The organism is Ruegeria sp. BB7, assembly GCF_056539365.1.
In genome coordinates this window covers 1-53,343 of record NZ_JBQFUV010000005.1, presented here as the reverse complement: position 1 = coordinate 53,343, position 53,343 = coordinate 1, and the positions used below count along the sequence as shown (strand labels likewise).

Genomic DNA, 53,343 nt, shown 5'->3' with positions numbered 1-53,343 from the left:
GATTTTCACTCGACGAGCTGCGTTATGAATATCCCAGCGAGGGCAGCGAGCAGGAAACCCCAACCGAAAGCCTGCATCGTCTGGCGCATGAGGGGCTGAAATGGCGTTATCCGGCAGGGGCCTCGGAAAAGGCCAAGAAGATGCTGGCCCATGAACTCACCCTGATCGGCAAGCTGAAATACGAGCCCTATTTCCTCACCGTCCGCGACATCGTCAAATTCGCCCGATCCCGCGATATCCTGTGCCAGGGGCGCGGATCTGCGGCTAATTCGGTGGTCTGTTTCTGCCTCGGCATCACCGAGGTCAGCCCTGAACTTGGCACGATGGTTTTCGAACGCTTTGTCTCCGAGGCGCGCGATGAACCGCCTGACATAGACGTCGACTTCGAACACGAACGCCGCGAAGAGGTGATCCAGCACATCTATGACCGCTATGGTCGCCACCGCGCGGGTCTCTGCGCCACCGTGATCCACTATCGCGGTAAACGCGCCATCCGCGAGGTTGGCCGAGCCATGGGCCTGACTGAGGACACCATCTCGGCCCTGTCCTCACAGCTCTGGGGGTTCTTCTCGGCTGCCGGCCTCGAAGCCCAGCGCATGCGTGAAATCGGCCTCGACCCCGAGGATCGACGCCTGAAACAGACTCTAATGCTGGTCTATGAGATCGACGGCTTCCCCCGGCATCTGTCTCAGCATGTCGGCGGCTTCATCATCACCGAGGGGCGTTTGGACGAGCTTGTCCCCATTGAAAACGCCACGATGGAGGACCGTACGGTCATCTGCTGGGACAAGGACGATATCGACTCTCTGGGCATCCTCAAGGTCGATGTCCTCAGCCTTGGGATGTTGACCTGCATCCGCAAGGCGTTCGACCTGATCGGCCAGCACCACCAGACCAGCTATACGCTGGCCACCCTGCCGCCTGAGGACCCGGTGGTCTATGACATGCTGTGCAAGGCGGACAGTGTCGGTGTATTCCAGGTGGAATCACGGGCGCAGATGAACTTCCTGCCCCGCATGCGGCCCCGCAATTTCTATGATCTGGTGATCGAGGTCGCCATCATCCGCCCCGGCCCCATTCAGGGCGACATGGTCCACCCCTATATCCGCCGCCGGAACGGAGAGGAGGAGGTCAGCTTCCCCTCGGACGCGCTGGGTGAGGTATTGGGAAAAACGCTAGGCGTACCCCTGTTTCAGGAACAGGCCATGCAGATCGCCATCGTCGGCGCGGGATTTACTCCGGAACAAGCCGACCGGCTGCGGCGGTCGCTCGCGACCTTCAAGAAGCACGGCAATGTCAGCGAATTCCGCGCCCTGTTCCTGCGCGGCATGAAGCGCAACGGATATGAGGGTGACTTTGCCGAGCGCTGTTTTTCGCAGATCGAGGGGTTTGGCTCCTACGGTTTCCCCGAAAGCCACGCGGCCAGCTTTGCGCTGTTGGTCTATGCCTCGGCCTGGATCAAATGCCACCATCCCGGCATCTTTGCCTGCGCCCTGCTGAACTCGCAGCCGATGGGCTTCTACGCCCCCGCCCAGATCGTGCGCGATGCGCGCGAACATGGGGTTCAGGTGCGCCCGGTCTGCATCAATGCCAGCTTCTGGGACAATGTGATGGAACCTGATGGTCACGGTGGGCTGGCCCTGCGGCTGGGGTTCCGCCAGATCAAGGGCCTCAGCGAGGAAGATGCCAGCTGGCTCACCGCCGCACGCGGCAATGGCTACCATCAGGTCGACGATGTCTGGCGCCGGGCGGGGCTGGGACCGTCGGTGATCGAACGGCTGGCCGAGGCCGATGCTTTCGCCGCCTGCGACCTGACCCGGCGCGAGGCGCTGTGGCAGGCCAAGGCGATTGCGACCGCGAAACCGCTGCCGCTGTTCTCGCAGGATCTGGAGGGCGAGGCACTGGATGAACCCGAAGCTTATCTTCCGCAGATGACATTGGGTGAGCAGGTGGTTGAGGATTACGTGGCCACCCGCCTCAGCCTCAAGGCGCATCCGGTGGCCTTACTGCGGCATCTTCTGACGCCCGGGTCGCGCGACAAAACCACGCCTGTTACCTGACGCCACAACCGGATATTAGCCCAAAACAGAGTCGAAATCGGTGCCCTCATGACCAGACCCACCCTGCCGCCGCGCTTTCCAGCGACACCGGATCAGATCAACGCACAGGTCCGCGCCTTTTACGCGCGGGTGCGCGAGGACACGGTGCTGGGACCGGTCTTCAACAATCATGTCACCGACTGGCCTGCGCATGAGGAGAAGATCGCCGCCTTCTGGCGCAACGCCATCCTGTTTGAGCGCAGCTATGACGGCAATCCGCAGCGCGTGCATATCGAGCGGCCCGAAGTGAAAACCGAAATGTTCGCCCACTGGCTGGACCTGTTCGAAGAAGTCGCCACCCAGACACTGCCCCCAGAAACCGCCACGCCGTGGGTCGCACTGGCCCGGCGCATCGGTGTGGGGATGAAGGCCGGTGTTCAATCGGCGCGCCAGCCAAAGGATGCTCCGCCGATCCTGAGTTGACCCCACAACATAGCGGCTTTGCAATGTTAGCGGTAAAATAGGGGCTATGCGGGCTGGCCAAATCGGTTTACTCAGAGGCAAGACAGCCCCTTTGCGCTGCCCCCTCACACCGACACATCACCCGAGGCCAACCCATGAGCACTCAGAACACCACCCTTCGGGGCCTTGGCTATGCATTTCTGGGCTTTGCGGTCTTTGCCAGCCATGACGCGCTGATCAAGGTGTTGGGCGGCACCTATTCGGTGATGCAGATCATCTTTTTCGCCACGCTGTTTTCCTTTGTGCCGATGGCGGTGACGATCCTGACTGATCGAACCACCGGGAACTTCCTGCCGCATCACCCGTGGCTGGTATTGCTACGCTCGGCGCTAATGGTTTTGGCCATGGTCTGCGCCTTCTACGCTTTCTCGGTTCTCCCGCTGGCCGAAGTCTATTCACTACTGTTTTCCTTCCCGCTGATCGTCACGGTCCTGTCGATCCCGATTCTGGGTGAAGTCGTCCGCGCTCAGCGCTGGGCAGCCGTTGGCGTTGGCCTGATCGGCGTTCTGATCGTTCTGCGCCCCGGAGCAACAGATATCACGCTGGGCCACCTTGCCGCCCTGACGGCAGCGTTTTGCAGCGCCTTTGCGTCTGTTCTGGTCCGCAAGATCGGGAATGAAGAACGTTCGGCCGTACTGATCCTCTATCCGATGTTGCTGGCCATCCTGGTCATGAGCTTGCTGCAACCCGCCGTGTACCAGCCACCCTCACTGCTGCATCTGGCGATGATGGCTCTGGTCGGCGTGTTCTCGGTCATCGCCCAACACCTGATCATCCTGGCCTATCGCGCAGCCCCCGCCGGGGTGGTCGCCCCCAGCCAGTACAGCCAAATTATCTGGGCCACGCTGTTCGGAATGATCTTCTTTGGCGAAACGCCTGATATCTGGGTTGCGGTCGGGGCCAGCATCATCATCGCATCCGGTGTGTTCGTGGTCTGGCGCGAGAGCCGGGCCAATACTTCGTCGGTCAATACTCCGGTTCTGCGAGTCCGGTCTCCGCGATCGGACACCGGCGCTACACGGCCTGGGAAATAGTTCGAGGCCCAGATGAACTATCATCTGGATTTACAAACTTGAGTTTCTCAACGGGCTTTTATCCTAATTTTGTAACCCCCGTTTGCTCCCTTCTCTTCGAATTTTCCTGTTGCACGCACCAATTCACTCAGCTTTGCGAAACCGTAAGATCGGGGATCAAAGTCGGTGTATATCTTACTCAACTGGCTCCCCACTTGTCCTAATCCGACCCAACCTTCCGGCACATCAGTGCTTAGAACAATATTGCGAATGAGCTGAAAAGCGTGGTTTAGCTCTTGTTTCCCCGTTGGTATTTTGATCTCCTTGGATTGCGGCGCATCGCCTTCGAACTTTTCGATATTCTCAATATAAATAAACCTGTTGCAGGCAGCGACGAAGGCTTTGGGTGTCTTCCGCTCTCCAATTCCGTATACATCCAGACCCTGCTCTCGAATGCGGCTGGCGAGACGCGTAAAGTCACTGTCCGATGAAACCAGGACAAATCCCCCAAAACGGCCTGAATGCAGAATATCCATCGCATCAATGACCAGCGCAATGTCGCTGGAATTCTTCTTGGCTGTATTCGCAAATTGCTGATGGGGAACGATGGCGTATTCGGCCAAAGACTGGACGTTCCACCCCTGCGGCGAACCGTTGGAGAAATCTCCGTAAATTCTTCTTAGGCCTGCCTCGCCCAAAGTGGCGATTTCTTCGAAAATCTCTGAAGCGTGTTTCGCGGGTACATTGTCCGCATCAATCAGAACCGCAAGGCGGTCCGCTGTTTTCGTCGTCACGAAAATCCCTCAACTCAATATTATTCTCAGAAACGAATGTAAGAACGAAAAAGGGCGAGCAAAAGCCCGCCCTCTGAATTTAATTTTATTTATCAGTAGACTACAACCGACCGAATGCTTTCGCCCTTATGCATGAGGTCGAAGCCGTGGTTGATATCGTCCAGACCCATGGTGTGGGTGATCATCGGGTCGATCTCGATCTTCCCTTCCATGTACCAATCGACGATCTTGGGCACGTCAGTCCGCCCCCGAGCGCCACCGAACGCAGTACCACGCCAAGACCGGCCTGTGACCAGTTGGAACGGACGGGTCGAGATTTCAGCGCCGGCAGGTGCCACGCCGATGATAATCGACTCACCCCAGCCCTTATGCGCCGATTCCAGCGCGTCGCGCATCACGCCAACATTGCCGGTGGCATCAAAGGTATAGTCCGCACCGCCCTTGGTCAGATCGACCAGATAGGGAACCAAATCGCCTTCGACCTCTTTGGGGTTCACGAAATCAGTCATACCAAATTTCGTGGCCATCTCGACCTTGGCAGGGTTCAGGTCGACGCCGACGATCTGATCGGCCCCGGCCAGACGCAGGCCCTGAATCACGTTCAGGCCGATGCCGCCCAGACCGAATACAATGGCGCGGCTGCCGATTTCCACCTTGGCGGTGTTGATCACCGCACCGATGCCGGTTGTGACACCGCAGCCGATGTAACAGATCTTGTCGAACGGTGCGTCCTCACGCACTTTGGCCAGCGCGATTTCCGGCAGAACCGTGTGGTTCGAAAAGGTCGAACAGCCCATGTAATGCAGGATCGGATCTCCATCCAGCGTCGAAAAGCGAGAGGTCCCGTCAGGCATCAGACCCTGACCCTGCGTCGAGCGGATCGCCTGGCACAGGTTGGTCTTGGGGTGCAGACAGTACTCACACTCACGGCATTCCGGAGTGTAAAGCGGGATCACGTGATCGCCGGGCTTCAGGCTGGTTACGCCCGGGCCGACCTCAACTACGACGCCTGCACCTTCATGGCCCAGAATCGCGGGAAACAAGCCCTCGGGATCTGCACCCGACAGGGTGAATTCGTCGGTGTGGCAGATACCGGTGGCTTTGATTTCCACCAGAACCTCGCCCGCCTTGGGGCCTTCGAGGTTCACATCCATCACTTCCAAAGGTTTGCCCGCCTGAATGGCGACGGCGGCACGGGTACGCATATCTTTGTCTCCCTGTCTTCTTTGACCTGACCCTGCGTCAATCGCGGGGCGTTTTCAACTGCGCTTTAGTGACAGATTGGCTAATGTTTTGATATTGCAGAAACGACATTGCCCCAAAGAGGAACGCCAATGCGCGGTTTTATCCCGATCCTGATCCTGCTGAGCGCCTGCGCCGAGACATCTCCCGCGCCGGAAGACGCCCGCCTTGCGCCTGAGAACGCACCGGTCGATCTGGCCTTTTGTGAGGGGGAACCCTTTGCCGATTCCATTGGTCAGCCGGTCTCAACCATTCAAGCTGCGCTGCCCGAACGTTCGCGCGTGCTGGGGCCGGATGATTTGGCCACACAAGATTACCGGATCGACCGTTTAAACGTGTTCGTCAACGGAACCGGGATCATTCAGCGTCTGAGCTGCGGGTAAGCGTGGACTCAGGGCATGATTCTACGGTAAGAACAAAATGGGAACATTTTGATGTCTGCCGATGCCCAAACGCCGAATACTCTCACTGTGGTTCCCCCGTCTGGGGGCTGAACGGCTGGTCCGCGCCGCGCGGGGCCTGCAGGATGGGCCTTTGGCCGTGGTGGCGGAACAGTCGAACATGCAGGTGATCACCTCGCTTAATACTGAGGCCCACGCTGCCGGTCTGCACGTGGGCCAGCCAGTGCGTGACGCCCATGCCATGTGCGCCAGCCTTGTGACGCGCCCCCGCAACGCTCCGGCCGAGGCTGTATTTCTGACCGCGCTGCGCCGCTGGGCGGGCAAGTTCAGCCCGTGGGTGGCCGAAGAGGCTCCGGACGGGCTGATCGTCGACCTGTCAGGTTGCGCCCATCTGTTTGGCGGAGAGGAGGCGTTGCTGAACGTTCTTGAAACCGACTGCGCGGATATGGGCCTCAGCGTACAGATGGGCATCGCCGATACGTTGGGCGCGGCCTGGGCGCTGGCGCGCTATGCCGGGCAAGAGGCCACATCCGACCGCAACGGCGATGCCATCAGTCAGGAGGCTCGCGCCACCCGCGCCCGCGCGGGTAAACGGCGACACTGGACCAAAGGCGGGGCCGCGCCACAGGTGATGGCCTTGGGCGGCGGTGCCCGGGTCGCGGCACCGGGGCAATCCTATGGCGCGCTCAGCCCGCTGCCCATTGCGGCGCTGCGGCTAGAGGATCAGGTGGTCGCGCAGTTGAACCGACTGGGCCTGCGCCGGGTCGGCGATCTGCTGGGCCAGCCGCGCGCCAGTTTGGCACGGCGGTTCGGGCGGGGGCTGGTGCTGCGGCTGGATCAGGCGATGGGCAGCGCACCCGAGCCGGTCTCGCCCGCCCGCCCGCCGCATCACTTTGCGGTGCGGATGACCATGCCCAACCCGATCGGCCTAGTCGAAGACGTGATGGCCGCCATCGACCGGGTGCTACCGACGCTCTGCGCCAAGCTGGAAGAGAAAGGTCGCGGCGTTCGCACCCTGCGGCTCGAGGCGCATCGCGCCGATCAGGCCGCCGAGATCATCGAGGTCGGCCTAGCCCGCCCGACCTTTGACAAACACCGCATTCGTCCTTTGTTAGAAATGAAAATTGACAAGATCGACGCGGGTTATGGCATCGACATGCTGCGACTGGAGGCGATCCAGACCGAGCCCATTCACGCCCGCACCGTGGCCGGCCATGTCGAGGCCCGCCGCGTCGCCCGTGAGCGGCTGGAGGGCAATACAGGCGTGGATGATCTGATCGGCAAACTGGGTGCGCGGGTGGGGTTGGAGGCGATCACAAGGCGGCATCCTGCGGCCTCACATATTCCCGAGAAAACCGCGCAGACGCTGGCGGCGGCGTGGTCCGAGCCGGCGCACGACTGGCCTGCGCCTCCGCGCCCGCGCCCCTTGCAGATGTGGCAACCTGAACCGGTGATGGCGCCCGAAATCCCGGACGTGCCCAGCGCCTTTCGCTGGCGCGGACGTGACTGGCAACTGGCGCAGGCGACCGGCCCGGAACGCATCGCGCCGGAATGGTGGCTGGACGACCCCAACTGGCGTAGCGGCGTGCGCGATTACTGGGTGGTGGTGACCGAACAGGGGGAACGACTGTGGCTGTTTTACGGCCATGGCGGTACCATGTCGGCGGGTTGGTTTTGTCAGGGGCAGTTTGGTTAGAGTCTATTTCCCACGATACACCAAAAAATCTGGAAGATAGTCCAGCAACCGGATCACCCAGGAAAAAGGCGCAGGGAAATCAGTACGGAACCGGCGGCGCGACATCGCCTTGACCACCCGATCCGCCGCGTCCTCGGGCGTCATCAGCATGGGCATCTTGAAACTGTTCTTCTCGGTCAGACGGGTCTTGATGAACCCCGGATTGACGATACGCACCGTCACTCCGGTATCCTTCAGGTCGAACCGCATGGTTTCCGCCAGTGAAACCAACGCCGCCTTGCTGGACGCATACCCCACCGCTGCTGGCAGTCCACGATAACCGGACAGAGATCCGATCAGCGTGATATCCCCCCGGCCCTCACGGACAAAGCCCGGTACCGTTTTGCCCAGAACCCGCAGCGCGCCGGTATAGTTCACGTCGGCCATTGCCAAAACGGCCTCGGTATCCCAATCCCCCGTACGCATCGGCTCATAGGCCCCGGCGTTGTAAACAAGCCCATCGACATCTCCGGCCTCAACCGCAGCACGGCGCACCGAGTCCAGATCGGTCACATCACAAGGCACAGCCTGAGCGTTGGGCAGCGTGGCACATATATCGGCCAAGCGGTCGGCATTGCGGGCAGACAGGATCAGATACGCGCCCTGACGGCTTAGCGCCTCGGCCAACGCCCGGCCCAGCCCTTCGCTGGCACCGATGATCCAGTAGGTTTTTCCCTCAAATCTGCTCATGCCCCGGCCATTCCAGTTGTGATGCGGGTTTTACGACCGAAGCACATGGCTGGATCACATCTCCAGACGCCACAACATAGATCACTTGCGAAAAAATTCTAATTCGATTGATCCACCCCCGCATCTGCTGCGTATCCTATTGTAAAATGTCGTATAAAGAGGATGGCATGTTCGACGAAACCCGAGGCGTACGCAAGAAAATCGCAGTAGTAGGTGCAGGAATCTCAGGTCTGTCGGCTGCTTATTATCTTTCCGAAACAAACGATGTGACTGTGTTTGAGGCCGAACCCCGGTTGGGTGGGCACGCTCGAACCGTGATGGCCGGCAAGAACGGGGATCAGCCGGTCGACACAGGCTTTATCGTCTTCAACTATGTCACCTACCCCTATCTGACGCGGCTGTTCGACGAGTTGAACGTGCCAGTCACGAAATCCGAGATGAGTTTTGGTGCAACCATCGACGATGGCCGCATCGAATACGGGTTGAACAACCTGCGCACGCTGACGGCGCAGAAACGCAACCTCGCCCGGCCTGCCTATTACAAGATGATCGCCGATATCCTGCGGTTCAGCAAAGAAGCCCCCGAGGCTGCGCAGGACGACGACACAACAATAGGGGAACTGGTCGATCAGCTCCGCCTTGGCTACTGGTTTCGCCATAACTACCTAATGCCCATGTGCGGCGCGATCTGGTCCACGCCTGTCGAGTTCGTGGATCAATTCCCGGCCCGCTCTTTGGTGCAGTTCTTCCGCAACCACGCCTTGCTGGCCAGTGGTCGCGCCAATCAGCACCAGTGGTACACGGTCAAAGGCGGCAGTATCGAATATGTCCGCCGCATCGACGCCGCCTTGCGCGCCCGTGGTAGCGAAATTCGGCTGGGCTCACCCGTCGATCACATCCAACGCAATGAAGCAGGCATAACCCTCCACAGTCAGGGTCAGGCAGATCAGTTTGATGAGATCATTCTGGCCACCCATTCCGATCAATCGCTTGCAATACTCAGTGAATCAGCCACAGATGCCGAAAAGTCAGTATTAGGGTCTATTCGATACCACCCCAATACCGCCGTCCTGCATTGTGACCCAAGCCAGATGCCCCGGCGTCGGGCCTGCTGGTCCAGTTGGACATATCGCTCGCAGGCGGGAAATGTTGGGGTTACCTATTGGATGAACCGGCTTCAGAACATTCCGGACAACGACCCGTTGTTCGTGACACTGAACGCATCATCAGAAATTCCCGCGGACAAAATCTATGATCAGGTCGAGTTTGCCCACCCGGTCTTCGACAAGGCGGCCCTGAAAGCACAAGGGCAAATCCGCGAGATGCAGGGACAGAACCGCACTTGGTTTGCTGGTGCGTACAACCGGCATGGCTTTCACGAAGACGGGATTGCCAGCGCGATGCATGTCGTCGAGCGCCTGAACGGTACCCCGCACACGAACGGAGCTGACAATGGCTTTCTTGAAAAAGACCCGACCATCCCTGCCCCGGCCGATATTTAACCCTCTTCGCGCGGCATGTTTGTCGCTTGCCCTGCTGACCCCGTCCGGGTTGGTAGCGTCTTCCGGGCTGAACACGCTTGACGACGCGCAGCTGCGCGGCACTGCGACATTCCGATATCTGGGCTTCCCGCTATACGATGCGCGATTGTTCACCTCAGGTGGCACGGCTTTCAGCTGGTCACAGGATTTCGGGTTGGAACTGAAATATCGCCGCAACCTGACTCAAAAGGCGCTGGTTAACTCGACATTGGACGAGATGGCGCGCATTGGCCGCCTGGCCCCGGTGCGAGATCAGCTTCAAACCTGTTTCAAATCGGTCAAGAAAGGGGATCGCTATCTGGCGGTATCGGACGGGCCGAACGCCATCTCATTCTGGCTGAACGGACGCAAGACCTGCACGATTACATACCCAGGTATCAAACGTAGCTTCATGTCGGTTTTTCTTGGTGAAAACACCCGCTCCGCGACCTTCACTCAGAAACTGCGCGGGCAGTAATGCTGTACCCGAGGGTCAGCCTCTATGCTCTGATGCTCGCTGCGGCGGGAATTCCTCTTTACATCCACCTGCCGCGCTTTGCCGCCGTCAATCTGGGCATCGGGTTGGGGGTGATCGGTACCGTTTTGCTTGTCATTCGCATTGTTGATTTGGTGCAGGACCCGCTGATTGGCTGGGCCATCGATCGCTGGCCACAAGCGCAAATGCTGTTCGCTGCTGCGGCTGCGCTAGGGCTGGCAGTTGGGTTTCCCTTACTGTTTGGTCTGCCCGAAGACATCAGTATCCTCGTATTAGTGTCTATCTTGATACTTTTGTTTTCCGCCTACAGCCTTGGCACCATCTTGCTCTACGGCCGCAGTGCGACTTTGGCGACAAAACCCGAGGCGAAAGAATTGATGACTCTAGCCGCGTGGCGTGAAGGCGGGCAACTGACCGGGGTGGTCGTCGCCGCCAGCGCCCCTGCTCTGTTCGTGGCTTCTGGGGCGAGCGCGCAGGGCTATCCGGCATTCGGCCTGTTTCTGGGGTTGCTCGCCTTCCTGACCTTGATCCTGACCCTGCCCATGTGGCGGCGCGCGCCAATAACCGGTGAGGGCCTGTCTGTTGCCGGGTTGGGTCAGGCTGGTGCTCTCCGCCTACTTTTGTTGGCACTGGTCAACAGCTTACCTGTGTCGATCACCTCGACCCTGTTTCTGTTCTTTGTCGAAGATCGTCTGCAATTGCCTGGAAAAGCCGGGCCGCTGTTGATCCTGTTTTTCCTCAGTGCAGGGGCTACAGTGCCGCTTTGGGCCAAGCTCAGCAATCGAATTGGCCCGAAACAGACTCTGATCATTGCCATGCCATTGTCGATTGCGGGCTTTATTGGTGCTGCCATGTTGTCGGCTGGAAACCTGACCGGCTTCGCCCTGATCTGCCTAACCTCAGGCGCGGCGCTGGGCGCGGATATGGTGGTGCTGCCTGCCATGTTTTCTGTCGTGCTGACACGCGCGGGGCTCAATGCTTCGGCAGCATTCGGCATTTGGTCCTTTGCAGGCAAGCTGGGCCTCGCTCTTGCTGCTTTTTTCACACTGCCGCTGCTGGAACGCAGTGGGTTCTCACCGGGGCAACCCAATTCGACGGAAGCATTGAGGACTCTCACCCTCGCCTATGCCGTACTGCCCTGCATCCTGAAACTCGGCGCGTTCGGGCTGGTACTGACGCTGCCTACGGAGGCCTCAGCCAAATGACTGTCGTTGCTATCCTTCTTCTTGCCATCCTCGCCCTAGTCATCGCTCAGCGCCAATTTCTGAGTTTCCGGTCGCAAGCGCCATCGGACTACACCGGCACCGGGCCTGCGTTCAACATTAAGGAAAAACTGAACGGAGAGATTTTATCCGAAGGGCTGATTTATGGCCCTAATGGCAAGATGTCGAACAGCTTTGTTGCCCGCATGGTCGGCGAATGGGAGGGCAATACCGGCACGCTGGCCGAGTATTTCACCTATTCCAACGGCAAGCAGATGACCCGCAAATGGTATCTGACGCTGGGCACCGGCAACACCTTCACCGCCACGGCTGATGATATCGTCGGCGAAGGCAAAGGCACCATCTCAGGCTCGACCGTCAAGCTAACTTACCGCATCATCCTGCCCGAGGACGCGGGCGGGCACACATTGGATGTTACCGACTGGATGTATCTGGCTGAAAACGGCGTGATCATGAACCGGTCCGAGATGCGAAAATTCGGCATCAAGGTCGCGGAACTCGTCGCCACTATGCGCCCGGCGCCAGTAGTAAACGCCTCTCATGTCAGCGGTTCAAACGGCTATGACTCAGCGGCCGAGACGAGGACATTGCAATGAACGCCCGCCGTGTTCTGATCTGGGCGCTTGCCATCATGGGGCTGGCCATGTTGGCGGCCTGTTCCGCAAAACCGCGTGTGCCCAAGAGCTTTCTGTCTGACAGGCAACTGAACCTTGAAGAGTTCTTTGAGGGCAGGACTGTTGCCTACGGTCAATTTCAAGACGTGTTGGGGAATATTCCCCGTCGCTTTACCGTCGATATCGAGGGCACATGGGACGGTAAAACCCTGACCCTAGTCGAAGATTTCACCTATGACGACGGCGCTACGGAACAACGCATCTGGACTCTGGCCAAAACGGGCGAGGATACATGGAGCGGAACCGCGCCCGGCGTTCTGGGCTCTGCCAGCGGGGTCGAGCGTGGTGATACGTTCAACTGGAAATACAAGATCGACATGCCTGTGAAGGACGGCACGATGCGGGTTAATTTTGATGACTGGATGTGGTTGCTGAGCGATGACCGCCTACTGAACCGTGCCTATGTCTCACGCTATGGCGTCCGGTTGGGTGAAGTTATTCTGTTTTTTGAGAAGCGATGAGAGATACGGCAACGCAGGGCGATCTCAGTTGCTGGAATAGACAAAAGACAGCTTGCGGCTGACCCCTCCGGGCGGTTTCGGGAAGGGAGACGCCGCACGGACCTGAGCCTTGGCCGCGCGCTCGACATCAGGAGTTCCATTGCTATCCACCACATCGACCCAGGCCAGGGTACCATCCGGATTGATCTCAAAAAACACCTTCGCAAATCCTCGCGCGGCCGTGTAGACGATCGGCGCGCGGTTCAAGTGGACAAGAACGCGCCCGGCATAGTTGGTCCGGTCCGAGTTTCCGGGGTTTCGCCCGCCCGAACGCGTACCACTGTCACCCGAGGTGAAAGCATCGACGCCCCTGCGCCTATAAGTCGTCAACGGCGACTCGATCTCGCGGGTCGGAAATCGCAAAGCGCTGAAATCCCGCGCCCCGTTCAACGTGCCTTGCGGTTCAGGTTGTGGGCGTCGATCCGGCAACTTAGGCCGGATCGAAGATGTCACCGCCTGTTCCGAGCTCTCACTGCTATCTTCGTTATCCGCCACTTGTTCACTCTCGGCGGGAATATCGGCCTCAACCACCTCGCTTTCGGATGGAATAACCGGAACAACTGACGGAACAGGCTCTTCGGCTGGCACGGGCAGCGCGGCTAGTTCCTCAGTCTCGGCTGGTTCGGGCGCAGCAGGGGTTTCATCAACCGGCTCTGTCGCATCGGGGTTGCCTTCGGGCGCCTCAACAACCTCGGCCGTTTCGGTGGGCGGGGTCTCATCCGCGTCGTCACTGGCGTTTGCGTCACCATCGGTGGTGTCTTCGGTCTCGGGCGCTTCGGCCTCAACGGGTTCGGGCGCGACCGGTTGCAAGATTTCGGACGTACCTGTATCGGGCGCGAAAGTCCGCTTTGGGTCGTCCGAGGCCACATGCACCTCACTGGTCGGAATCTCCGCTGGTTCCGGTGCCGGTTCGGGCGATTCCTCAGCCGGTGGTTCCGGTGCCGCCTCGGGCTCGGGTTCAACCGGCTCTGCAACGGAGTCGACCAGATCTTCGAAACTGTTGCTCAGTTCGACCGCATCCGATGTGCCCGTCTGACTGGGTTGCTCGGCCAATCGCGGCGCGGTCAAGCTCAACCCCATCAGGTGCAAGAGCAAGGACAGCAGCACGGCAAGAACCGCGATGACGACCGAACCCCGGATCATTCCAGCGCCTTTTCGGTCACGACAAATACTGACTGCGCGCCCAGACGGCGCAGCTGTCCGGTTACTTCGATCAACCGCGCGCCCGACACTTCGCGATCGGGTACGATACGTACCGCCCCCGGCTCTCGCCCGTTCATATAGGTTTCCGGATCCATCGGCGCACCGCGAAAACTGAGTGTACCGTCCTGATGCAACACCAATGCGTCGGGCGGCTCGCGCCCATCCAGCTCGGACGTGTCGACCAAATTCAGATCGGGGTCCAATGGCGCGGCCACCGTGCCAGCAATCAGAAAGAAGATCAGCATCAGGAACACGACATTGATCAGTGCAATGGTCGAGTCGCGTTTGCGGCGAGGGCGGCTGACACGGATCATTCCAGCACCAATACGCTGAGACCCTCACGCCCCCGCAGCATCACCAGCAGATCTACCAATCGCTGCGCCGTTGTATCGGGATCAAGGGTGATCAACACCTGTCCGGTTTTCACCTGTTCTGCCAATTCCTCCAGCGTGATCGCCGCGCCATTCAAAACCAAACGATCCGCCCCCAACTGAACAAAGGAGCGATCTTGCGGCGCGTCCGAAGGTGCGCCTCCGGCTGTGGCGTTGCTCAGCTCGATCTCACCGTATTTCGAGAAGGTCGAGGTCAGCATGAAAAACAGCAACAGCAGAAAGATCACGTCGATGAGCGGTGTCATCGCCAGTGGTCGTCTGACAAAGGGTGCCCGATTACGCATGTCCGGGCGTGGCCGCCATGGTCTGTGCATCCTCGGCCAAGGGTATCGCCTGCCCCGGTACAAGAACGGTGCGCAGCGCCTTGTCAGCAAACACCCGTTCACGCGCCGTGCGGCTTTCGAACCAAGACAACACCATCGAGGTCGGCATCGCCACCGCCAGACCCACAGCCGTGGTCACAAGCGCCACCCAAATGCCGCCCGCCAGTAACGATGGATCAACCGACGACCCGGCCGATTGCAGGCTGCGGAAGGCTTCGATCATGCCCAGAACCGTTCCGAACAGACCCAGCAGAGGTGCCAACTGCGCCACGGTATCCAACAGTCGAAACCCTCGTTCGAGCCCGGCCAGCGCCAATCCGGCTTCGGCGTCCAATCTTTGATCCAGACCGGGCGCATCCGGTGCGTCCATTGCCACCCCCACCAGTGGCGCGAGATAGCTATGACTTTTCGCCAACCGTGCGCGGGCCTCTTGTTTGTTACCCGCATCCCAAGCCTCTAACGCCTGTGACAGCACCCGGTGCCGTCCTACACCTGAAACGGCGAACTGCCAGAGCTTGTACAGCGCCACAGCCAGTGTCACCACGGACATGGCGATCAGGATGGCCACGACCGGCCCGCCAAGGGCCAAGATCTCACGGAGTGCATCAAGAAAACTCATCCCAAAAGCTCCACTTCTGTCCGGCTGCGCAGGGTTGGTGTCTGATCGCATATATTGCTTTCGGACCCGTCGACAATACAGCTGCTCACACCATTGATCAGAACACGCCCCAAGTTGTCACAAGTGATGTTTCGGACATCGAACTGACGCACCCGAGGGCGTCCGGCGGGCAATTCCCGAAACCCGAAAAGGGTAAGGCGCTCAAAAACACCAGCAGCATCAAATATCACCACTTGATAGCTGGCGGCGTCAATCGAAGTTTGTGTTTCGTTTTCAACCAGAAAGGTCAGCCGACAGGCACCTTCGACGTCCTGAACTGCATTCAACTCGACCATCAATCCGGGCGCGGCTTCGTTATCAGACTGAGCCTGAGCCGAGATAGGCAACGCACAGAGGATGGCGACAATGGCCGAACGGTGAAACTTCATGATTGCGCTCCTATTTGCCATCTACAGACTTCCCAAGTGCCAATACTTGGAAGCAGAACTTAAATTTTCAGCGGTGCTCACTCTATAGTGAGGTAACAGCCCTCGGGAGATGTCCAAACCACTCTCTTCGCCACTTCGCCTAAATAGAAAACTATCAGATGCCTTTCGGAACCGACGTCTCTAATTTCAAAAAAATCGCATCTGGCTGGGCGGATGGTTGCCTTTTCGGTTTCTTTGGGAGGCCCAAGAATCTCTAGAACTTCAGCCCTCGTCATACCGGCAGAAACAGGCTTTTCAGGTATCGATGTGGGCTCGGTTAATGCGACAATACCTAAACTAGATTCTATTTGTGCCTGAGAACTCTCACCGTGGCATCCTGCCATTGCAATCAACGCAGGTAGAAGCAAAAGCACAATTATTGCTCTAGTATCAGCCAACTCTTTGCTCCCAGTTGTTCAAGGCAGACGGGGCTCTAACGACGTCATCCTGTCTTATCCAAGACTGTTAAGCCACGAAAGAGTTGCCGACATCATTGTGATAAAAGGCGATCTTCAGCCCGTTCAACCCTGCTACCTGCGCGACGGGACCATCAAACTGTAGTCGATCCGCGCCGACCAAGCACGTTAAACCCAAGAAAGGGATCTCTCTTTGCCGGCCCATGCACAGGCCGGTAGATCAGGCGCGTTTTTCGCCGATAGTTGTCACACCCAGGACCGATAGCACCTTGGCTTCGATTTGTTCGGCATTCATACCTGCAACCGCGTACATATCCGCAGGGCTCGCCTGATCGATAAAGATATCCGGCAGCACCATCGAACGGTATTTCAATCCGTGATCGAATACACCCTCATCCGCCAAAAGCTGCGCCACATGGCTGCCGAAACCGCCAACGGCTCCTTCTTCAATCGTGATCAAGGCTTCGTGGTTGGCAGCCAGATCAAGGATCAATTCGCGATCCAGAGGTTTGGCAAAGCGGGCATCGGCGATGGTGGGGGTAATCCCCCGTGCCGAAAGGGCCTCGGCTGCCTTTTGAACCTCGGCCAGACGGGTACCGAAGGAAAGCAACGCCACACGCGCCCCTTTCTGGATCATGCGGCCCTTGCCAATCTCCAACACTTCGCCGCGCTCGGGCAGTTCGACACCCACGCCCTCACCCCGCGGGTAACGGAAGGCGATCGGGCCGTCATCATGAGCGGCGGCAGTGGCGACCATGTGCATCAGCTCCGCCTCATCTGCAGCGGCCATGACGGTCATGCCGGGCAAGTTGGCAAGATAGGCAATATCAAACGATCCCGCATGGGTCGCGCCATCCGCGCCCACCAGCCCCGCGCGGTCGATGGCAAAACGCACAGGCAGGCGCTGAATGGCCACGTCATGTACCACTTGGTCATAGCCACGCTGCAAAAAGGTCGAATACATCGCGCAGAAGGGCTTCATTCCCCCCGCAGCCAGCGCCGCCGCAAAGGTCACGCCATGCTGTTCGGCAATTGCCACATCGAAACAACGAGACGGATAGCGCTCGGCAAACAGGTTCAGCCCGGTGCCATCCGGCATCGCCGCAGTAACGGCGACAATCTTGTCATCCCGCCCGGCCTCATCCACCAACGCCTTGCCAAAGACAGATGTATATGAGGGCGCGTTTGAGGGGGCTTTTTTCTGCTCACCCGTCACCACATCGAATTTGGCGGTGGCGTGGCCCTTGTCGCGGGCCTGCTCAGCGGGGGCATAGCCCTTGCCCTTTTTCGTTAGCACATGGATCAGGATTGGCCCGGTTGCCCGCGCCTTGACCGTGCGCAATACCGGCAGCAGCTGATCCATATCGTGTCCGTCGATCGGACCGATATAGGAAAAGCCCAACTCTTCGAACAGCGTTCCCCCAACGGCCATACCTTTCAACATTTCCTTGGCGCGCTTTGCGCCTTCACGGAACGGCTCCGGCAACAGTGAAACCGCACCCTTGGCAGCGGCTTTCAGGTCGTGGAATGGAGCCTCGGTATAAATTCGCGACAGATAGCTGGACAGAGCGCCGACGGGTGGGGCGATGCTCATCTCATTGTCGTTCAGGATCACGATCAGGCGTTTCCGCAGGTGACCTGCATTGTTCATCGCCTCAAAGGCCATACCCGCCGACATCGAGCCATCGCCAATTACCGCAATCGCGTCGCCTAACCCTTCGGGTGTGACGCCGCCTAAATCGCGGGCCACGGCAAATCCCAGCGCCGCGCTGATCGAGGTTGAGCTATGGGCCGCGCCAAACGGGTCATAGGGGCTTTCGCTGCGTTTGGTGAACCCGCTGAGGCCGTCCTTCATCCGCAGGGTACGGATGCGGTCGCGGCGTTCAGTCAGGATTTTATGCGGGTAGCACTGATGCCCCACGTCCCAAATGATCTTATCGCGAGGTGTATCGAACACGGCATGCAGCGCGGTGGTCAGCTCGACCACGCCCAGACCCGCGCCTAGATGCCCACCGGTTACCGACACGGCCGAGATCGTTTCGGCCCGCAATTCCTGCGCCACCTGATGCAACTGGGCATCCGAGAACTGCTTGAGATCCGCAGGGCGGTTCACAAGGTCCAGCAAGGGCGTTTTCGGACGATCAGACATTTGGCGTTCCTGGCTTATCTGTCCCGGGCAATAACGAAGCGGGCGGCGTCCTTCAAGGTTTCAGCCGAAGCACCATACCCGTCGAGCGCGGCACAGGCATGATCCACCAGTTCAGCGGCGCGCCTTTTGGCGGCATCCAGGCCCAGCAGTGAAACAAATGTGGCTTTGCCCGCATCCGCATCCTTTTGCAGACGTTTACCGGCCTTTTCCGCATCACCTTCTACGTCCAAGATGTCGTCAGCGATCTGAAAGGCAAGCCCCAAGGCTTGGGCATATTGGCGCAACGGCTCGGGGTCCGCCTGCGCTAGCCGCGCTCCTGAGCAGGCCGACCATTCGATCAGTGCGCCTGTCTTGCCCGCCTGCAGGTGTGTAATCTCATCTAGTGCCAGCGAAACCTCAGCCGTTTCCGCCGCAATGTCCAAGGCCTGACCCAGCACCATGCCCTGTGCTCCGCTGGCCTTAGCTAATGTTAGAGCCAATTCAGCGCGAATCTCTGCCGTCCCAACCTCAGACCGAACGCACATTTCAAACGCTAGTGTTTGAAGTGCATCCCCAGCCAAAACAGCGGTGCCTTGATCCCATTTCACATGCACGGTCGGACGCCCGCGGCGCAAGTCGTCATCGTCCATGCACGGCAAATCGTCATGCACTAAAGAATAAGCGTGCAGTGCCTCGATTCCCACTGCAGGCCAGATTGCCCGATCCTCGCCCACACCGTGCAGGCGCGCGCTTTCCAACACCAGAAACCCGCGCAACCGCTTGCCGCCTTCGGTGGCATAGGCCATCGCCCGGGTCACATCCAGATCGTCCAGCGCCCCCAGAACCAGATCGAACTGATCCTGAATCCGCGCCGCATCCTGCGCTAGCTTTTCGCGAAACATTTACTGACCTTCGACAGGCGTCGTCCCGGTCGGCTGGCCATTGGCGTCCAAGGTGATCGCGGCGACCTTTTCCTCGGCCCGCTTCAACTCATCCTCGCAACGTTTTTTCAACGCTGCCCCGCGTTCGTATAACGCGATGGACTGGTCCAGCGCCACGTCGCCGCGCTCCAGCTGGCCGACGACGGCCTCAAGCTCTTTCATCGCCTGTTCGAATGTCATCTGATCAACGGGGGTATCGGTCATCGGGCTGCCTTCATCAATTCTTCCACATGGGCGCGGGTGGCCTCGGCCAGTGCGTTCAGATCATACCCGCCTTCCAGAGTCGAGACGATACGTCCCCCGCACACCTCGTCGGCGATCTTGCACAGCTCGGCGGTGACCCAGGCGAAATCGCCAGTGGACCAGTTCAGATTGGCCAGCGGATCGTCCTGATGTGCATCAAAGCCGGCTGAGATGATGATCAGTTCCGGCTTGAACGCACGCAAACGCGGGAAAGCCTGCGCTTCATAAGCCGCGCGCATCTGGGCGCCACCAGTGCCGGGCGCCAGAGGGATGTTCAAAACAGTCTCGTACGCGCCGGTCTCATCCGGACGCCCCGATCCAGGCCACAGAGGCATCTGCTGACTGGTGATCACCAGCGCACGTTTCTCGTCCCACAACAGATCCTGCGTGCCATTGCCGTGATGGACGTCGAAATCAACGACGGCAACCCGGCTCAACCCATGGTGATCCAGCGCGTGTTTCGCCGCAAGCGCCGCATTCCCGAACAGGCAGAACCCCATTGCAGTGTCTGTTTCCGCATGATGCCCCGGCGGACGGATGGCACAAAACGCGTTCGGGACCTCTCCGCCCAGCACCATATCCACCGCCCGCACCACGGCTCCGGCGGCGCGATAGGCGGCGTCGACTGAACCCGGAGACATGAACGTATCCCCGTCGATCTGGGCGAACCCGTCTGCCGGGCGTGTTTTCCGAATATCCCGGATGTAGCTCTCTGGATGTACCCGCAACAGATCATCATCCGCTGCCAAGGGTGCCGTGACACGGTTCAGGTCCAATGGCTCCAACGCGTGTAGTATATGCTCCAGCCGCTCCACCCGTTCAGGGTGTCCGCCCGGTGTCACATGCCCAAGGCAATCCGCATGAGTCAGAAGGGCAGTTTTCATCGGAATCCCTTTTCATCTGGCCAAAAATATCCTCGCCGAAGGCATAAAAACGCCGCGCAGCGGCTGAAATCAGTCCGGCGCCAACATATACCCGGCACCGCGCACCGTCTGCAAATAGCGCGGCTGCTTCGGGTCCTGCTCGATCTTTCGACGCAATCGCGTGATCTGAACATCCACCGCGCGTTCCTGCGCCTGCCCCTTGTCGCGGCCCAAATCCTCGACCAGCTTGGCTCGGCTGATAGGCTCGCCCGGTTGGGCCGAGAATATTTTCATCAACTGGCTCTCGGTGGCTGTCAGGCGCACGGGTTCTTCGCCCTGCCACATCTCTCCACGCTCCACGTCATATCGGATCGGCCCGAGATTCAAAATCTTAGTTGCTGTATCCTGCGCTGGCGTTTCCGGCATGCGCCGCAGAATTGCGTTGATCCGCAGCAACAGCTCCTTCGGCTCAAACGGTTTGGCCAAATAGTCATCCGCACCCGCCTCAAGCCCGGCAATCCGGTGTTCGGTCTCGCCCCGCGCGGTCAACAGCAGGATCGGGGTTGAATGGGTTTCGCGCAGTGTTCTGGTCAGGCTCACGCCATCTTCGCCCGGCATCATCACGTCCAGAACGATCATGTCGAAGTCCAGTCCCGACAACACCCGGCGGGCATGGGCCGCATCACGGGCCGCCGTGACCAGAAATCCGTTCCGCATCAGAAACTTCTTGAGCAGGTCACGAATACGCTCATCGTCGTCAACGATCAGCAGATGGGCATCCATATCGCTCATGAGGTAGTATCCCGCAGTTTCGTATAGGCATGACGCATATCAGTATCCATCATCGCTTCAAGCACTTTACGAAATCCTGATACGGCCTCGGGGCCTGCATCCTTGTAAGCGGCGCGCATGCGTACGCGCTGGGCTTCGGACAATTTCGCCTCCAGCGCCTTGCCCTTGTCGGTCAAAAACAAGTGGCGTTCACGTTTGTCCACGGTGCCAACACGGCTTTCAACCAGACCATCGTCGATCAAAGTCCGCAGCACCCGGTTCAGCGACTGTTTCGTCACCCCCAAAATGGCCAGCAGGTTGTTTACCGTCGTTCCCGGCGCACGGTTAATGAAATGAACGGCCCGATGATGGGCTCGGCCATAAGCCAACTGTGCCAGAATTCGATCGGGATCGGCGGTAAAGCCCCGATAGGCAAAAAACATCGCCTCGATCCCCTGCCTCAGCTGTTCGTCAGTCAGAAACAAAAGGCTTTCGCCGCCAAAGACTTGAGCGGGACGCGTATCCGACATAGCATGCCTCATTCATTACTCAGTGTCGACTTTATGTCAGTGTTATTGACATTCCAAGAGTGGACAGGTATCGATCCGCAGTTTCTGTGCCATTTATGTCCGCATCGGACTTAGATGGCTCAACCATCGAAAAATTCAACCCAGTTCAGGAGGATTCGCATGGCGGGGTATGATGATCGTGACGGCGTGATCTGGATGGATGGAAAGTTGGTGCCCTGGCGCGACGCCAATGTGCACATCCTGACCCATGCGATGCACTATGCATCCTCGGTCTTTGAGGGCGAGCGCGCATATAACGGCAAGGTCTTCAAAAGCCGCGAACATTCCGAACGTCTGATCGCCTCGGCCAAGGCACTGGACATGCCCATGTCCTATTCGGTCGACGATATCGAGGCAGCCAAGGAAGAAACGCTGAAAGCCAGCGGCCTGCAGGACGCCTATATCCGAGTGCTGGTGTGGCGCGGATCCGGCGAAGACATGGGCGTGGCTTCCGCCCGGAACCCGGTACGGATGGCCGTAGCCGTCTGGCCGTGGGGCGCCTATTACGGCGACGCCAAGATGCAGGGCGCCAAGCTGGATATCGCGGAATGGAAACGCCCCAGCCCGGAAACCATCCCGGTCCACGCCAAAGCGGCGGGCCTTTACATGATCTGCACCATTTCCAAGCACAAGGCCGAGGCCAAGGGTTGCTCGGACGCGCTGTTCATGGATTGGCGCGGCTATGTAGCCGAGGCAACAGGGGCCAATGTGTTTTTCGTCAAGGATGGTGAGGTGCACACCCCGCTGGCGGATTGCTTCCTGAACGGCATCACCCGCCAGACGGTGATCCAGATGCTGAAAGACAAGGGCATCACCGTCCACGAACGCCGCATCAAGCCCGAAGAAATGGCTGATTTCGAACAATGCTGGCTAACCGGTACCGCAGCCGAAGTGACGCCGGTAGGTCAAATCGGTGATTACACGTTCGAGGTTGGTGACCTCACCCGTGAGATTGCTGCCGATTACGAGGCACTGGTTCGCGCCTGATCTTACAAAATCATAGACCCGAAAAACCCCGCCTTTCGGCGGGGTTTTTCTTTGCCTGAAGTTCAAGTTTCTGTGCAGATCGTTCAGTTGGCTGGACGAATGCGTAGTCGGGTGTAGGTTACCCTCATGTTGGACCTGCTCAGCGATATCCTCACCCGCCTGTCCCTAAGGGGGACATTCTATTTCCGCACTTCCTTTACCCCGCCCTTCGGCATTCAGGTTCCGGCCTTTCAAAACGTGGCCCGATTTCATTTCGTTCAACGCGGAGAACTAAAGGTTTACGTCTCTAACACAGGGGATACATTGCGTCTGAAGCAAGGTGACCTGATCCTGATCCCGCACGGGTCAGCCCATGCGCTGCTGTGCAACGAGGTCAAACCGCTCGATGCATTGCCATTGGAACAGGTTCTGGACGAGGCCGGGTATCAGGGCGATGGCGTGCTGGTCTATGGCGGCGAAGATAAAAGCCGCGACACGCAGTTGATCTGTGGTCATTTCTCGTTCACCGCTCCGCCGGGGCGACAGGGTACCGGGCATATGCTGATCGACCGGCTGCCACCCTACATCCTGATCGAAAGCTACGGCGAAGAGGCTGGGGCCTGGATCGAAGCCACCCTTCGCATGATCGGCTCCGAGATCAGCGGCGCTCGGATCGGTGGCGATCTGATCGCCCTGAAACTGTCCGAAGTGCTGTTCGCACAAGCCATTCGCGCACATCTGGAACATCAAAGCCCAACCGATACCGCCCTTTCGGGATTTGCTGATCCCCGCATCTCGCGTGCGTTGACCGCCTTTCATCAGGCCCCCGCGCAAGAGTGGAGCGTCGAGTCGCTGGCGCGTGAATCCGGAATGTCCCGCACGGCCTTTGCGCAGCTGTTCGCAGAGAAAATGGGGACCACGCCCATGCAATACCTGACCGACTGGCGCATGCAGATTGCTTGCCACGGCCTGACCGAGAACCGTTGGAACGTGGCGGATGCGGCGGCTGAGGTCGGTTATGCCTCTGAGGCTGCGTTTTCCCGCGTATTCAAGAAACAGATCGGCCTGTCACCGGCAGCTTACCGGTCGATGCACTGATCCGGGCTATTTCTGAACGATCTGCAATTTTTCAAGGACGAACCAGAATTAAACGTCCGGCACTCTTGCCTAGTTTGGGGTCAGACCAAACAAGGAAAGGATATTTCAATGTCTGTTCGTTTTGTTACCCGAACCGTACACGCCTATTTAGACTACCCGGTCGCCTTCGCACTGATGGGGCTGCCTTTCGTCTTGGGGCTGGGGCAATCCAACCCGATGGCCTTGTGGCTGTCAGTTGTAACCGGAGCGGCGGCCTTTGTTCTGACCGTGCTAACCGATCACCATCTGGGGATTTGGCGGGTGCTGCCTTACAGGTTTCATCTGGCTGTCGATCTGCTGGTCGGTGTCGTTTTTCTGGCCGCGCCCAGCCTGTTTGGGTTCTCGGGCATGGACGCAATATTCTACTGGCTGAACGGGGCGGCAGTGGTCGCGGTCATCTCGCTCAGCACGCCGGAAGAGGGCGTAACCACCTGAGTTGCTTATTCTCAGATGGTATTGTCCCATCATGGGGCTGCTAGAAAACTGAACCGCTTGTCCAACGGAAAAGCGGTTCATTGCGACCTCTCAAAGCATACCCAATTGAGTAAAATCCGTCTTTTTGTATTGTTTAGACTCTAGTATCAGAAATCCACCCCGCGCTGAGCCTTGATGCCAGCCTGGAACGGATGTTTCTCCTCGGTCATTTCTGTAACCAGGTCAGCATAGTCTCGCAGCGCCTGCGGCGCGTCGCGTCCGGTCAGGAAAACGCTGGTCTTGTCCGACCGTGCCTTCAGCCCATCAATCACCTGATCGACCGAGAGATATTCATAACGCAGGGCTATGTTGATCTCGTCCAGAACCACCAGATCATACTCACCACTGGCCATCAGCACGCAGGCTTTGTTAAAGGCGGCGTTGGCGGCGGCGATGTCACGCTCTTTGTCCTGAGTGTCCCAGGTGAATCCCTCACCCATCGTGTGCCAAGTGACCAGATCGCGTTCTTCGAAAAATCGCCGCTCACCAGTTTTCCACTTGCCCTTGATGAACTGCACCACGGCAACCTTCTGACCCCAGCCCAGCGCACGGATCACCACACCAAACGCGGCCGAGGACTTGCCCTTGCCCTTACCAGTGTTGATCAGCACCAGCCCGCGGCCGGGATCAACTGCTTCTGAGACTTTCTTGCGGTGCTGGGCTTGCACCTTCTGCATCTTTTCCTTGTGATCCTGTGCGTCGCTCATGGGGAACCCTCAATTTGTGTCGGGCACACCCTAGGGGAAGTTCGGCAAAGGTAAAGGTCAGGCTTTGGGATCGGTGGCGGCGCGGGCCTTGCCGCGTTCCAGACCCAACTGATGTTCGCGCCAGATCACCACGATATTGCCCGCAATCACCAGCGCTGCACCAGCCAGCATAACCAGCGTGGGCAATTCACTGAACCAGACATAGCCGATGACGATGGCAAACAGCATCGACGTATAATCGTAAGGTGCCAGCATCGACGCTTGTCCAAAGCGATAAGAAGATGTCACCAGAATCTGTGCCACACCACCGATCAGACCAGCTAGGATCAACAGGGCTGCTTGATCCCATGTAGGCACTACCCAGCCCCAGAAGACAGTCAGCCCGGACAGGAACGTCGCAGTCATCGAGAAATAAAACACGATGGCCGCCGGGTGATCGACCTGTACCAATTGGCGGATGTGAATTTGCACAAAGGCGCGGGCGATGGTCGCCCCCAGAATGCACAGAGCACCAATAGTGGCAGCAGTCTCTAAATCGTTACCGCCCAACCGGGGCCAGATCATGACCAGAACACCCAACAGGCCGATGGCCACGGCAGCGATTCGAATCTTGCGAATACGTTCACCCAGCATGAGCGCAGCCAGAATTAGCGTGAAAATCGGTGTGGCATAGCCAATCGCGGTAGCCTCGGGCAGAGGGATCAGGCCAAGGCCCGTGAACGTCAGCCCCATTGCCGTGGTGCCCAGAACGCCGCGCCAGAAATGGCCCATGGGTTTTCGCGCGACAAAACCCTGCGCCAGCTCTCCACGTGCGATTAGCCAGATGACGATAACCGGAATGGCAAACAGAGACCGAAAGAACACCATTTCGCCCGGTGGAAACGTGTCCGACAGGGCCTTGACCAAGGCTGACATGGCGGTGAACAGAAACACCGCGCTCAGTTTCAGAGCGACAGCCAAAAGCGGTCGATGCGATGTTAACGATTTAGCCATGCGCGCGACCCTGCGCTCTTAGTTCGGAAAGATCAACGTCAGCCAGGAATCCAGTCTGGTGGCAGTACGCTACCGATTTCTTCCGAGAATTCTTCAAGAAAGCGGATCATGCGCTGCACACGTACCTGTGCGACAGCCCTACCGCCTTCAGTCAGCATGTCAGAGGGCAGCGCCAACAGCTTCACTTTCCAATGGTCGAGAGAATAAGTCAGATCGTCCAACGGGCGCTTGGCTGCAAATGGGTCTGCCGGATCATAAAGCGACCGGCCCAAAGCGCCGGAGACGGAAAAATTCCTTGCGATCCCAATCGCGCCCAGCGCGTCCAGCCGATCTGCATCGCGCAGAATGCACGCTTCGGGTGATACCGGCGTGATATTGGCAGAGAAGCTGTGCGCCTCAATCGCGTGCTGAATTGCAAAGATTTGAGCCGGGTCATAGCCGAGTTTCCCAAGAATAGGCTCTGATTCTTCAGCGGACCGACGTGATGCCAGATGGCGGTCGGGGGCGTCTTTGGACAGATTCACCAGATCGTGCAGATAGCTGGCGGCTAGCAGGACAGGCATATCAGTTTGCTCGTCCGCGATGGCCTGCGCGTTCACCCAGACGCGGTCCAGATGAGCCAGATCATGCGCCGGATCGGTCTCCATCCGCTGCGCGACGACTGCGCGCAGGCGCGTGCGCAGATCAGCCGATCCGTCCACGGTTCTCTCCGATCTGTCCGCGATGCAGCAGCAGGTGGTCAAGGATCACGCAGGCCATCATCGCCTCACCCACGGGTACCGCGCGAATGCCGACGCAGGGGTCGTGGCGGCCCTTGGTGATGATTTCGGTTTCTTCACCGGACTTGGTGATGGTCTTGCGGGTGGTCAGAATCGACGAGGTTGGCTTGACGGCAAAGCGCACCACCAGGTCCTGCCCGGTCGAGATACCGCCCAAAATGCCGCCTGCGTGGTTCGAGCTGTATTGCGGGCCGTTCTGGCCCATGAAAATCTCATCGGCATTGGCCTCGCCGGTCAGTTCAGCGGCGGCCATGCCTTCGCCGATCTCAACGCCTTTGACAGCGTTGATCGACATCATCGCGGCGGCCAGATCAGTGTCTAACTTGGCGTAAACGGGCGCTCCGATCCCGGAGGGGACACCGCGCGCGACCACTTCGACCACCGCACCAACCGAGTTGCCGGACTTGCGCAGATCGTCCAGATAAGCGGCCCAATCCTCGGCGGCTTGGGTATCCGGCGTCCAGAAAGGGTTCTGTTCAATCTGTGACCAGTCGAAATTGGCGCGGTCGATCTTGTGCGGGCCAATCTGTGTCATGTAGCCGGTGATCTGCACATTCGGCGCGATCTGTTTGATGGCTTCGCGCGCCAGCCCTCCGGCAGCGACACGCGACGCAGTTTCGCGGGCCGAACTGCGCCCTCCGCCACGATAATCACGGATGCCGTATTTCTGCCAATAGGTGATATCGGCGTGGCCTGGACGGAACTTGTCCATGATATCGCCGTAGTCTTTCGAGCGCTGATCAGTGTTCTCGATCATCAGTTGAACAGGCGTGCCGGTAGTCTGACCCTCGAAGACGCCGGACAGAATCTTCACTTGATCGGGCTCGCGCCTTTGAGTGGTGAACTTGTTCTGCCCCGGCTTGCGCTTGTCCAGCCAGTGCTGGATCATGCTCTCGTCGATTGCAACGCCCGGTGGGCAGCCATCTACGGTCGCACCCAATGCGGGTCCGTGGCTTTCGCCCCAGGTGGTGACGCGGAAAAGGTGTCCAAAGCTGTTCATCGACATGGGGCATGCTCCTTTGCGCGTCGTGATTAGCGGGCAAGGGCCGCGGCCTCAAGCGGATTTGCTGTTGAGAGCGGGTTGCACTGCCCGATGGGCAGCGCGTTTGAGTATTTCTGAAAAGCTGAAGATTAGGCCGCTTTCGCGATTTCGGCACGGGTTTTCGTTATCTTGAGCGCGGCCTGCGCAGCCTCGCGGCCTTTTTCAACGAAATGAGCGCGGTAAATGGCATTGTGGTGGTCGGTTTCCTGATATTGGTGCGGGGTCAAGGAGATAGACAGGACAGGAACACCAGTATCCATGCCTGCGCGCATCAGACCGTCGACCACGGCTTGCGCCACGAAATCGTGCCGGTAGATGCCGCCATCCACCACAAAGGCGGCGCAGGCGACGGCGGCATACTGGCCGGTTTGGGCTAGGTCACGCGCCAGCAAGGGCATCTCGAACGCTCCTGGAACGTCAAAGACATCGACCTGCTCTGCGGGGATGAGGTCCAGAAACCCATCCAGTGCGCGGTCAACGATATCGGAATGCCAGTTGGCTTTGATAAAAGCATAGCGGGTGTGTGTCATCATGATCTCCTTTCGGTTTGGTGGCCTGCTGGCGGTCGCGAAAACCGGTTCCCACTTTTCGCTGCCAGCCCGGCATGACACGTCACCCAAGGCGATCACGAGCAGACGCACCGCATCACCGGCACGCTGCACGTTCTCTTTCATCCGGACTGTAACCGTCGGCTCTGGCCTCTCACCAGATCTGCTGACACCCTTTGGTGGTTCCACAATTTGTCCGAAAACCGGTTCCCACTTTTCGGATCGTGGACACCGCGAGGCCGCTCGCGGGCTTACGGGTCATTGCCCGCATACCGCCGGTGGGGAATTTCGCCCCGCCCTGAGAACGGGGCGGACCTTGCCAAGCCATACGCAGTTGCGCAAGGGGTATCGCCACCCAAGAATTGAAGGTTTCGATTCAGGCCCTGTAATGTAAGGTCGGCGCTAGCAGGGAGATCGCGAATGAAACTCTATCACAGTCCGACGTCACCTTATGTGCGCAAGGTCATGGTGTTGCTGCACGAAACCGAACAGTTGCAAGATGTTGAGCTTGAGACGGTCGCAAATACACCGGTTTCACCCGCTGCGCCCTTGCTGTGCAAAGCGCCGCTGACCAAGGTTCCGGCGTTAGAGCGCCCGGACGGCCCTACCTTGTTTGACAGCCGAGTGATTTGCGCCTTTCTGGACACGCGCGCAAAGGCCGGGCTCTATCCTGAAGGTGCCACACGCTGGGACGTTCTGACGCTTGAGGCATTGGCCGACGGTATCCTGGATGCCGCGTTGTTGATGACCTACGAAGTCCGCCTGCGCCCCGAGGACAAGAAATGGGACGACTGGAGCGAAGCACAATGGGTCAAGATCGAACGTGCCTGCGCGGCGCTAAACCAGCGCTGGATGGCACATTTGTCGGGCTCACTGGACATGGGGCAGATCGCCGTAGCTTGCGCGCTGGGCTATCTAGACCTTCGCCACGATGCGCGCGGCTGGCGCAAGGGAAACGACGCGCTTGCTGCTTGGTATGCCGAGTTCAGCAAGCGCCCCAGCATGGCTGCCACACGCCCGCCGAGTTAAAAATGACGCCCCGCGCCTTGAGCGAGGGGCAAGGCGCTTATGCTCATTGGGCATTGAAGGTGGCGAGATAGGCGGCGATATCCTCGGCGCCTTTTTTCAGCTTTACGCTCATGTTCGGGCGGGCCGTCTCATCGTCCAGATATTCCCGAATGAAACCGATCGGGTCTTGTGAATAGGCAGCGATGTTGTCTTCTGTCCAGATCAACCCTTCTTCACCTGCGCGGATCATGTCGTCGGTGAACATGCCTATCGGCAGACGTTCGCTTCCGTTGAGGTAATCGGTCTCGGTACCTGCCAAGCGGCCGACAACTCCGTAAAGATTCGGTCCGGTGATGCCTCCTTTGACCAAAAACTCCCCATCTTTGATGATCGCATGGCAAGAGGAGCAGCGATTAAAGAGTTTTTCGCCTTTTGCCGGATCACCGGCGGCCGCGGCGTGCGAGGAAAAAGCCAGAACAAGGGTCAGCATAGGGGTAAAGAGCTTCGACATGGGAAACGTCCTGCTAAGGGTGGTAATTTCCCGCGCCTTCATGGATTCACGTTAAAAGTGCAATCGAAATCGAGCACATTTAAGCCTTTATAAAATATCTATTTTTAACTCAGTTATTATCCAGCCACACATTTCGAAAAAGTGGGAAATTGCGTGGCAAAATCTGGTCAGAATCTTGCCCGCCATCTGCTCTTCGAAAGGATTTGGGACGCCCCAACCACAACCTTCCGTTAGGCGATTTTCTAGCCCGAATCACATAGACCCCGAGTTCAGGCGTAGGGCGGGTTTCTCCACTTAAACCCGCTTGCATCTTGAAAAAATGCCACCTCGTTGTGACATGAATGCCCAGATGCGGCGTAGTGCGCGCCTATGACCGCTGGACGAACCGATTTCTCCCCGCTAGATAGCCGCGATGAGACGCCGTATTTGATGCGGTGCTGATGCATGTTTGCCCGCATCCGCGGGCGCCGGAATCGGAGAAAACCTCGTGTCCCACGCAGAAGACAACGAAGGCACCCGCAGAGATTTCCTCTACTACGTCGCTGGCGGCGCAGGTGTCGTTGCGACGGGTGCAGCCGTATGGCCCCTGATCAACCAAATGAATCCCTCGGCAGACGTTCAGGCGCTGTCCTCGATCCGCGTGGATGTGAGCGGCGTTGAGCCGGGTACGCAGCTGACCGTGAAATGGCTGGGTAAACCCGTGTTTATCCGTCACCGCACTGGTGCCGAGATCCAGGAAGCGCAAGCGCAAGATGCTGAAGGCGTTGGCGCGCTGCCCGACCCGCTGGCGCGTAACTTCAACCAGCCAGCGGATGCACCTGCGACCGATGCCAATCGCGTGATGCCCTCGCCCGAAGGCGAAGCACCGGGTGCTTGGCTGGTTCAGATGGGTGTGTGTACCCACCTGGGTTGTGTGCCTCTGGGTGATGCTGGTGACTTTGGCGGCTGGTTCTGCCCCTGCCACGGCTCGCACTACGACCTTGCCGGTCGTATCCGCAAAGGCCCCGCGCCTGAAAACCTGCCTGTCCCGCCTGCGGAATGGGTGGACAACAGCACAATCAGACTCGGCTAAGGGAGACCTAACTTATGTCCGGAATTCCCCACGATCATTACGAGCCGAAGACAAACGGCGAGAAGTGGCTGAACAGCCGCCTGCCCATCGTCGGCCTGCTGTATGACACCCTGATGATTCCCACCCCGAAGAACCTGAACTGGTGGTGGATCTGGGGCATCGTCCTGGCGTTCTGCCTGGCGCTGCAAATCGTCACCGGTATCGTTCTGGTGATGCACTATACCCCGCATGTTGATCTGGCCTTTGCCAGCATCGAACACATCATGCGCAACGTGAATGGCGGCTATATGCTGCGCTATCTGCACATGAACGGCGCGTCGCTGTTCTTTGTTGCGGTCTATATCCACATCTTCCGTGGCCTGTTCTACGGCTCGTACAAAGCTCCGCGTGAAATCACGTGGATCATCGGAATGCTGATCTACCTGATGATGATGGGCACCGCCTTCATGGGCTACGTTCTGCCCTGGGGTCAGATGTCCTTCTGGGGTGCGACCGTGATCACCGGCCTGTTTGGCGCGATCCCGTTTGTGGGTGACGCGATCCAGACCTGGCTGCTGGGCGGACCCGCGGTGGATAACGCTACGCTGAACCGCTTCTTCTCGCTGCACTACCTGCTGCCGTTCGTAATCGCGGCATTGGTGATCGTGCACATCTGGGCCTTCCACACCACTGGCAACAACAACCCCACAGGTGTTGAAGTGCGCCGCGGTTCGAAAGCCGAAGCTGAGAAAGATACGCTGCCGTTCTGGCCGTATTTCGTGATCAAGGACCTGTTCGCGCTGGCTGTGATCCTGGTCGTGTTCTGGGCCATCGTCGGCTTCATGCCGAACTATCTGGGCCACCCGGACAACTACATCGAAGCCAACCCGCTGGTCACACCTGCGCACATCGTGCCCGAATGGTACTTCCTGCCGTTCTACGCGATCCTGCGCGCGTTCACCGGTGAGGTCTGGGTCGTTCAGTTCGCCAGCTTCATCACCGGCGGCATCATCGACGCCAAGTTCTTTGGTGTGATCGCGATGTTCGGCGCGATCCTGGCCATGGCTCTGGCGCCCTGGCTGGACACTTCGACCGTGCGTTCGGGCAAGTACCGTCCGATGTTCAAATGGTGGTTCTACCTGCTGATCATCGACTTCTTTGCCCTGATGTGGCTGGGTGCGATGCCCGCGGAAGAACCCTATGCGACCTTCTCGCTAATCGCGTCCGCCTACTGGTTCGCCTATTTCTTCGTGATCCTGCCGATCCTCGGCGTGATCGAGAAACCTCTGGCCCAGCCCGAGACCATCGAAGAAGACTTCAACGCGCATTATGGCAAGGCTGACGCCGACGCCACGCCGGCCGAGTAAGAAGAGGGACCGGAAACATGTTCAAGAAACTTGCAATCGGTGCCGCGTTTGCTCTGGCTCTTACCCCTGCTGCGTCCTTCGCGGCAGGTGGCGGCGAGCAGCATATCGAGGATTTCCACTTCTCGTTCGAAGGGCCTTTTGGCACCTGGGACCAAAACCAGCTGCAGCGCGGTCTTCAGATCTATACCGAGGTCTGCGCGGCCTGCCACGGCCTGCAATATGTGCCTCTGCGTGATCTCGAAGCGCTGGGGTATTCGGAAGAAGAAGTCATCGCCTACGCTGCGGGCAACTTCGAAGTGTTCGACCCCGAGCTGGACGATTTTCGCCCGGCGATCCCAACCGATCACTTCCCGGCCAATAACGGTGTTGGCGCACCGGACCTCAGCCTGATGGCTAAGGCCCGTGCCGGCTTCCACGGCCCTTACGGTCTGGGTATCAACCAGCTGTTTAAAGGCATGGGTGGCGCGGAATACATCGCCTCGCTGCTGGACGGCTATACCGGTGAGGAAAAGGAAGAGGCAGGCGCCGTTCTCTATGAGAACAAAGCCTTCCCCGGCGGCTGGATTTCGATGGCACCGCCGCTGTCCGACGATCAGGTGGAATTTGCCGATGGTCACCCGGCCACGGTTGAGGCCATGTCCGAAGACATCGCCGCCTTCCTGATGTGGACCGCTGAACCGAAGATGATGGAGCGCAAGTACTCCGGCTTCGTCGGCGTCATCTTCCTGTCGGTGCTGTCGGTGCTGCTGTACTTGGTCAACAAGCGCCTGTGGGCCGCTGTGAAGGGTAAAAAGACCGTCTGATCGGTCTTACCCAAGGATTTAGAAAGGCCCGGCGCACGACGCCGGGCCTTTTTTGTTTGCAACCATTCGGGTGCTATACTCGACCCGTCCCCTTTTGTTTCGGGGCAGTGCATTTTTACCGGATATCATTTGGGAGAACGGATTATGGACACGCAGCGCAACGTCGAAAAGATGCGCAAGGCTTTCAAGGAATGGAATGACTGCAAAGCCTCTGATGTCGGTATGTGGAAAAAGTACACAACCGAAGATTTGTGCATGCGCTCGCTGGGCAGGGGGCAATACGGGCTGGATTTCAGCTGCGAACGCGATGGTCGGGCCGAAATGCAGGAATATCTGGAAGACCTGACCAAGGCGTTCGAAATGCAGCATTGGACGCTGAAAGATACCATTGCCCAGGACGACAGGGTAGTAGGTATTGGCGTTTGTGCCTGGACGCATAAAGGCACCGGCAAAACAGTGGAGACGCCAATCGTTATCATATGCCGATTCCGCGATGGGCTTGTCTGCGAATATGAAGAATTCTACGACACTGCTGCGGTATCTGCCGTGACCAGCTAAGTGCGCGTGCCTCAGGCGACCAACTGAGTCACGGTACACCCAAGCACTTTCGCAGTCACAATCTGTCCCTCGGTTTGTGGGGTATCGAATGTGACTTCGGTGAATTGCTCGGTCCGGCCCATATGGGGGTTCTCCATCAGGATGTGATGGGTTTTGCCGATCTGGGCGCTCAGGTGTTTGGTGACCTGAGCCTCACCTGCAGCGCGCAAGCGGGCTGCACGGTCTTTGATGATATTCCCGTTGATCTGCTGCGGTATCCGGGCCGCTGGGGTGCCGTCGCGCTTGGAATAGGGGAAGACGTGCAGCCAAGTCAGATCGCAGTCTGTGACCAGCTTCAGTGAATTCTCGAAATGGGCATCAGACTCGGTCGGGAAGCCTGCAATGATGTCGGCGCCAAAGGTCATTTCAGGGCGCAGTTTGCGGGCTTCTTCGGTAAAGCGGATGGCATCGTCGCGCAGGTGGCGGCGCTTCATCCGTTTCAGGATCAGGTCATCCCCGTGTTGCAGCGACAGGTGCAGATGCGGCATCAGGCGCGGTTCCGTCGCGATAGCCTGCATCAGGTTTTCATCCACCTCGATCGAGTCGATCGAGCTGATCCGCAGGCGCGGCAGGTCGGGCACCAGTTTCAGGATGCGCATCACCAGATCGCCCAGTTTGGGCTGTGCGGGCAGGTCTGCGCCCCATGAAGTCAGGTCAACGCCGGTCAAAACAACCTCGTTATACCCCCGGTCCACCAGCCGTTTGATCTGATCCACCACGACACCAGCCGGGACGCTGCGAGAGTTGCCTCGACCATAAGGGATGATGCAAAAGGTGCAGCGGTGATCACAGCCATTCTGCACCTGCACATACGCGCGTGAGCGTGTTCCGAACCCATCGATCAGGTGCCCGGCGGTTTCGGTGACCGACATGATGTCATCGACCTGCACGGCCTCGGTCTGGCCAATGAAATCCGCGGCCATGCCCTTCCAAGTGTCGGGCTGCATCTTCTCGGTATTACCGATGACCGCATCGACCTCTTCCATCCGAGAGAACGTCTCGGGTTCGGTCTGAGCGGCACAGCCGGTTACGATCAGTCGCGCATTAGGATTTTCACGGCGCAGCTTGCGAATCTCCTGCCGTGCCTTGCGCACCGCCTCGGCCGTGACCGCGCAAGTGTTCACCACGACCGCATCGGTCAGCCCCGCCTGTTGCGACAGCTCTTTCATCGCCTCGGTCTCATAGGCGTTCAGACGGCAGCCCAGCGTGGTGAACTTGGGGGGATTCATTCCAAAGACCCCAGGAATTCAGGCGTCAGCGTACCCGAGAAAACATGGCACGTCGGCCCAGTCATCCAGACACCATCCTCGCGCCAGTCGATCCAGATGGTGCCGCCATCCAGATCGATTTGCACCTTGCGCCCGGTCAGACCGCGCCGTGCGGCTGCAACGGCCGTTGCACAGGAAGACGAACCCGACGCCAGCGTAATGCCCACGCCCCGCTCCCACACACGCATACGAATGTGATCCGGCCCTATGACCTGCGCCACTTGTACGTTGGTACGTTCGGGGTAGAGCGGATGATGCTCATAACGCGACCCAAATTCGGTCAGTGGGATCGCTTCGGCATCTTCAACAAAGAATGTGCAATGCGGGTTGCCCATGCCAGTGGCGCTTGGGCCGCCCTCAATCGGCAGCTCCAGCGTGTCGACTTCTTCGGCCAGCGGAATCTCGTGCCAGCTCAACTGCGGCTGCCCCATATTAACTGAGGTCAGGTCGCTCCCAGCGTCGCGCGCATACAGCGTGCCGCGTTCAGTGGTCAGCGTCAATTCGGATTTTCCGGTTTGTTCCATCAGAAACCGGGCAATACAGCGCGTCGCGTTCCCGCAAGCCGCCGAGGTCGATCCGTCCGCGTTGTAAAACACCAGGTGCGCATCCGCTTCGCCGTTTTCAATCACGGCCAACTGGTCAAAGCCCACACCGAATTGCCGGTGCCCGATTCCCCGTGCCAAAGCGGGTGTGACCTCAATGTTATCCGCGCGCGCATCCACAATGACAAAGTCATTGCCTAGCCCGTGCATCTTCATGAAGGGCAAACCCGTGTCGTGTGTTTGTTGCATGGCGGGCATATAACGATGGTCAGGAAAGGAATCCACCCTGCAGTGAAGATTCCTGAAAAAAGGGGTTGACCCCCCTGAGCCACCTGCCTAATTAGGCCGCCTATCGGGACGCTGGAAACAAGTTAAGTTAAGGCGGAACGACGCGCAAAATAAAGGCTTGAACCCGGATGGGAAAATGCCTTAGAGAGCGCCACGGATCGAAGAGATCCAGAAAAAGAGTGGGCCGTTAGCTCAGTTGGTAGAGCAACTGACTTTTAATCAGTGGGTCGCAGGTTCGAATCCTGCACGGCTCACCACTTTTCATAATTTATCCTTTCCCTGTATTGGGTTAGTTAAAGATTTGACGAACCTTTCTGATAGGTTCGCCAAGTTACGCTCTCCGTTGGGACGGGATATTAGCTTTTCCATAGCAGAATCCGCCATACCACCGCGACCGGCAGCCTCAGTGTAACGCTGCACGAGCGCAAGCGTTTTGTGTCCCGTTACAGCGCCGATTTCATGGGCGGTGGCGCCCGCCTCAGCCAAACGACGCGCGCAAGCCTTACGCAGGCCATGGGCGGAGCAATGCGGTAGCTTGGCCTTTTCCGTCCAGCGTTGCATCAGGTTTCCAAGCCCACCTGCTGAACGCGCCTTGCCTTTCAGAGTCGCGAGGAAGGGACGATCCGTTGGAAGCTTCGCCAGTACCTCAGCTAAGTCAGGATGAATGGGTATTGAAACAAGGACGCCACCTGATCGGCGCGTTTTCTGCCGTTTATACTCGATCTTCCCGTTACGAATATTCTCTGGCCCCAACTTGACCGCATCGACCCGCGCTGCGCCAGTGTAAAGCATCAGAGTTACGGCTGTATGAGCTAAGGTGCCAGACTTGTGGGTTTTGAAGAACTGAGCCAACTCATCTTCGTTCCAAGTGTGAAAACCTTCACTGCCTACTCTAAAAGGTTTTGTTGCCCGGGCTGGGTTGTCGCCGCGCCAATCCAATGAAATTGCAAAATCTAGCAATTGGATCAATCGTTTGCGCAAGTTGTTGGCCGCAGTCGGGGTTTCGGCCTTTTCAGACAGGATCGTTTGGACGTGCCGCCGTTTCATTAATCGCACCGGCTTGTCACCGTGTTTTTCGCGAAATTTTTCAACGATCCCACGATAGACCTTTTGTGTGCTGCTGGATAAGTCGAGGAACCCAGGCGATCTATACCAAAGCGCCACAAGTTGGTTGACGCTATAAGGTTTGATACGTTCCGCCCCTACTAGTCCACGAGTTTTCTGGCCGTTCAGAGCATCTTCATAGCGTTGGATAAACAATTCCGATCCATAGTCGCGTCCCAGCTCTGCGGAGAAGCCTTTTTTCCTAAAGCGCCAACGGCGACTACCATGTCGGTCGAAATAAGCGGTCGCTCCTGGAAACTGGCGTTGCTGCTTCAAATTCAATCCCATGGATTTTCACTTCCTTCGGGTGATGGTTCTGTGCTGTAGATCACAACTTTTCCATCGCGGCTTATCTCTGATCTCACTATAGGAATTCCCGCATCCCGATACGCCTTAAGGTATCGTGCAAGCTCAGTCTGTGTGAGCGCAGTGCGCGGCATAGCCATGATGAGTCCCCTATTTGGCATCTGTTGACAGCTTTGCTTCTGCTTTGACGGAGAACTTCTCGACATAGCGCTCCCAAGCACCTCGTGGAATTTTCGGGTTTCGCTTCCCTGGGGCCGTAAAGATGTGATCCAGCATTTCTGCGCGAATTAGATATCGAACATTAGTAACTGGAATTCCCACTCGCTCTGCCAGTTCTTTCGGAGTTTCAAGAAGTTTTTCCACACGTGGCCTCCACAATTCGCTTACAAACATAGGCGGCAAAGTTCCCTTTGCGCTCAAGATCGAACAGACTTACCTTGAATTCGACAGAATCAGGCGTACTGCATTTATTTGTGTTTATTTATTACTTTTGTAACCACAAATGTAGTCACCGCAAGAAAAAAGAAGGTTGAGATGGCTATTAAGGGCCTAGGTTTGCGTCTTGCTGCTGTAAGAAGGGGTGAAAATCTCTCCCAGGAAGAGATGTCACAGCGGCTCGATATCAGCAGAAGCGCCTATCAGAACTACGAGCGTGATCAGCGCGACTTTACGGCTCAGTTGCTGTTGAAGGTCTTAGAGGAGTTCGCTGTCGACCCGCTATGGATGCTTGTCGGGGATTCCGACGATGGCAGAGATCCGCGCTCTGAAAAGTTGGCTAAGGACTACCGTGTGGTTGGAATATCTGTAGAACGCCGGATCGCCGATCGAGGCCTTCAAATCTCACCGGAGAAAAAGTGGGACGCAATTGAGTTTTTGCTCGATGAAATCCCAAATACTGATGACCTCGACAGTGACGTGGAGGGCATCGACACCACTAGGATAGACAGGATTTTAAGGTTAGTGAGCTGATGGATAGCAAAGAATTTTCAGGAGAAGTGAAGAACCTTCGCCCCCGCAAACTGCGCATATATAAAAATGAAGATGTCTCTAGAAAAGCCCATGGAGCTGCATGCCTACCTGCCAGCGGCAACAATGATGATGAGACTGCCCATACGGCAAAAGATCACGGAGAATTCACGACTGCGCAAATGTGGAAGATTGCCGGCGTTTTAGCGCTCGTGGTCTCATCGACGTGTTCTGTCATGATCGTTGGGACTGACGCATGGAAGTGGGACATCACTACAGCAACCTTGTTGGCAATAGCCTGTTTTGGTGTGACGGCCTGCGCGGCAAGTGAATCATTTCGCTAGTGCGTGTTCAAGTTAGGGTATCGCTAGGCAATGCGGTCTGCACTTGCAAAATCCCAACATACCGAGCACGTGGAGCCCATTTGGCTGTGCGTGCAATCTTGTTGAGAGTGTGCACAGGATCGATGCAGTCGTGCGCCCAGACTAGCAGTTTGAGCCCGTTGCCGACCTTCATAGGTGGCATGAGAATTGCACTTTCGGCAAGTTACAAACGGCGCATTGTTGTCATTGGGGAATCGCGCAGCATCGGTCAAAGTAGGCTCACAGCAGCCGTTATCTGCTGAGCGCTTCAACTGATCGAACGAGCCCTAACCGGTTACTCGGTGATCCTTGACTGTAGGCAAGTTCAGTAGTCGGTTTTACTCTGCACGGTTTCGACCAGATTCCAATCGTATCAATCACTAGAGGTGACAGTTAGGTGGCTTATCTATGAGTGATCCTGTCGATCATCACTATCTTCCGATTTTCTACCTAAGCCGTTGGGCGGAGAAGGATGGGAAGGTGTGTCGTTTCAGCCGACCTTATGGTGGCGAAGTGGTTGCAAAACGCGTCGTACCCAGAGGTACGGCGTTTGAAGAGCATTTATATTCGGCGCGCATGCCTGAAGGACCACCAAATCCAGAGATGGAAAAAGGGTTCATGTCTCGAATTGATTCCGAAGCGGCTGACGCGCTGAAACTGCTCGAAGAAGGATTGCCTGAATCCAATTGGAGGCCGCGGTTGAGGAGTGCATGGTCGCGGTTCGTTTGGGGGCTATCGATCAGAACGCCCTCTGAAATAACACAACTCAAGTCAACGGTTAAAGAAGCGTGGAGCGAGGCAACACCCGGCCTGCAAGAAGCATATGAAGCGAATCGCCCAGAGGGCGCACCTGAATGCGTCGATGACTACCTGTCTGCGCTTGATCCACACGAGGAAGACAAGTTGGCGCTAGGCATCGCTCGGCGATGTCTGGACCATCCTGGCATTGGCCAGATTATCAACAACATGCACTGGAATGTGCTCGACTTTGAGGACTGTGGCGTACCGTTGCTTACTACAGATCGTCCGGTATGGATGACCGAGACAATAGCTGACCCTGGGTCGTTCCTAATGATTCCGATAGGCTCAACTCGCCTGTTTGTAGCAACGCAAAAACCTGAAACCATGCAACGCCTCGTGGCACGGAACCGCCGCCAACAGGCGAAAGATGTGAATAGGATCAATGTTCAGCATGCGGTCAAATTCGTTTACGGGATCGACGACAAGATGAAAGCCTTTGTGCAGAAACACTTCGCGACTCGTCGGCATTCAACTCACATGGAGCGCTTTGCGGCCAAGCGTGGACACAGTATTGTCGCCGATAACAGCCCGCTTAGAACGTCTGGCAACACGGCTGAAGATTAAGACAGCGACTTCAAAACACTGTGCCAAAACTGGTGATCATGCCGGAGGGGCGTACTCGGTAGGGCGCAGAATAGTCTGATCACCAAGTGTAATCTGATCGGGCAATAGCGAAGTTTTCAATTTGCCGGTAGGAATAGCAAATAGGGCCCGTGAATTGCGGTTCTTTCGTTTGGGGGGCGCTACAATGTCAATAAGCTTGCCAGGGGCTTCACTTTTGGCAAGCTCTACGGCCTCATTCAAATCCGTATCAGCAGAGATTACTAGAGCACGATCAAACCTGTCCTTCAGTGCGTCTGCCATGAGATGTACGCCAATGTTGACGTCTGTTTCTTTCTCTTCGTGCGAGATCCATTCCACTCCGCAGCTTTTACAGGTGTTCTTTTTTTCCTTAAATCGGCCTTCGATGAACTCAACGTTCACGGCCAAAAGCGCTTTGACGTAGACTTGGTGACGACGATAACTGCCCTCGCGCCATTTTGCGTACGCAGAAAAATACTTGACGGAAGTGACCTCTTCTCCAGCGCGGACAAGCTTCTCTGACAAGGCCCACAGATCAAGCCATTTCAGATAGTTGCCGTTCAGTGCGTCAAGGGCGTGATACAAATTGAAGCCATCAACGTACACAGAAACTCGCTTCGAAGCCATAAACCACCTTCATATAAAGAAAAAGCCGCCCTTTCGAGCGGCTTATCCGATGGCGCGAACCCCACCGGTTGGATATCGGTTAAATAACTACGCTGTTGCGTATAGTCAACCCTTAGTAGAAGCCTTACCATCTGTTGCCTAAATTCACTTTGAATCAAGCAAGTTCGTTGTCGAGTTCGGCCCTCTTTGGTGGTTGCCGTTAGATTTTTTGCCCAACGCGCGATTTTTCGCGGGGTGCACGATCAACCTGCACCTTCAACTGATGGCCTCTCGTCGTTGCTTTATAGCTATAGAAGTGTTGGATAAAGCCTGCGCAAATTTGCCGTTCCCTGTTCTCGGTGCTGGGATCGAAGCGAAGGTCCGCTGTGTGGCCGTTCCCGCTAGGTAACCAGCGGCACGGTGATTGGCGGCCATCGGTCTGGATGCAAGAGCTTAACAGGCTTGGGCGGCAGCTTTATTGGGATTCATGCGGTAATTAACCGGGAATATGCAGCATTCCGCCCCAATGTGAGAGGCGTGCAATTTGACTATCTTCTAATAAGCCTTTTTTCACGGTTCATTGGCGTCTGGCATCCCCGGGCTTTGGTTGGTTGGCGCAATCAGCCCAATTCACAATCATCGTTTATTTAACCGTAGTTTCCCACCCAGTCAGGCGCTGGGCCGATGGGAAATGTCCATTCATAGCCCGTTTTCTTCTGTAGGCGGCAAAGTATTTTCGCCAAACGTTCATGCATATGCGCGTCTATGAATGAAATTAGTTCTTCCCATTCGTCTCTACCGCCAACGTAAAACCCAAGACTCATTTGAACCTCTACTCGGAAACTATTGTCATCGAAATCTACCTTGATGCCGCTCTTTACAGTCTCGTGGGAAGCGTTGTGGGCATACCTTTTGTTCCTGAGCAGTATGAGATCGTCGTGGATAGGCCTTAGGTGCTCTGGCAAACTGCTTCTCGAAACGCCACTTACGCCATTTCCGCTCGCGAAGAGGCGACCATAGGTCACAATGAATGCCGTTGTGAGAGTTTCTTGTTCCATCACGTCTTCAACCGTCGCCTCGAATTTGGAGGTTCTTAGACGGTGATAAATGTAGCTAAGACTTGATGAGGTCGGTATTGCATTGACGAGCCGAATAAGGCCTTGGATGTCTTTATCAGCGATCCGAAGTACATCCTGACCTTGTTGCTTACGGGCTTCTGCGGCCTCGCGATATTCTTTCGGAAGATGTTCAAAGAGTTCTTCAGGTACATAAATGAACTCATCATCTTCCCAAAGATTGTGTTGCTCTATTTGCATCGTGATGCACTCGCTTTCGATGTTAGGGCGCAATGAACTTATTGCTTTGGGAAACTGGAGGCTGACTACCGTTGGCGCAACCGAAAACAGTTGCCAGGGGCCAGTAAACCGACCGACTACGATGTTCCTTAGGTGCTCGAGTTTTGGTCAGTCGCCCACGGCCAATTTTTGCCAGAAAATTGTGTAGTGAGTACACATTTACAATGTTCATCGACGCGCGTTGGCGCGGCTCATTTTTTTTGCCGGGGCTGTCTGCCCCGGACCCCGAGGATATTTCTCGAAGGTGAGGGTGGGAAACGTCCTGATTGTATCGTCCTAAAACTGAAGAGTTAAATCAGATTTGAGCAGAAGCGGTATTGAACGATAACTGAGCGAAAAAGTGTAAGTATTTAGCAGTGTTACAGTTGCCACCATTCTCTTTTCGGTAGACACTTGCAGCCTGCAACACGGCCTCTTGCGTAAAGAAGTTTTCGCAAGAGGTATTTATCTACGAGAACCCTGGATGCCTGAATTAAACTATGTTGTTGAGAATTCATTAACCTCGCAATCTCTTTGTGAGCTTGTTCTGTGGAAGCCTCCTCAAGGTACTATTGCCGAAGCCATTCCACTGTCCATCGACTTAGATTTTGATGCGGAGGTCGTCCAGCTCCCCACGGTTTCATTTGGCGTTCGAGCAACGAGAGCCGACATTCACTTGCGAATGATTGACGCGGATTTGGTTCGCGGGTCGCGGCTGGGCGAGCATGTGCTTGATCAACAGATGACGGCGAACGTCACTCAAACCGTGAGGCACGCGATGGAAGCCGAGACCGGCGCAGAAGGTCGTATAGAGGTTGAAGTAAAGCCCAACATACTCGGTCGGCTCGCGGCTTCAGTGTTCTGGAAAAAGCGGCGGTCAAAGAAAGCCGAGCATGATCATATTGTTATGTCTTCAATGCGAGTTTCCCGGGTCATTCCGAGACCAAAAGGAAAATGGGCGGTAGTAGAGCCTGTAGCTCCTCACGTCTTGAATGGTAGATATGTTGGAAGCGACGGACAGATGGAAGTGGGGCCACTTTGCTTGCTTACAATGCGTGGGGCTGACTGTTTGGTCCAAATTGTTGTATCCGTAAACCGACAGGACTTAGACGTTGTACAGAACAATGTCGGAGCGCAGAACTCACGAAACAAGGAAGCGGTGATGGATGCGATGGCTAGGAGGGCGGTAGCTACCAATCAAACCACGGGTTTCGCGCTGCCTCCAAGTATTGGGCACGATGATATCGTACTTGCACGGTCAACTATGGAGATTTCCGATGGAAACGAATGACACGCACAATGCAGCGTTTTCGCTAGTCTCCGAATCTGAAAGTAATGTGTTCTCTGAACTAGTTGAGCTGTCCGGTCTAAGCCCCCAGACGGACTTTCAGCATTCTAGACTTTCGGGCGTGGATTTTGCCGGATCGAACCTATCGGCATTCAATTTTGATTACGCTGATCTGCGCGGCGCAAAGTGGAAAAATCGGTCGTCGGACCCGAATAGCTTGCGCTACTCCTTGCGAGGCAACGGGACTGACGAAGTTCGCGGAACTGACTTTGAGGACCTTTCCGCTATGGTTTTGTCCAAATCCACGTGGACGGAGCGTTTTTACGCATTTCGGCTACTGATCGACAATTGGGGTGAAAACCCTGAAACGGTGGAAGTTCTTTCGCAACTATTGCGAATGAAAAGTGGGACTTATCTACCTCTTTGCTCATTCATCTACTTTACGGCCTCCTACTTGAACGACGATGCGGCAAAGACGTGGTGTATCAACATGGCGAATGCTGGGCGGTCTCAGCTAAACATGTTTCGACTAAAAAAATTGCGTCAGAATGCTATCCAAAACGCAAAGTACTTTGACCGCGCCGCGCTGAAGCCGAGATATCCGAAAGACATGACGAAAAAAGACATAGAACCACTTCTGCGCGACCTGTCAGATGTGATGCAATCCTTATATCCTGCCGAAACAAGCAATTCTTGGCTTGACTGAAGTCCGCGGATCGCAACGAGGGAGCAGACAAATGAACGTCAGCTGTGTGTTTGACCTACCCGACCTGGGCATGGATACATGCCTCGACATACTGCATTGAATCGTCCCGATAGACCAAATGCTTATGATGCAGTAACAATCAATACAGAAAACCCGGTGGGTACTGACGTAATCCTCGATTGGATATGAACAAGGGGCATCATGCCTGACTATTCAGAAGACTGGCATCCTGGCAGTTTCACCAAGAATTTTGGTTGGGGGCGAGACGGTCGTGGCCTAGCAGAGTTACACAGAGCCATTAGAGTCGGGTTCGGTGGAGAGCACACTGACGTAAGCCGAAGTGGTTTCCGTGAGCGGCTAGAAGCGGAGAAAATCAACTTCTACATCCCCGCAAATTTTTTCCTATTCAACTATTCAGATGGGGCCGGGGATAGGATCGCGTTCGATGAACTTGTTTTTCAGGCGGTATCGTTTGATCATTCGGCTCACTTCGATAGGCTTGCGCTCTTTGCCTTCAACCTTTCTCTGGTAGGTGCTTGGCAAGGCGCGCGACAGTATCAGCGGCGGCCTGCCCTTTGGTCGAACCGATACATTGTCGAAAGGCTAGCTGGCACACATCAATGGGACGTTTCCAACGTAAATGCCGATGATATTCAGTCTTTCTTGGATGGTGACGAGCGATACAAAGCGAAGACATCTCGGAAGCTCAGCACCAATTTGAACTTTCTTTATCAAATTGGCGGGTTGCGCTCGATGGTGGCGGAAACCATTGAGCGGTGGTGGATGAATGCCTCATTTTTGGCAGCTGATCGGCTCTGCCGCCTTAACTATGCTCGCCGCTTGACGACTTCTTCGATTAGAGAGGCTCTTGATGAATTCGAATTCGCCTCACTTACCGGTGGGAAAAACTTAGAGAAGTCATATGCTCTCGGTCGCCTGTTGGAAATGTATGTATCTGTCGGCGGACCGGCCAGATTCGAACGTTCGGTAGAGGCCGTCAGTTCAGGCAAGACAAACGATCCTCGCCCGTATGGCTTGGTGGATAAAAAGCTTCCAAGAGCACCAAAGTCTCTCCCAGCGGGGGTGGTGAATACAATGGAATGGCTTGACGCTTCATACGAGCTGCTCGACCATGATGAACTGAAGACTTTCGACGTAGATTTGTTCGTCAGGGAGGCTTCAGTACGTGCACTCTCAAATATTCGCAACCGAGGTATCAAGCCTACAATGAGTTCGTCAGATCTCATGTCACTGATGAGAGGCTAACTTGGAACCGACCTCTGCATGTATGGACACGTCTGCTTTGATTGCGCTTCTTAATGACGATGAAGACGCACACGCTGCGGTACTAAGTGAATTTCAAAAATATAAATCAAGTGGCATGGTGTTTGTCACTGAGGTTGTATTTGCCGAAGCGTCGGCGGGTATGAACTCGGCGGAAGAGCTCCGCTTGGCCCTTGATGAACTTGGAATTGCCAATTTAAGCGCTGATGATGAAAGCCTTTTTTCCGCAGGCCAAGTCTTCAAAGAATATCGGCGCAGCAAAGGCACTGGAAAGAAGGATGGTGTTTTGCCCGACTTTATGATCGGCGCTGTGGCGAAGGGAAAAGGGGTCGCGCTGATCACACTCAACGACCGGGATTTTGTAAATAAATTTAGGGGCTTGGCAGTCGTCAATCCCACCAAGATTGAATGATAGAAAGAGAACTGAGAGAAAACTACACATCGTGCCTTCGTTAGTTGTCGACGTTGGTTTCTCTTGGCTGAATTAAGGAAGATGAATGTTTGAGACCTATACCTACGATGACCTAGGTGTAATGCCAAGCAGGGCACGAGATCACTGGTCGTTCATGGAAACGAACTCCGCATCTGCTGTCATGAAGGCCGTGTGCCCAGGGGAGTGGGATGATATTGTGAGCATCCTCTCTTCGTACCGACTGGAACCCCGGTACTGGCTTCGTGCGGGTGGCAACAGGGGTGACATAGCGGAACAGATCGACAACGCCTTTCACAAAAAAGGTTGGAGGGAAACTCGACTAGATCTGTCCACCAGGGGAATTCTGTTCTCAAAAGAGGAAGAAAAAATTGGAGAGCTGCCAGAGGTATACCAAAAAGGCTACTTGGTCGACAACTTCAAGAATAGGGTAGTTCTCGATGTTGAGTGGAACGCCAAGGATGGGAATTTGGATCGCGATTTATCTGCTTATCGCTCTTGGTACGAAGCAGGGGTGATATCAGCTGGTGTGATAATCACAAAAGATCGATTGCCGCTTCTCAGACTGGCTCGCCAGCTTTGGGCCGACTATCAAGAGACGCTACCCGAGGACGAACGCACCAAAAAGCTCCCAATCGACCTTACAACGTCGACGGTCACTGCATTTGACAAAGCTCAAATCAGAGTGAAGCGCGGAGTCATGGGTTCTTGCCCAGTGTTAATTGTGGCTGCAAATGAAACCACTTGGGATGGGACGCCCTATCCCGCTGGTTGAGCGTCTATTCTGCGGCCGGGGGGCGACCGCGTTTTCTCAAAGGCGTCTCCGCTAACTCAAGCAGCGATCTAACACGTTGAATCGGATAGCCTGTTTCAACTGCAAGATCCCTGATGCTCGCGCCTGCCTCATAACGAACCCCCATCTCTCGCCCAATTTCAGTCGCGACAGTTTCGGGGATTTTTTCACTAGAATGCAGCGGTGGAAACATCTCACCACCAGCATACCCTTTGTGCACTTGGCCGCGCGGTTCCACTTCCTCCGATGCCTCATCACCCCAAAGTGTCCATCCCTTCTGAGGGTGGCGGGCGAACATCTCCAAATAGGGGCCAGGTGAACAGGCTGTAATTAGGTCATACTGCTCATCCGGTTTGCGGGAGTGCTCACGCTTACGCGTTTCAATCATATTCACTTGTGACCTGGCTGGAGCGAGAGTGCGCATGGACCCTTTGACCCCAAACAAGAGAATTTCAGTTACATTCCGGAAGTAGAAGCCTACTCCACGACCATCAGGGCCACCATCTTTGCGTCGCTTTGCCCAAATAATGTTTGACACATAGCGGAATCCCCAAGCTTCCATAACAGCGAGGCCATCTGGCAGAAGCGCGTTAGGTACCCAAAGATAAAGATGTGCGTTCTTGGCGCAAACATCCGAAACAGGCAGAGCTTTGATTGCCTCAAGATCCATAGTTGAATAGCGGTCGAGACGGCGGTGTTCCGGAGCCACTTTGCCTGTACGGTTGGTGAAGCGCCAGGGCGGGTCCGCTAGTACGGTAGAGAACCCGCCAACTACTTTAGGCAGAGCTGGAGGTTGCGCTTCTGGCCGCAAAGGTTCTACTGTTTTTTTAGACATTCACTGCTCCCGGATCTTTTTTCAGATCTTTATAGTGTAGAGCTTAAAATGGCTAGTCTAAAAAAGCGGGCTTGCCAATTTAATGTATCTAGAGCTGTTTTTAGCGCACGAGTTACGTAGCTGACACTCACGACACTTTGAAAAGCCTACTTTCAAATTTTCCAAATAGCCGAGGCGCGGTGCAACAACCTGCATCCTCGCCTCAAAACAAGTCTTCGTCAATCAGACAGCCGACGCAATTCGGAAGTGAGCGGTACCGGTAGGTTACGAAACTCACTTATTGAACCGCTCCACAATTTCTGGAGGCAGTAAGTGCCGCCATTGCTCCGGCGTATTTTTCCAAAGCTCCTCGTCGGAAACGGGCTCCGTACTCACCTGCATCCGGCTTTCTGTGCCTGTCTGCGCATTCTCAACATCTATTCCCAACGATTTCAGCAATTCGCGAGTCTTAGCCTGGCCTTCAGGCGTCTCACCGTGGCGACGAAGCACTTCTTTCAATGCCTTAACTTTGGCTTTGGCTCTGGTTTTGGCTTCAGCCCCGTGAATATCAGCCCGGGTGAAACTAGGCCCGTTTTTTTCAGTCATTGTCTGTTTGCGCTCCCTGCTGGGTTGTTTCCATTTCTGCCACCCGGCAGGCGACGACCAAGATATCGTTCTGCACCTCTTTGAAGCGCACCTGTGGACGCCTGTGCACCCGCTGATAGCCCGGCGGCGATTGATGGCAGGAGAAAAAAGAAAATGATGCCGGTGACGGTGACGCCTGCGAAATAGAACATAGCCAGGGTCGCCGGAAGAATGTCTGTTTGCAGCACGGCCCGTTCCAGCATCAAGATGATGACGAGTGACAGGACGTAGATCAGCAGCTTGAAGATGAGAAAATTCAGGATCTGCCCCAGCCAGGAGAAGAACCAACCGCGTGTCACTTCAAACAAAGCGAAGCAGATGAAGATCGGTCCTATTGCGGCCATGATGGCAAGCCCGACCGTCGCGACTAGCGTGAACACAAAGGCTGTGCCGGACAGAATGACGCCGCCCAGGAACATCACGATCCCATAGTAAATTGGTCCAATGATCTTGCCCGCAAGGCCTTGTGAGACGTGATGCTGAAACACACGCTCGGCTATACCAACAGATTTGGAAAATACAGGGTCCGACGGCAGTTGCCCGGTGCCGGAACCCCCGGTCAACGCATCAACAAAGTTGGGCAGATCCCTGTTGATGACGTTGCCCACCCACGTAGAATAGTCCCCTGCGGATGAGACCAGGCTCCAAATGATCGCCAGTTTGATCCCACGAACGGCGAAGTCCAGAACAGGTTCCTGGATCGCACCTTTCATGATCCCAATGCCATAAAGGATGAGGTAGAGCGTCATTGCAGCTGTCAGAGGCGCAGTCAGCTCCGCCGACATGGTGCCCGCAATGGTGTTCGCCGTGTTGGTGATGGCGTCGATGAAGTCGATATAGAGGTTTTGCCACATGCTCAGTCTCCAAAGTACTTCTGAGCCGCATCGAGGTTCGCGTCGCTCTCAGCGAGGCTTTCGGCGGTCTGCGCATTGGTGCAGTTCGCATCAGCTTGGGCGGCGTTCAGCGTTTCACAATCAGCCAGCGTTTCAGCTCGTTCCACCGGGTTGTCGGTGAAGTAATCGACGGTCTTGTTTTCCTCTTCCTTGCACGCGGTAAGGACCACAAGACACGTCATCTTGACCCATCTGTTCATGCTCAGTCTCCGAAATACTCTTGGGCTGCGGCAATGTTCTGCTGGCTGTTGATCAGCAGGGTTTCCGTTTGCCGCTGATCCTCAACTCTGGTCTGGGCCTGTTGCAGCATGGCCAAACCCTGAATGCGGTTGGTGTCGTTCTGGAGCATCGCTGTCTCGACCTGGAGACGTGCTGACAGCGCATCAATCTCTTTCTGTGTCGAGGCCCCACCAATCGCCTGCCGCAGACGTTCCAGCCCGGCAAGGCGGTCATCTGCGGACTGAACGATGCGGTCGCCCAGAGCCGCATCACGGGCCGATTGCGCGCCGATACGGTCCAGTTCTTGCCGGTAGAACTCTTCGGCGGAGATATCGGCCGAGGTGACGCGCGTATGATCCAAGTATCGGCCCGCCGTGCCGGACAGGTCGCCCAAACCGTTGATGTCTACCTCAAGCAAGCTGGCAATCTCGGTAGCCTCCGGCCCCAGAAGTTCCCGCACATTCGGATCGTTGAGCGCGTTGGCGATATCGGCCATGTCGGTGATGCCATTGACTGAATCATATAGCCGTTTGGCCTCTTCCAGTTCTTTCACCATTTGGGCAATTTCTTGTGCGAATTGTTGCTTCGCATTCGCAATCTGGGTGGCATCGATCACAGGGACACCCTGCGCGAATGCAGGTTGCGCCAGAGCGATGGTTGCGGCGGCGAAAAAAAGATTCAGTTTCATAGTTTGTACCTTTTCAATTGTTTGATTGCGGTTCGGTGGCCAAGGTCAGCGGCATTGGCAATCCAGAGTCTTGCCTGGCTGTCTGCGCCTCGATCTGTGTAAAGCTCAGCCAATGCGAATGCCGCCTCCGGCATTCCATTGGCGGCGAGGGATCGCAGTTCGTCGGAAATCGCCATTGAACGCGCCCATGGCTTGATCAGTAGTTCGGTGATCAGGAGAACGCCGGCTAACGGGATCGAGAGCGCCACCAAGACCTGCAAATCATCAGCGGTAGGGGTGCATCCAATGGGCCAGCAACCACCCTGGCGACTGAGCTGAATCAAGCGGGGAACGGCGACAAGAGCGGTCCATGAAATGCTGACGATCCAGACGCATCGCATTACGCCCCGCCATTGCCCCCAAAAGCCATAGCCGCCACACAGACGCGACCAGGCCCGTGCCATCAGACGCAATCGCATCACATTGGTCTTGCTCATAACGCGGTCATTTCGGCGGGTTCGCATCTTGCAAGTAAACGCTGAGAAGATTTCGACGTTGACGCTGAGGCACAAACCAGTCGATGCGGAGTTTGCCTTTGGGTGAGCGATACCGCTGAGCAACGACCTTCTTCTGACCACCAATATCAGCCCAGAGAATTAGGTCGTCGGGCATTGCGGAAATATTGGGATTGTGCGCGGAAGCAGTTTGTTTTCTAAGCATTTTTATCTCCAAGAAATTGAAATTTGTTTTATCGTGACCGCCCTGGATCGTTGCGCTGAGGCGGCGCTTGCCCCAGATCGTCTCGGTGTTGGTCGGTCTGATCCGGTTTGCGGTCTGAATTTTCGCGATAGCCAAGACCCATGAGGCGCTGAGAAATATCCTTTTGGATTTCCTCGGCTGGTTTGACCTTCAAGCTTGTGATCGCCTCTGCAACCGTTGCCAGAGCCTCCTGCTCAATGGGTTTCATCTCACGCTCGAACGCGTTGAGAAGGCGTTCAACCGCATAGATCGTCGTCCCCATTTGCATGACGTGCTCGGCATCCTCGCGCGCCAGATCGCGCTCAGATTTCAAGGCGCGAAGCAGTGCTTCGTCCTGGTTTGCCTGCGTTCTTAGTTCCTCGATCAGAGCATGTGTGCGGTCGGTTGCGCCACGAACTATGGCGTTGACGGTGGAAGATATACGCTGACGGTACTCTTCGGCGGATTCGCCGCCGCGACCCATCATGCCGCCCTTTTGCCGAGCTGGGAGCTGGATGGTATCGGTCTCAGCGCGATTCAGCGCCGCGTAGTAGGATTTGACCCGTTGATGTGTCGCCTTGCTGCCCTGAACGCCCCGGATCAAGCCATGTGATTTGCCGACGCGCTCGGCAAAGTCGCTTTGCATTTTGCTCAGCTTTTGCGAACCGCCAAGAAAGTAGCGGGCATTCAGCTTGCCTCTCGCATCTTTGGGCATGACCATAGCGGTCAGGTGCGGTGTGGTCTCGTCCCGGTGGATAACTGCTGATAGGATATTCTCAGCCCCGTGTCGGGTTTTCAGCCAGTTGATACTCTTGGCAAAATACTCGTCTTGCTCTGACCGGCTCATACGCGCCATCGCGTCAGGACTGCCCGTGATCAGGTATTCGATACCGACAACCGCGTTTTTCCGCACTTTCTCAGGCGCGTTCGCTTTCCAAGCCTCCAAGACTTCCTCGCTATTATCAGGCCCGATAACCACTTGGTTCTGGGCTCGCCGTGCATCGTCCGCGTTTGGTGTTTCGCGTTCTCTGAACGTGTGTTGAAGGCTTGCGCCCATGTTTCCGAGCGTTTTGATCTTGGCCGTTCTTAAGATGACGAAACCACAGACGTTGTCGTCGCCAGCGGGCAGTGGCTTGCCGAAACCACCTCCGCCTTTCGTTTTGGTGACGCGCCGATGATAGGCTTCATCCAGCGCTGATTTCTCTTCCAGCATGTCTCTCACCTTCGGGAAACATCCTCGGGGTCCGGGGCAGACAGCCCCGGAATCTTTTCGCTCAGCCCGCCAAGCGCCGCTCGCCAACACTCTGCGCCTGGGCTATCGCTGCTCGAACAAACCGGAGCTGTGATTGCCATTCAGCGCTGCCCATTGGTGCAGGGGTGCGGGCGGGCAGCCAAAATCCGAGATGATGCTTGTGTGGGGACAAGGGCAGGCTGCGTTCGAGTGTCTGCATACCCGCGCATTCCAGTCGCTTATCCCAATCCCGAACAAAGCAGATGCCTCTTGGAACGAAGATCAATTGCTCGCTGCATGGTTGCGACGGATCGGATTGCCTTGCATCGGGCAAACCCGGGTCGACCGCAGCCTTTTGTTCTTGGGATTGTTCTTCCTCTATATAGGAAAGCTCACTGGTGACCGCTTTGTGAGTCACCAGTGACCCCTTTTCGTCATCGCAAAAGCTCGCTGGTGATCCCTTTTTCTTTTTGCGAAACGGGATGATTTTGCAGGGCGCGCGAAGGTCGTATTTGGTGAAGTTGCCTGCGCCGCGCCCCTCGGTGCGGAACAGCCAGCCGAGTTCGACCAGTTGACGGATACACCGTTTGATCGTCGCTAACGACAAGTTGCCGAGATATTCAACGAGGGTTTCCTGGGAAGGGCTCAGTTCGCCGGTTTTGTCATTTGCGAACTGTACCGCCAAAGCCGACGCTACCACCTTCGTAGATGAGTTTACCTCGCTGCATTGCATGACAGCTTTCAGCCACTCGAACCGATTTAGTTTAGCCATCGTGACCTCCTGCGATTGCAGTCAAGGCCGCGAGATGATATTGATTACCTGCAAACTTTTTGAATTGGCCGTTGACGCGGGTGGCAGCCCAGTCAGCGGCTTTTTGCTTTCTTGGGAACCGTGCGAGGTTCGTCAAAGCTCCAGAATGGTCAATGATTTCAGTGGGTGGAAATTTGAGGTTCGCCAGCTTAACCCTTTGATTTCTTTCTCTGCATGCAGTCCTGCACGGCTCACCACTTTTTTCAATAATAACAAAGACTTGCGCAAGCACACTCGAGCGATTGGCTCCAGCCGACGGCATACCGGAAGCAATACGGAAGCACCTCGATCAAGAAATGATAAGTTGCCTTAGTGTCACAGGCCCAGCATAGGGCCTGACGGCTTGGTAGCGGGTTTGTAGAGTCCCGTAGAAGGTTTTATTGAACACCATATTTTAAGGCCGGTTTGATCCTGCATACAATCTGGAGTTGCCATGTCTGATTTTATTGATCACACCCGTAGGTCCATTCTCGCATTGGCGGACACTCTGGAACCTGAAGAATTTTCCTTGGTTCCGACAAGCCGCAATCTTGTTGCGCTGGTGGATAAGAGATTTGCCAACCACGTGACCAAATACAATTGGTTTGCTGTGAAGTCTTATGAAGAGCATTTGTACGTGGTGGCGGATATCAGAGGCCAACGCATCTCGTTGCAGCGATTGGTGTTATCATTGGCGCATCCAGAAAAAACAGTTGCTGACTTCAAACAAGTATCATTCAAAAACAAGCTTAGCTTCGACTGCCGGTTGTCAAATCTGACTGACAGAGTTGGACGCCAATCAGTTATGCGCAACCGCTGTCCGTCGTCAGGGATTTTGGGACAGATGGCCGCCTGAGCTAAGAGAGGATCTGGCTCATCTGGTTTTTGTGATTATGCGGCGGATTTGCGGTGAAGCAAG

General features: G+C 56.4%; 63 protein-coding genes, 1 tRNA gene, 1 pseudogene and 1 riboswitch (1 of these 66 only partly in view). Of the genes and pseudogenes, 28 read left to right on the top strand and 37 right to left on the bottom strand.

Translation table 11 applies throughout. The features are described 5' to 3' along the window. The 3 genes from ACR0D7_RS10700 to ACR0D7_RS10690 all read left to right on the top strand — a co-directional run. Positions 1-2,060 carry the 3' portion of an error-prone DNA polymerase gene (locus ACR0D7_RS10700; protein WP_480678999.1) on the top strand. Its footprint begins 859 nt before the window's first position, so only the last 2,060 of its 2,919 coding nucleotides appear in the window; its start codon lies beyond the left edge, outside the window; it ends in the stop codon at positions 2,058-2,060. A gap of 48 nt (positions 2,061-2,108) precedes the next feature. Beyond that, a complete protein-coding gene (locus ACR0D7_RS10695) occupies positions 2,109-2,522 on the top strand; it encodes a group III truncated hemoglobin (RefSeq protein WP_480678998.1) in 414 nt (137 codons plus the stop codon). A gap of 134 nt (positions 2,523-2,656) precedes the next feature. Beyond that, positions 2,657-3,595: a DMT family transporter gene (locus ACR0D7_RS10690; RefSeq protein ID WP_480678997.1), complete on the top strand. Its 939-nt coding sequence runs from the start codon at positions 2,657-2,659 to the stop codon at positions 3,593-3,595. A 47-nt stretch (positions 3,596-3,642) separates the two neighbouring features. Here ACR0D7_RS10690 and ACR0D7_RS10685 read toward each other — a convergent pair whose 3' ends face one another. Further along, positions 3,643-4,368 carry an NYN domain-containing protein gene (locus ACR0D7_RS10685; RefSeq protein WP_480678996.1) on the bottom strand — a complete coding sequence of 242 codons (726 nt, stop codon included), beginning with the start codon at positions 4,366-4,368 and terminating at the stop codon, positions 3,643-3,645. A gap of 92 nt (positions 4,369-4,460) precedes the next feature. After that, positions 4,461-5,573: an S-(hydroxymethyl)glutathione dehydrogenase/class III alcohol dehydrogenase gene (locus ACR0D7_RS10680; RefSeq protein ID WP_170571296.1), complete on the bottom strand. Its 1,113-nt coding sequence runs from the start codon at positions 5,571-5,573 to the stop codon at positions 4,461-4,463. Positions 5,574-5,702: 129 nt separating this feature from the next. On the opposite strand from ACR0D7_RS10680, the gene ACR0D7_RS10675 reads away from it, so the two are divergent. Further along, entirely contained in the window at positions 5,703-5,993 is a 291-nt protein-coding gene (locus ACR0D7_RS10675; protein WP_480678995.1) for an I78 family peptidase inhibitor, read from the top strand. Between the two features lie 61 nt (positions 5,994-6,054). Further along, positions 6,055-7,707 carry a DUF6504 family protein gene (locus ACR0D7_RS10670; RefSeq protein WP_480678994.1) on the top strand — a complete coding sequence of 551 codons (1,653 nt, stop codon included), beginning with the start codon at positions 6,055-6,057 and terminating at the stop codon, positions 7,705-7,707. A gap of 3 nt (positions 7,708-7,710) precedes the next feature. Here the strand turns inward: ACR0D7_RS10670 and ACR0D7_RS10665 are convergent, their stop codons facing one another. Further along, positions 7,711-8,436 carry an SDR family NAD(P)-dependent oxidoreductase gene (locus tag ACR0D7_RS10665; RefSeq protein WP_480678993.1) on the bottom strand — a complete coding sequence of 242 codons (726 nt, stop codon included), beginning with the start codon at positions 8,434-8,436 and terminating at the stop codon, positions 7,711-7,713. Between the two features lie 167 nt (positions 8,437-8,603). On the opposite strand from ACR0D7_RS10665, the gene ACR0D7_RS10660 reads away from it, so the two are divergent. Genes ACR0D7_RS10660 through ACR0D7_RS10640 form a run of 5 tightly spaced genes read left to right on the top strand, consistent with a single transcriptional unit; the run spans position 8,604 to position 12,810 of the window. Continuing rightward, on the top strand, positions 8,604-9,938 hold the full coding sequence (locus ACR0D7_RS10660) for an NAD(P)/FAD-dependent oxidoreductase (protein WP_480678992.1): 1,335 nt from the start codon (positions 8,604-8,606) through the stop codon (positions 9,936-9,938). Next, complete coding sequence (locus ACR0D7_RS10655; RefSeq protein WP_480678991.1) at positions 9,889-10,434, top strand: hypothetical protein; 546 nt, start codon at positions 9,889-9,891, stop codon at positions 10,432-10,434. Before ACR0D7_RS10660 ends, ACR0D7_RS10655 begins: the two co-directional genes overlap by 50 nt. Next, positions 10,434-11,657: an MFS transporter gene (locus tag ACR0D7_RS10650; RefSeq protein ID WP_480678990.1), complete on the top strand. Its 1,224-nt coding sequence runs from the start codon at positions 10,434-10,436 to the stop codon at positions 11,655-11,657. Before ACR0D7_RS10655 ends, ACR0D7_RS10650 begins: the two co-directional genes overlap by 1 nt. Continuing rightward, positions 11,654-12,271 (top strand): DUF3833 domain-containing protein, encoded by a 618-nt coding sequence (locus ACR0D7_RS10645; RefSeq protein WP_480678989.1) that lies wholly within the window; start codon positions 11,654-11,656, stop codon positions 12,269-12,271. Before ACR0D7_RS10650 ends, ACR0D7_RS10645 begins: the two co-directional genes overlap by 4 nt. After that, positions 12,268-12,810, top strand: a complete 543-nt coding sequence (locus tag ACR0D7_RS10640) for a DUF3833 domain-containing protein (protein ID WP_480678988.1) — start codon at positions 12,268-12,270, stop codon at positions 12,808-12,810. The genes ACR0D7_RS10645 and ACR0D7_RS10640 overlap by 4 nt, the downstream gene beginning before the upstream one ends. Before the next feature lie 24 nt (positions 12,811-12,834). Here ACR0D7_RS10640 and ACR0D7_RS10635 read toward each other — a convergent pair whose 3' ends face one another. From ACR0D7_RS10635 to ACR0D7_RS10580, 12 genes are all read right to left on the bottom strand, one after another. Then, positions 12,835-13,992 (bottom strand): energy transducer TonB family protein, encoded by a 1,158-nt coding sequence (locus tag ACR0D7_RS10635; RefSeq protein WP_480678987.1) that lies wholly within the window; start codon positions 13,990-13,992, stop codon positions 12,835-12,837. Next, complete coding sequence (locus ACR0D7_RS10630; RefSeq protein WP_480678986.1) at positions 13,989-14,366, bottom strand: ExbD/TolR family protein; 378 nt, start codon at positions 14,364-14,366, stop codon at positions 13,989-13,991. The genes ACR0D7_RS10635 and ACR0D7_RS10630 overlap by 4 nt, the downstream gene beginning before the upstream one ends. Next, entirely contained in the window at positions 14,363-14,689 is a 327-nt protein-coding gene (locus tag ACR0D7_RS10625; protein WP_480678985.1) for an ExbD/TolR family protein, read from the bottom strand. Before ACR0D7_RS10625 ends, ACR0D7_RS10630 begins: the two co-directional genes overlap by 4 nt. Positions 14,690-14,720: 31 nt before the next feature. Next, positions 14,721-15,386 carry a MotA/TolQ/ExbB proton channel family protein gene (locus ACR0D7_RS10620; protein ID WP_170571260.1) on the bottom strand — a complete coding sequence of 222 codons (666 nt, stop codon included), beginning with the start codon at positions 15,384-15,386 and terminating at the stop codon, positions 14,721-14,723. Beyond that, on the bottom strand, positions 15,383-15,814 hold the full coding sequence (locus ACR0D7_RS10615) for a hypothetical protein (protein WP_480678984.1): 432 nt from the start codon (positions 15,812-15,814) through the stop codon (positions 15,383-15,385). Before ACR0D7_RS10615 ends, ACR0D7_RS10620 begins: the two co-directional genes overlap by 4 nt. A gap of 77 nt (positions 15,815-15,891) precedes the next feature. Beyond that, positions 15,892-16,251, bottom strand: coding sequence for a hypothetical protein (locus ACR0D7_RS10610; protein WP_480678983.1), 360 nt, complete (start codon positions 16,249-16,251; stop codon positions 15,892-15,894). A 238-nt stretch (positions 16,252-16,489) separates the two neighbouring features. After that, on the bottom strand, positions 16,490-18,418 hold the full coding sequence (dxs, locus tag ACR0D7_RS10605; RefSeq protein WP_480678982.1) for a 1-deoxy-D-xylulose-5-phosphate synthase: 1,929 nt from the start codon (positions 18,416-18,418) through the stop codon (positions 16,490-16,492). Positions 18,419-18,432: 14 nt separating this feature from the next. Then, the gene (locus ACR0D7_RS10600; protein ID WP_480678981.1) at positions 18,433-19,299 is read right to left on the bottom strand and encodes a polyprenyl synthetase family protein; all 867 of its coding nucleotides are present in this window, start codon (positions 19,297-19,299) and stop codon (positions 18,433-18,435) included. Then, positions 19,300-19,542, bottom strand: coding sequence for an exodeoxyribonuclease VII small subunit (locus ACR0D7_RS10595; protein ID WP_058272726.1), 243 nt, complete (start codon positions 19,540-19,542; stop codon positions 19,300-19,302). Beyond that, a complete protein-coding gene (locus ACR0D7_RS10590) occupies positions 19,539-20,465 on the bottom strand; it encodes a histone deacetylase family protein (protein ID WP_480678980.1) in 927 nt (308 codons plus the stop codon). Before ACR0D7_RS10590 ends, ACR0D7_RS10595 begins: the two co-directional genes overlap by 4 nt. 69 nt (positions 20,466-20,534) lie before the next feature. Continuing rightward, positions 20,535-21,236: a response regulator gene (locus tag ACR0D7_RS10585; protein WP_480678979.1), complete on the bottom strand. Its 702-nt coding sequence runs from the start codon at positions 21,234-21,236 to the stop codon at positions 20,535-20,537. Further along, on the bottom strand, positions 21,233-21,745 hold the full coding sequence (locus tag ACR0D7_RS10580; protein ID WP_480678978.1) for a MarR family winged helix-turn-helix transcriptional regulator: 513 nt from the start codon (positions 21,743-21,745) through the stop codon (positions 21,233-21,235). The genes ACR0D7_RS10585 and ACR0D7_RS10580 overlap by 4 nt, the downstream gene beginning before the upstream one ends. 159 nt (positions 21,746-21,904) lie before the next feature. Between ACR0D7_RS10580 and ACR0D7_RS10575 the strand changes: the two genes are divergently transcribed. From ACR0D7_RS10575 to ACR0D7_RS10565, 3 genes are all read left to right on the top strand, one after another. Further along, a complete protein-coding gene (locus ACR0D7_RS10575) occupies positions 21,905-22,771 on the top strand; it encodes a branched-chain amino acid aminotransferase (RefSeq protein ID WP_170571238.1) in 867 nt (288 codons plus the stop codon). A 126-nt stretch (positions 22,772-22,897) separates the two neighbouring features. Further along, positions 22,898-23,848 (top strand): AraC family transcriptional regulator, encoded by a 951-nt coding sequence (locus ACR0D7_RS10570; protein WP_480678977.1) that lies wholly within the window; start codon positions 22,898-22,900, stop codon positions 23,846-23,848. A 108-nt stretch (positions 23,849-23,956) separates the two neighbouring features. After that, the gene (locus ACR0D7_RS10565) at positions 23,957-24,322 is read left to right on the top strand and encodes an SPW repeat domain-containing protein (RefSeq protein WP_170571232.1); all 366 of its coding nucleotides are present in this window, start codon (positions 23,957-23,959) and stop codon (positions 24,320-24,322) included. 146 nt (positions 24,323-24,468) lie between these two features. Here the strand turns inward: ACR0D7_RS10565 and cobO are convergent, their stop codons facing one another. From cobO to ACR0D7_RS10540, 5 genes are all read right to left on the bottom strand, one after another. Continuing rightward, positions 24,469-25,068 carry a cob(I)yrinic acid a,c-diamide adenosyltransferase gene (cobO, locus tag ACR0D7_RS10560; protein WP_480678976.1) on the bottom strand — a complete coding sequence of 200 codons (600 nt, stop codon included), beginning with the start codon at positions 25,066-25,068 and terminating at the stop codon, positions 24,469-24,471. 57 nt (positions 25,069-25,125) lie between these two features. Continuing rightward, complete coding sequence (locus ACR0D7_RS10555) at positions 25,126-26,061, bottom strand: DMT family transporter (protein ID WP_480678975.1); 936 nt, start codon at positions 26,059-26,061, stop codon at positions 25,126-25,128. Positions 26,062-26,099: 38 nt separating this feature from the next. Beyond that, positions 26,100-26,762 (bottom strand): HD domain-containing protein, encoded by a 663-nt coding sequence (locus ACR0D7_RS10550; protein ID WP_480678974.1) that lies wholly within the window; start codon positions 26,760-26,762, stop codon positions 26,100-26,102. Further along, positions 26,746-27,846: a chorismate synthase gene (gene aroC, locus ACR0D7_RS10545; protein ID WP_480678973.1), complete on the bottom strand. Its 1,101-nt coding sequence runs from the start codon at positions 27,844-27,846 to the stop codon at positions 26,746-26,748. Before aroC ends, ACR0D7_RS10550 begins: the two co-directional genes overlap by 17 nt. Before the next feature lie 125 nt (positions 27,847-27,971). Continuing rightward, positions 27,972-28,415, bottom strand: a complete 444-nt coding sequence (locus tag ACR0D7_RS10540; RefSeq protein ID WP_480679123.1) for a 6,7-dimethyl-8-ribityllumazine synthase — start codon at positions 28,413-28,415, stop codon at positions 27,972-27,974. A 125-nt stretch (positions 28,416-28,540) separates the two neighbouring features. Continuing rightward, positions 28,541-28,740: riboswitch (FMN riboswitch) on the bottom strand. Positions 28,741-28,850: 110 nt separating this feature from the next. Here ACR0D7_RS10540 and ACR0D7_RS10535 point away from each other — a divergent pair. Continuing rightward, positions 28,851-29,459 (top strand): glutathione S-transferase, encoded by a 609-nt coding sequence (locus tag ACR0D7_RS10535; protein WP_480678972.1) that lies wholly within the window; start codon positions 28,851-28,853, stop codon positions 29,457-29,459. Positions 29,460-29,502: 43 nt separating this feature from the next. Here the strand turns inward: ACR0D7_RS10535 and ACR0D7_RS10530 are convergent, their stop codons facing one another. Continuing rightward, complete coding sequence (locus tag ACR0D7_RS10530; RefSeq protein WP_480679122.1) at positions 29,503-29,949, bottom strand: c-type cytochrome; 447 nt, start codon at positions 29,947-29,949, stop codon at positions 29,503-29,505. Between the two features lie 487 nt (positions 29,950-30,436). On the opposite strand from ACR0D7_RS10530, the gene petA reads away from it, so the two are divergent. From petA to ACR0D7_RS10510, 4 genes are all read left to right on the top strand, one after another. Next, positions 30,437-31,021 carry a ubiquinol-cytochrome c reductase iron-sulfur subunit gene (gene petA / locus ACR0D7_RS10525; protein ID WP_170382188.1) on the top strand — a complete coding sequence of 195 codons (585 nt, stop codon included), beginning with the start codon at positions 30,437-30,439 and terminating at the stop codon, positions 31,019-31,021. Between the two features lie 14 nt (positions 31,022-31,035). Further along, complete coding sequence (gene petB / locus ACR0D7_RS10520) at positions 31,036-32,367, top strand: cytochrome b (protein WP_170571210.1); 1,332 nt, start codon at positions 31,036-31,038, stop codon at positions 32,365-32,367. A gap of 17 nt (positions 32,368-32,384) precedes the next feature. Continuing rightward, complete coding sequence (locus ACR0D7_RS10515; protein WP_170382190.1) at positions 32,385-33,170, top strand: cytochrome c1; 786 nt, start codon at positions 32,385-32,387, stop codon at positions 33,168-33,170. Between the two features lie 144 nt (positions 33,171-33,314). Further along, entirely contained in the window at positions 33,315-33,728 is a 414-nt protein-coding gene (locus ACR0D7_RS10510) for a nuclear transport factor 2 family protein (protein ID WP_480678971.1), read from the top strand. Positions 33,729-33,739: 11 nt separating this feature from the next. Here ACR0D7_RS10510 and mtaB read toward each other — a convergent pair whose 3' ends face one another. Both mtaB and dapF read right to left on the bottom strand, forming a co-directional pair. Then, entirely contained in the window at positions 33,740-34,996 is a 1,257-nt protein-coding gene (mtaB, locus tag ACR0D7_RS10505; RefSeq protein ID WP_480678970.1) for a tRNA (N(6)-L-threonylcarbamoyladenosine(37)-C(2))-methylthiotransferase MtaB, read from the bottom strand. Further along, positions 34,993-35,835, bottom strand: a complete 843-nt coding sequence (gene dapF / locus ACR0D7_RS10500; protein WP_480678969.1) for a diaminopimelate epimerase — start codon at positions 35,833-35,835, stop codon at positions 34,993-34,995. Before dapF ends, mtaB begins: the two co-directional genes overlap by 4 nt. A 211-nt stretch (positions 35,836-36,046) precedes the next feature. Here dapF and ACR0D7_RS10495 point away from each other — a divergent pair. Then, positions 36,047-36,122: transfer RNA gene (locus ACR0D7_RS10495), tRNA-Lys, on the top strand. 4 nt (positions 36,123-36,126) lie between these two features. Here ACR0D7_RS10495 and ACR0D7_RS10490 read toward each other — a convergent pair. Together ACR0D7_RS10490 and ACR0D7_RS10485 are read right to left on the bottom strand one after the other, a co-directional pair. Beyond that, complete coding sequence (locus tag ACR0D7_RS10490) at positions 36,127-37,257, bottom strand: tyrosine-type recombinase/integrase (RefSeq protein ID WP_480678968.1); 1,131 nt, start codon at positions 37,255-37,257, stop codon at positions 36,127-36,129. Between the two features lie 168 nt (positions 37,258-37,425). Further along, positions 37,426-37,638, bottom strand: coding sequence for a hypothetical protein (locus tag ACR0D7_RS10485; protein ID WP_480678967.1), 213 nt, complete (start codon positions 37,636-37,638; stop codon positions 37,426-37,428). 171 nt (positions 37,639-37,809) lie between these two features. Between ACR0D7_RS10485 and ACR0D7_RS10480 the strand changes: the two genes are divergently transcribed. The 3 genes from ACR0D7_RS10480 to ACR0D7_RS10470 all read left to right on the top strand — a co-directional run bounded on the left by ACR0D7_RS10480 (position 37,810) and on the right by ACR0D7_RS10470 (position 39,968). Then, positions 37,810-38,244, top strand: a complete 435-nt coding sequence (locus ACR0D7_RS10480; protein ID WP_480678966.1) for a helix-turn-helix domain-containing protein — start codon at positions 37,810-37,812, stop codon at positions 38,242-38,244. Further along, complete coding sequence (locus ACR0D7_RS10475; RefSeq protein ID WP_480678965.1) at positions 38,244-38,585, top strand: hypothetical protein; 342 nt, start codon at positions 38,244-38,246, stop codon at positions 38,583-38,585. Before ACR0D7_RS10480 ends, ACR0D7_RS10475 begins: the two co-directional genes overlap by 1 nt. A 426-nt stretch (positions 38,586-39,011) precedes the next feature. Beyond that, positions 39,012-39,968 (top strand): DUF4238 domain-containing protein, encoded by a 957-nt coding sequence (locus ACR0D7_RS10470; RefSeq protein ID WP_480678964.1) that lies wholly within the window; start codon positions 39,012-39,014, stop codon positions 39,966-39,968. Positions 39,969-40,004: 36 nt separating this feature from the next. On the opposite strand, the gene ACR0D7_RS10465 is transcribed toward ACR0D7_RS10470, so the two are convergent. Together ACR0D7_RS10465 and ACR0D7_RS10460 are read right to left on the bottom strand one after the other, a co-directional pair. Next, positions 40,005-40,613: an NYN domain-containing protein gene (locus ACR0D7_RS10465; protein ID WP_480678963.1), complete on the bottom strand. Its 609-nt coding sequence runs from the start codon at positions 40,611-40,613 to the stop codon at positions 40,005-40,007. A 626-nt stretch (positions 40,614-41,239) separates the two neighbouring features. After that, positions 41,240-41,908 carry a hypothetical protein gene (locus ACR0D7_RS10460; protein ID WP_480678962.1) on the bottom strand — a complete coding sequence of 223 codons (669 nt, stop codon included), beginning with the start codon at positions 41,906-41,908 and terminating at the stop codon, positions 41,240-41,242. Between the two features lie 502 nt (positions 41,909-42,410). Between ACR0D7_RS10460 and ACR0D7_RS10455 the strand changes: the two genes are divergently transcribed. The 5 genes from ACR0D7_RS10455 to ACR0D7_RS10435 all read left to right on the top strand — a co-directional run bounded on the left by ACR0D7_RS10455 (position 42,411) and on the right by ACR0D7_RS10435 (position 46,409). Further along, positions 42,411-43,217, top strand: coding sequence for a hypothetical protein (locus ACR0D7_RS10455; RefSeq protein ID WP_480678961.1), 807 nt, complete (start codon positions 42,411-42,413; stop codon positions 43,215-43,217). Beyond that, a complete protein-coding gene (locus ACR0D7_RS10450) occupies positions 43,204-43,920 on the top strand; it encodes a pentapeptide repeat-containing protein (RefSeq protein WP_480678960.1) in 717 nt (238 codons plus the stop codon). Before ACR0D7_RS10455 ends, ACR0D7_RS10450 begins: the two co-directional genes overlap by 14 nt. A gap of 201 nt (positions 43,921-44,121) precedes the next feature. Beyond that, the gene (locus tag ACR0D7_RS10445; protein ID WP_480678959.1) at positions 44,122-45,186 is read left to right on the top strand and encodes a hypothetical protein; all 1,065 of its coding nucleotides are present in this window, start codon (positions 44,122-44,124) and stop codon (positions 45,184-45,186) included. A gap of 1 nt (position 45,187) precedes the next feature. After that, complete coding sequence (locus tag ACR0D7_RS10440) at positions 45,188-45,616, top strand: type II toxin-antitoxin system VapC family toxin (RefSeq protein WP_480678958.1); 429 nt, start codon at positions 45,188-45,190, stop codon at positions 45,614-45,616. 85 nt (positions 45,617-45,701) lie between these two features. Continuing rightward, entirely contained in the window at positions 45,702-46,409 is a 708-nt protein-coding gene (locus ACR0D7_RS10435; RefSeq protein ID WP_480678957.1) for a BglII/BstYI family type II restriction endonuclease, read from the top strand. Positions 46,410-46,413: 4 nt separating this feature from the next. Here ACR0D7_RS10435 and ACR0D7_RS10430 read toward each other — a convergent pair whose 3' ends face one another. From ACR0D7_RS10430 to ACR0D7_RS10385, 10 genes and pseudogenes are all read right to left on the bottom strand, one after another. Then, positions 46,414-46,554, bottom strand: coding sequence for a helix-turn-helix domain-containing protein (locus ACR0D7_RS10430; protein WP_480679121.1), 141 nt, complete (start codon positions 46,552-46,554; stop codon positions 46,414-46,416). Between the two features lie 102 nt (positions 46,555-46,656). Continuing rightward, positions 46,657-47,262: pseudogene (locus ACR0D7_RS10425) on the bottom strand (MT-A70 family methyltransferase); the annotation flags it as partial. Positions 47,263-47,535: 273 nt separating this feature from the next. Then, positions 47,536-47,847 (bottom strand): hypothetical protein, encoded by a 312-nt coding sequence (locus tag ACR0D7_RS10420; RefSeq protein ID WP_480678956.1) that lies wholly within the window; start codon positions 47,845-47,847, stop codon positions 47,536-47,538. Then, a complete protein-coding gene (locus ACR0D7_RS10415; RefSeq protein WP_480678955.1) occupies positions 47,844-48,740 on the bottom strand; it encodes a TrbL/VirB6 family protein in 897 nt (298 codons plus the stop codon). Before ACR0D7_RS10415 ends, ACR0D7_RS10420 begins: the two co-directional genes overlap by 4 nt. A gap of 2 nt (positions 48,741-48,742) precedes the next feature. Beyond that, positions 48,743-48,979 (bottom strand): EexN family lipoprotein, encoded by a 237-nt coding sequence (locus ACR0D7_RS10410; protein WP_480678954.1) that lies wholly within the window; start codon positions 48,977-48,979, stop codon positions 48,743-48,745. Between the two features lie 2 nt (positions 48,980-48,981). After that, a complete protein-coding gene (locus ACR0D7_RS10405) occupies positions 48,982-49,686 on the bottom strand; it encodes a TrbJ/VirB5 family protein (RefSeq protein WP_480678953.1) in 705 nt (234 codons plus the stop codon). After that, positions 49,683-50,162: a hypothetical protein gene (locus ACR0D7_RS10400; RefSeq protein ID WP_480678952.1), complete on the bottom strand. Its 480-nt coding sequence runs from the start codon at positions 50,160-50,162 to the stop codon at positions 49,683-49,685. Before ACR0D7_RS10400 ends, ACR0D7_RS10405 begins: the two co-directional genes overlap by 4 nt. A 7-nt stretch (positions 50,163-50,169) precedes the next feature. Continuing rightward, a complete protein-coding gene (locus ACR0D7_RS10395; RefSeq protein ID WP_480678951.1) occupies positions 50,170-50,385 on the bottom strand; it encodes a hypothetical protein in 216 nt (71 codons plus the stop codon). Between the two features lie 28 nt (positions 50,386-50,413). Continuing rightward, positions 50,414-51,616 (bottom strand): MobV family relaxase, encoded by a 1,203-nt coding sequence (gene mobV, locus ACR0D7_RS10390; protein WP_480678950.1) that lies wholly within the window; start codon positions 51,614-51,616, stop codon positions 50,414-50,416. Between the two features lie 61 nt (positions 51,617-51,677). Then, positions 51,678-52,406 carry a helix-turn-helix domain-containing protein gene (locus ACR0D7_RS10385; RefSeq protein ID WP_480678949.1) on the bottom strand — a complete coding sequence of 243 codons (729 nt, stop codon included), beginning with the start codon at positions 52,404-52,406 and terminating at the stop codon, positions 51,678-51,680. 472 nt (positions 52,407-52,878) lie between these two features. Here ACR0D7_RS10385 and ACR0D7_RS10380 point away from each other — a divergent pair, with 472 nt between their 5' ends. Continuing rightward, the gene (locus tag ACR0D7_RS10380; protein WP_480678948.1) at positions 52,879-53,280 is read left to right on the top strand and encodes a hypothetical protein; all 402 of its coding nucleotides are present in this window, start codon (positions 52,879-52,881) and stop codon (positions 53,278-53,280) included. The last annotated feature ends 63 nt before the right edge of the window (positions 53,281-53,343 follow it).

What these genes read in the sequence shown, in the direction of transcription:
- ACR0D7_RS10575 (WP_170571238.1), top strand. Translation starts at nt 21,905, where the DNA reads ATGGCGGGGTATGATGATCGTGACGGCGTGATCTGGATGGATGGAAAG.
- ACR0D7_RS10450 (WP_480678960.1), top strand. Translation starts at nt 43,204, where the DNA reads ATGGAAACGAATGACACGCACAATGCAGCGTTTTCGCTAGTCTCCGAA.
- ACR0D7_RS10630 (WP_480678986.1), bottom strand. Translation starts at nt 14,366, where the DNA reads ATGATCCGTGTCAGCCGCCCTCGCCGCAAACGCGACTCGACCATTGCA.
- ACR0D7_RS10480 (WP_480678966.1), top strand. Translation starts at nt 37,810, where the DNA reads ATGGCTATTAAGGGCCTAGGTTTGCGTCTTGCTGCTGTAAGAAGGGGT.
- ACR0D7_RS10400 (WP_480678952.1), bottom strand. Translation starts at nt 50,162, where the DNA reads ATGAGCAAGACCAATGTGATGCGATTGCGTCTGATGGCACGGGCCTGG.
- ACR0D7_RS10430 (WP_480679121.1), bottom strand. Translation starts at nt 46,554, where the DNA reads ATGGGGGTTCGTTATGAGGCAGGCGCGAGCATCAGGGATCTTGCAGTT.
- dapF (WP_480678969.1), bottom strand. Translation starts at nt 35,835, where the DNA reads ATGCCCGCCATGCAACAAACACACGACACGGGTTTGCCCTTCATGAAG.
- ACR0D7_RS10535 (WP_480678972.1), top strand. Translation starts at nt 28,851, where the DNA reads ATGAAACTCTATCACAGTCCGACGTCACCTTATGTGCGCAAGGTCATG.
- ACR0D7_RS10385 (WP_480678949.1), bottom strand. Translation starts at nt 52,406, where the DNA reads ATGGCTAAACTAAATCGGTTCGAGTGGCTGAAAGCTGTCATGCAATGC.
- ACR0D7_RS10615 (WP_480678984.1), bottom strand. Translation starts at nt 15,814, where the DNA reads ATGAAGTTTCACCGTTCGGCCATTGTCGCCATCCTCTGTGCGTTGCCT.
- dxs (WP_480678982.1), bottom strand. Translation starts at nt 18,418, where the DNA reads ATGTCTGATCGTCCGAAAACGCCCTTGCTGGACCTTGTGAACCGCCCT.
- ACR0D7_RS10380 (WP_480678948.1), top strand. Translation starts at nt 52,879, where the DNA reads ATGTCTGATTTTATTGATCACACCCGTAGGTCCATTCTCGCATTGGCG.
- ACR0D7_RS10600 (WP_480678981.1), bottom strand. Translation starts at nt 19,299, where the DNA reads ATGTTTCGCGAAAAGCTAGCGCAGGATGCGGCGCGGATTCAGGATCAG.
- mtaB (WP_480678970.1), bottom strand. Translation starts at nt 34,996, where the DNA reads ATGAATCCCCCCAAGTTCACCACGCTGGGCTGCCGTCTGAACGCCTAT.
- ACR0D7_RS10395 (WP_480678951.1), bottom strand. Translation starts at nt 50,385, where the DNA reads ATGCTTAGAAAACAAACTGCTTCCGCGCACAATCCCAATATTTCCGCA.
- ACR0D7_RS10585 (WP_480678979.1), bottom strand. Translation starts at nt 21,236, where the DNA reads ATGAGCGATATGGATGCCCATCTGCTGATCGTTGACGACGATGAGCGT.
- ACR0D7_RS10530 (WP_480679122.1), bottom strand. Translation starts at nt 29,949, where the DNA reads ATGTCGAAGCTCTTTACCCCTATGCTGACCCTTGTTCTGGCTTTTTCC.
- ACR0D7_RS10465 (WP_480678963.1), bottom strand. Translation starts at nt 40,613, where the DNA reads ATGGCTTCGAAGCGAGTTTCTGTGTACGTTGATGGCTTCAATTTGTAT.
- ACR0D7_RS10595 (WP_058272726.1), bottom strand. Translation starts at nt 19,542, where the DNA reads ATGACCGATACCCCCGTTGATCAGATGACATTCGAACAGGCGATGAAA.
- ACR0D7_RS10515 (WP_170382190.1), top strand. Translation starts at nt 32,385, where the DNA reads ATGTTCAAGAAACTTGCAATCGGTGCCGCGTTTGCTCTGGCTCTTACC.
- ACR0D7_RS10470 (WP_480678964.1), top strand. Translation starts at nt 39,012, where the DNA reads ATGAGTGATCCTGTCGATCATCACTATCTTCCGATTTTCTACCTAAGC.
- ACR0D7_RS10675 (WP_480678995.1), top strand. Translation starts at nt 5,703, where the DNA reads ATGCGCGGTTTTATCCCGATCCTGATCCTGCTGAGCGCCTGCGCCGAG.
- ACR0D7_RS10410 (WP_480678954.1), bottom strand. Translation starts at nt 48,979, where the DNA reads ATGAACAGATGGGTCAAGATGACGTGTCTTGTGGTCCTTACCGCGTGC.
- ACR0D7_RS10565 (WP_170571232.1), top strand. Translation starts at nt 23,957, where the DNA reads ATGTCTGTTCGTTTTGTTACCCGAACCGTACACGCCTATTTAGACTAC.
- ACR0D7_RS10665 (WP_480678993.1), bottom strand. Translation starts at nt 8,436, where the DNA reads ATGAGCAGATTTGAGGGAAAAACCTACTGGATCATCGGTGCCAGCGAA.
- petB (WP_170571210.1), top strand. Translation starts at nt 31,036, where the DNA reads ATGTCCGGAATTCCCCACGATCATTACGAGCCGAAGACAAACGGCGAG.
- ACR0D7_RS10660 (WP_480678992.1), top strand. Translation starts at nt 8,604, where the DNA reads ATGTTCGACGAAACCCGAGGCGTACGCAAGAAAATCGCAGTAGTAGGT.
- ACR0D7_RS10435 (WP_480678957.1), top strand. Translation starts at nt 45,702, where the DNA reads ATGTTTGAGACCTATACCTACGATGACCTAGGTGTAATGCCAAGCAGG.
- ACR0D7_RS10420 (WP_480678956.1), bottom strand. Translation starts at nt 47,847, where the DNA reads ATGACTGAAAAAAACGGGCCTAGTTTCACCCGGGCTGATATTCACGGG.
- ACR0D7_RS10570 (WP_480678977.1), top strand. Translation starts at nt 22,898, where the DNA reads ATGTTGGACCTGCTCAGCGATATCCTCACCCGCCTGTCCCTAAGGGGG.
- ACR0D7_RS10690 (WP_480678997.1), top strand. Translation starts at nt 2,657, where the DNA reads ATGAGCACTCAGAACACCACCCTTCGGGGCCTTGGCTATGCATTTCTG.
- ACR0D7_RS10415 (WP_480678955.1), bottom strand. Translation starts at nt 48,740, where the DNA reads ATGTGGCAAAACCTCTATATCGACTTCATCGACGCCATCACCAACACG.
- ACR0D7_RS10510 (WP_480678971.1), top strand. Translation starts at nt 33,315, where the DNA reads ATGGACACGCAGCGCAACGTCGAAAAGATGCGCAAGGCTTTCAAGGAA.
- ACR0D7_RS10455 (WP_480678961.1), top strand. Translation starts at nt 42,411, where the DNA reads ATGCCTGAATTAAACTATGTTGTTGAGAATTCATTAACCTCGCAATCT.
- ACR0D7_RS10625 (WP_480678985.1), bottom strand. Translation starts at nt 14,689, where the DNA reads ATGACACCGCTCATCGACGTGATCTTTCTGCTGTTGCTGTTTTTCATG.
- ACR0D7_RS10635 (WP_480678987.1), bottom strand. Translation starts at nt 13,992, where the DNA reads ATGATCCGGGGTTCGGTCGTCATCGCGGTTCTTGCCGTGCTGCTGTCC.
- aroC (WP_480678973.1), bottom strand. Translation starts at nt 27,846, where the DNA reads ATGTCGATGAACAGCTTTGGACACCTTTTCCGCGTCACCACCTGGGGC.
- ACR0D7_RS10650 (WP_480678990.1), top strand. Translation starts at nt 10,434, where the DNA reads ATGCTGTACCCGAGGGTCAGCCTCTATGCTCTGATGCTCGCTGCGGCG.
- mobV (WP_480678950.1), bottom strand. Translation starts at nt 51,616, where the DNA reads ATGCTGGAAGAGAAATCAGCGCTGGATGAAGCCTATCATCGGCGCGTC.
- ACR0D7_RS10475 (WP_480678965.1), top strand. Translation starts at nt 38,244, where the DNA reads ATGGATAGCAAAGAATTTTCAGGAGAAGTGAAGAACCTTCGCCCCCGC.
- ACR0D7_RS10670 (WP_480678994.1), top strand. Translation starts at nt 6,055, where the DNA reads ATGCCCAAACGCCGAATACTCTCACTGTGGTTCCCCCGTCTGGGGGCT.
- ACR0D7_RS10540 (WP_480679123.1), bottom strand. Translation starts at nt 28,415, where the DNA reads ATGATGACACACACCCGCTATGCTTTTATCAAAGCCAACTGGCATTCC.
- ACR0D7_RS10590 (WP_480678980.1), bottom strand. Translation starts at nt 20,465, where the DNA reads ATGAAAACTGCCCTTCTGACTCATGCGGATTGCCTTGGGCATGTGACA.
- ACR0D7_RS10555 (WP_480678975.1), bottom strand. Translation starts at nt 26,061, where the DNA reads ATGGCTAAATCGTTAACATCGCATCGACCGCTTTTGGCTGTCGCTCTG.
- cobO (WP_480678976.1), bottom strand. Translation starts at nt 25,068, where the DNA reads ATGAGCGACGCACAGGATCACAAGGAAAAGATGCAGAAGGTGCAAGCC.
- ACR0D7_RS10680 (WP_170571296.1), bottom strand. Translation starts at nt 5,573, where the DNA reads ATGCGTACCCGTGCCGCCGTCGCCATTCAGGCGGGCAAACCTTTGGAA.
- ACR0D7_RS10490 (WP_480678968.1), bottom strand. Translation starts at nt 37,257, where the DNA reads ATGGGATTGAATTTGAAGCAGCAACGCCAGTTTCCAGGAGCGACCGCT.
- ACR0D7_RS10445 (WP_480678959.1), top strand. Translation starts at nt 44,122, where the DNA reads ATGCCTGACTATTCAGAAGACTGGCATCCTGGCAGTTTCACCAAGAAT.
- ACR0D7_RS10640 (WP_480678988.1), top strand. Translation starts at nt 12,268, where the DNA reads ATGAACGCCCGCCGTGTTCTGATCTGGGCGCTTGCCATCATGGGGCTG.
- ACR0D7_RS10405 (WP_480678953.1), bottom strand. Translation starts at nt 49,686, where the DNA reads ATGAAACTGAATCTTTTTTTCGCCGCCGCAACCATCGCTCTGGCGCAA.
- ACR0D7_RS10580 (WP_480678978.1), bottom strand. Translation starts at nt 21,745, where the DNA reads ATGTCGGATACGCGTCCCGCTCAAGTCTTTGGCGGCGAAAGCCTTTTG.
- ACR0D7_RS10620 (WP_170571260.1), bottom strand. Translation starts at nt 15,386, where the DNA reads ATGAGTTTTCTTGATGCACTCCGTGAGATCTTGGCCCTTGGCGGGCCG.
- ACR0D7_RS10645 (WP_480678989.1), top strand. Translation starts at nt 11,654, where the DNA reads ATGACTGTCGTTGCTATCCTTCTTCTTGCCATCCTCGCCCTAGTCATC.
- ACR0D7_RS10655 (WP_480678991.1), top strand. Translation starts at nt 9,889, where the DNA reads ATGGCTTTCTTGAAAAAGACCCGACCATCCCTGCCCCGGCCGATATTT.
- ACR0D7_RS10460 (WP_480678962.1), bottom strand. Translation starts at nt 41,908, where the DNA reads ATGCAAATAGAGCAACACAATCTTTGGGAAGATGATGAGTTCATTTAT.
- ACR0D7_RS10695 (WP_480678998.1), top strand. Translation starts at nt 2,109, where the DNA reads ATGACCAGACCCACCCTGCCGCCGCGCTTTCCAGCGACACCGGATCAG.